We start from the raw sequence: 57,260 nt of genomic DNA, 5'->3' as shown, positions 1-57,260 counted from the left end.
TCGGTCACCGACCGACTGCTCCCGCCGGGCAGCCGGCTCGCCGACGGCAGCCTGGCCCTGCTCGGCACCGACCAGGTCGGCCGGGACCTGCTCGCCCAGATCATGCAGGGCGCCCGGGTGTCCATGCTGGTCGGCGCGGCCACCCTGCTGCTCGCCGGCACCGTCGGCTCCGCGCTCGGCGTGCTCTGCGGCTACTGGGGCGGCCTGGTCGACGCGGTGGTGATGCGGCTGGCCGACATCCAGCTCGCCTTCCCCTCCATCCTGCTCGCCGTCTTCGTCGCCGGCGTGCTCGGCTCCAGCGTCACCAACGTGGTGCTCACCCTCTCCATCACCACCTGGCCGGTCTTCGCCCGGGTCGCCCGAGCGCAGACCCTCGCCACCCGGTCCCGGGACTTCGCCAACGCCGCCCGCACCCTCGGCGCCGGGCCGTGGCACGTCGTGCGGCACTGCGTGCTCCCGGCGGTGCTCAGCCCGGTGCTCGTCGTGGCCACCGTCCAACTGGGCTTCGTCATCGTCGCCGAGGCGTCGCTGAGCTTCCTGTCGCTCGGCATCCCGCCCGGCACCCCGAGCTGGGGCACCACCATCGCCAACGGCCGCGACCACCTGGCCAGCGCCTGGTGGATCGCCACCCTTCCCGGGCTGGTCCTCGCGCTCTTCGTGGTCTGCGCGGGCGTGCTCGGCGACGAACTGCGGGACCGCTCCGACCCGAACCTCTCCACCCGGTAAATCCCCCGCCAGCGGAACGGATGACACATGAGAAACCCGAAGGCCCGCCTCGGCGCGTTGGCCATGGCCGCCGTCCTCGCCCTCACCGCCTGCTCCTTCGACAGCGACACCGGCGGCGACACCGCCGGCCGGACCACCCTGCGGGTGGCCAACCCGACCCCGGTGGTCTCGCTCAACCCGTACGCCGCGAACTCCGCCGACCAGCCCACCCTCACCGTCGTGCAGGAGGTCTTCGAGACCCTGGTGTCCCGCCGCGACGGTGAGATCGTGCCGAACCTCGCCGAGAAGTGGACCAACCCCGACCCGCTGACCTGGCAGTTCACCCTGCGCAGCGGCGTCACCTTCGCCGACGGCACCCCGCTGACCAGCGCCGACGCCAAGGCGTCCGTGCAGGCCCTGATCGACGGCAAGGGACCGCTGGCCGGACTCTGGGCCGCCGTCGCCACGATCGAGACCCCGGACGAGCGCACCCTGACCATCCGCACCAGCGAGGCGCTCGGCACCGTGCTGAGCAACCTCACCCTGGTCTGGATCGCCCCGGCGGCCAAGCTCGGCGACCAGAGCTTCTTCACCGCCCCGTACGGCACCGGCCCGTTCAAGGTCGCCTCGTTCACCGCCGGGCAGACCGTCGAGCTGGTGCGCAACGACGCGTACCGGGGTGAGCGACCGAAGCTGGAGAAGATCTCCTACCGGTACATCCCGGAGATCTCCGGCCGGGTCACCGCGCTGGAGAACGACGAGATCGACGTCACCTGGGGGCTGCCGCCGGACCAGCTCACCGGGCTGCGCGACGACGACCGGCTCACCGTCACCTCGTTCCCCACGTACGCCAACTACTACATCTGGTTCAACAGCTCCCGGAAGCCGTTCACCGACCCCCGGGTCCGGCAGGCCATGTGGCACGCCCTGAACCTCGACACCATCACGAAGTCCCTCTTCGACCAGGCCGGCGCCCCCGCCGCCGGGCCGCTGCCCGAGGCGGTGTTCGGCGCGGCGAAGCAGAACCCGTACGGCTACGACCCGGCCCGGGCGAAGCAGTTGCTCACCGAGGCCGGCTTCCCGAACGGCTTCACCACCACCATGATGTGGAGCACCGGCTGCTGCACCAACGGCAACTCCTTCGCCGACGCGATGATCAGCGACTGGGCCAAGGTCGGCATCGTGGTCAAGCCCCAGGAGCTGGAGCGGGCCACCTGGCTCGACCGGCTGCTCAAGCTCGACTGGGACAGCACCATGACCACCGGCAGCACCGTCACCGGGGACGCCGACTTCACCCTGGCCCGGCTCTACCTCTCCACCGCCAAGCGCAACGGCTACGCCAACCCCCAGCTGGACAGGATCCTGCTCCAGGCCCGCAGCGAACTCGACCAGAACCGGCGCGCCGAGCTGTACGCCCAGGCCGGAAAGATCATCTGGGCCGACGCGGTGGGCATCTTCCCCCTCGACCTCAGCGGCAACGTCGTGCTGCGCAAGGGCGTGCAGGGCTTCACCCCGACCCCCAACGACCTGCCCGACTTCGCCGGCGTCTCGCTCGGCTGACCCGGCACCGGACCCGGAGGACCTGCGATGGTGGCATCACCACCCACCCGGCAACCCCTGTTGACGGTCGACGACCTCGTCGTCTCCTTCGACGGCCCGCTCGGCACCCACCCGGTGCTCAACGGCGTCTCGTTCCACGTGGACGCCGGGGAGACCCTGGCCATCCTGGGCGAGTCCGGGTCCGGCAAGTCGGTCACCGTCCGCGCGGTGATGGCGCTGCTGCCCCGGCACAGCGCCACCGTCGCGCGCGGCACCATCCACTACGACGGCGAGGACCTGACCGCCCTGCCGGCACGACGCACCCGCCAGCTGTGCAGCACCGAGTTCGCCATGGTGTTCCAGGACTCGCTCAGCGCGCTCAACCCGGTGGTGCGGGTCGGCGACCAGATCGCCGAGCTGTTCCGGGTACGCCGGGGCCTGTCCCGCCGCGAGGCGTGGGCCCGGGCGGTGGCCGGCCTGGAACAGGTCGGCATCCCGCACGCCGCCCAGCGTGCCCGGGACTACCCGCACCAGTTCTCCGGCGGGATGCGCCAGCGCGTGGTGATCGCCATGGCGCTCGCCCTCGGTCCCCGGCTGCTGATCGCCGACGAACCCACCACCGCCCTGGACGTGACCGTGCAGGCGCAGATCATGGACCTGTTGCGTGACCTGCGTCGGGCCAACGGGATGGCGATGATCCTCATCACCCACGATCTCGGCGTGGTGGCCGACGTGGCCGACCGGGTCGCGGTCATGTACGCCGGCTCCGTCGTGGAGACGGGACCGCTGCGCACCGTCTACGACACCCCCGCCCACCCCTACACCCGGGGGTTGATGAACTCGATCCCCACCCCGGAACACCCCGGTGCCCGCCTGACCCCGATCGAAGGCATGCCACCGGCCCCGCACCGGATGCCCTCCGGCTGCTCCTTCCACCCCCGCTGCCCCCTGGCCCGGCCCCGGTGCCGCACCGACCGGCCGGCGCTGCGCGAGATCGCCCCCGGCCAGCTCTCCGCCTGCCACTACGCCGAGGAGGTGGTGACCGGTGTCCACACCCGAAACGCGGCTTGAGGTCCGGCAGCTCCGGGTCGCCTATCCCGGCGGCCGGCGCGGGCTGCTCCACAAGGCCCCGCCGATCGGTGCGGTCGAAGGTCTCGACCTCACCGTGACGACCGGTCGCACCCTGGGGCTGGTCGGGGAGTCCGGCTGCGGCAAGTCCAGCCTGGCCCGCGCGATCGTCGGCCTGCGTCGCCCCACCGGCGGCGAGATCTGGTACGCCGGTCAGCGCATCGACACCGTGGACGCGACCCGGCGTCGCCTGTTGACCCGCGAGATCCAGATGGTCTACCAGGACCCGTACTCCTCGCTGAACCCCCGCAAGACGGTCGGCTTCATCGTCAGCGAGGGCTGGCGGGCCCACCGGGGGCTGCTGCCCCGAGACCGGTGGGCCGCGCGCACGGCCGACCTGCTCGCCCGGGTGGGGCTCGCCGCCGAGCTGGCCGACCGCTACCCGCACCAGCTCTCCGGCGGCCAGCGGCAGCGGGTCGGCATCGCCCGGGCCCTGGCCCTGTCGCCGCGCATCGTGGTCTGCGACGAGCCGGTCAGCGCGCTGGACGTCTCGGTCCAGGCGCAGACCCTCAACCTCCTCGCCGACCTGCGCGACGACCTCGGCCTGGGTTACCTGTTCATCGCGCACGACCTGTCGGTGGTGCGGCACGTCAGCGACGACGTCGCGGTGATGTACCTGGGCCGGATCGTGGAGACCGGCCCGGCCGCCACCGTCTACGACGAACCGGCCCACCCGTACACCCGGGCGCTGATCTCGGCTGCCCCGGTGCCGCGCCCCTGGGCCGGTCCGCCGACCGAACGCATCGTGCTGCACGGCGAGGTGCCCTCGCCCGCCGACCCGCCCTCGGGCTGCCGGTTCCGCACCCGGTGCCCGCTCGCCCAGCCGTACTGCGCCGAGGCCGTCCCCGAGCTGCGGACCGTCGCCGGGCGGCAGGTCGCCTGCCACTTCGCCGAGGCGAGCCTGGCCGGTCGGACGGACGTCGAGCCGGAGCCGTCGCGGTGAGCGGCCCACCGGTGCGGATCGGCGTCGACCTGGGGCAGGGCGGTTGTCGCGCGCTCGCCCATTACGACCGGCGCACCGGCCACGCCCGTACCCCCGGATTCTGGTCGGGACAGCCCGCCGCGCGGATCGCCGACGCGGTCGGCGCGGCCCTGGCCGACCTCGGGCCGGTGCCCGACGGGCCGGTCGCGGTCGGCGTCGGCATGACCGGGCTCAACGGCCGGACGCCCCTGACCGACGACCTCCGGACCCGGCTGCGGGACCGGGGGCTGCGCGGCACGCTGCACGTCGCCGACGACAGCGTCACCGCCTACCTCGGCGCGCTCGGGCCGGTGCCCGGCGCGGTGGTCGCGGCCGGCACCGGCGTGGTGGTGCTGGCCGCCGCGCCCGACGGGCGGACCGCCCGGGTCGACGGCTGGGGAGCCGCCCTGGGGGACCGGGGCTCCGGCCACTGGATCGGCCGGGCCGCGCTCCGGCGGGCCCTGCGACAGCGGGACCGGGACCGGGCGGGACCGCTGCTCGATGCCGCTGTGGCCACCTTCGGTCCGATGGAGACCCTGCCGGCCCGCTGGCGGGAGCAGCCGCCCACACCCGAGCGGCTCGCCGGGTTCGCCGGCACCGTGGCGGAGCTGGCCCGCGCCGGGGACCCGGACGCCCGGTCGATCTGGCGGCGGGCCGGCGTGCTGCTGGCCGACTCGGCGGTGGCCGCGCTGCGCCGGACCGGCCTGGCCGGCGCGGACGTGCCGGTGGCCGGCACCGGCGGCGTGTTCGCCGCCGCCGAGCTGCTGCTGCCGACCTTCACCCGGGCGCTGCGCGTCGGAGCGCCGTACGCCCGCCCGGTCACCGCCGCGGCCGACCCGCTCGCGGGCGCCCTGGCGCTCTGCGCCCGCCCCACCGGGCGGACGCTGTTCACCGGACTGGTCGTCCACTGTGATATCGAGGAAAGGGCAGGAAAGCGATGAACGTGGCCGAGGCCATCCGGGGACGGTTGGTCGTCTCGTGCCAGGCGCAGGACCACCGGAGCCCGTTCCTGGACACCGCGCACATGATGGCGATGGCGACCGCGGCGGTGCTCGGCGGCGCGGCCGGGCTGCGCGGTCAGGGGGTGGCGCACGTGCGGGCCATGGTCACCCTCGGGGTGCCGGTCGTCGGGCTGGTCAAGCGGAACGTCCCGGGCAGCCCGGTCTACATCACGCCCAGCCGGGCGGACGTGGACGCGCTGACCGGCGCCGGTGCCCAGATCGTGGCCGCGGACGCCACCGGCCGGCCCCGGCCCGGCGGGGAGCGGCTGGCCGACCTGATCGCCGCCACCCACGCCGGCGGGGCGCTGTTCATGGCCGACGTGGACAGTGTGGACTCCGCCCTCGCCGCGGTCGACGCGGGAGCGGACATCGTCGGGACCACCCTCGCCGGCTACACCGGCGCGACGGTGCCGGACGGGCCGGACGTCGACCTGGTCGCCGCGATCAGCCGGTGGTGCCCGGTTCCGGTCGTCGCCGAGGGGCGGTACCGTACCCCTGCCCAGGTCGCAGCCGCCTTCGACGGGGGTGCGTGGGCCGTCGTCGTCGGCACCGCGATCTCCGACCCGGTGAACACCACCCGCCGGTTCGCGTCCGCCTGCCCGCATGTCCCCGTGGAGTCACGATGACCACCAAACTGAGCCAGATCCGGACCGTGCTGCGCAGCCGGGTGGCGGACATGAAGGCCCACACCGCCCTGCCCCGCGAGCGGGACCTCGCCGAGGAACTCGGGGTCAGCCGGACCACGCTGCGCCAGGCGCTGCGGGAACTCACCACCGACGGTTTGATCTACACGATCCGGGGCCAGGGCACCTTCGTCTCCGACACCCGGATCGCCAAGGGCACCAGCCTGAGCGGCTTCACCGAGGACATGCGGGCCCGGGGCCTGACCCCGAGCAGCAAAATGCTCGACGCCGACGCGGTGGTCGCCCGGGACACCCTCGCCGGTGAGCTCGGCCTGCCGGAGGGCTCGCTGCTCTACCGGGTCGAGCGGCTGCGGATGGCCGACGGCGCGCCGATGTGCCTGGAGGAGGTGCACCTGCCGGCGGACCTCTTCCCCGGGCTGCTGGTGGAGAACCTCGACGGCGCGCTCTACGAGACGATGCGGGACCGCTACCAGGTGCAGGTCGTCGTCGCCCAGCAGATGATCGCCGCCGTGGTGCCCACCCCGCGTCAGTGCCAGCTGCTGGAGATCTCGCCGGTGGCCGCGCTGCTGGAGGTGCGGCGGATCGGCTTCGACGGGCGGGGGAGGGCGGTCGAGCTGGCGGTGTCGTACTACCGCGGCGACCGCTACCGCTTCGCGTTGACCGCCCGGCGCGGGGAGGACGGCTGATGACCGCGACGGTCGTCCCGGCTCCCCGCCGGGCGCGCACGAGCACCGGGGAGAGCACCGACGTGCTCGTCGTCGGCGGCGGGGTGGGCGGCATCGCCGCCGCGCTGGCCGCCTGCGAGGGCGGTGCCCGGGTGGTGGTGGTCGAGCCGTACCGGTGGATCGGCGGCCAGCTCACCTCCCAGGCGGTGCCGCCGGACGAGCACCGGTGGATCGAGACCACCGGCTCGACCGCGAGCTACCGGCGCTTCCGGCGCGGGGTGCGCGGCTACTACCGCGACTGGTACGCCCTCGACACAACCGCCGGTTCCGACCTGCTCAACCCCGGCAACGGCTGGGTCAGCCCGCTTTGCCACGAGCCGCGCGCGGCGCTGGCCGTGCTCCGGGCCATGATCGCCCCGTGGTGTGCGGCCGGCCGGCTGGTCGTGCACACCGAGGCCCGGCTGCTCGCCGCGCACACCGACGGTGACACCGTCCGGGGGGTGAGCGTCCGCCTCGCCGACGGCACGGTACGGGAGATCAGCGCCCGGCTGGTGCTGGAGGCGAGCGAGACCGGCGAGCTGCTGCCGCTGGCCGGGATCGAGTACCGCACCGGCACCGAGTCGCGGGACCAGACCGGCGAACCGAGCGCGCCCGAGCGGGCCGACCCGCTCAACATGCAGGCCGCCACGGTCTGCTTCGCCCTCGAACACGTCGACGGGGATCACACCGTGGACCGCCCCGACGGCTACGAGCGGTGGCGGACGCTGACCCCGCCTGGCTGGCCGGACAAGCTGTTCAGCTGGACCTACCCGGACCCGCGCACCGGTCGACCGGTCACCGGCCGGTTCACCCCCAACCCGGAACGCGCGGCGGCGTCCATGGAGGAGGCGCTGCGGGCCCCGGAGCTGTGGACGTACCGGCGCATCCTCGACCGGCGGGCGTTCCGGTCGGGGCTGCTGCCCAGCGACGTGACCATCGTGAACTGGCCGATGACCGACTACCTGGACGGTCCGCTCTTCGACGTGCCGGACGCCGAGTGGCACCTGCGGCGGGCCCGGGAGTTCAGCTACGCCTTCCTGTACTGGTTGCAGACCGAGGCGCCCCGTCCGGACGGCGGCTGCGGCTACCCGGGCCTGCGGCTGCGGCCCGACGTGACCGGCACGCCGGACGGGCTGGCGCAGGCGCCGTACATCCGGGAGGCCCGCCGGCTGCGGGCGGTCACCACCCCGACCGAGCAGGACCTGTCGGTGGCGGTGCGGGGCGCGGCCGGCGCGGTGCGGTACCGGGACGCGGTCGGCACCGGCCATTACCGGATCGACCTGCACCCGAGCACCGGCGGGGACGGCTACCTCGACGTCGCGGCGCACCCGTTCGAGATCCCGCTGGGGGCGCTGCTGCCGCAACGGGTGACCAACGTGGTGGCGGCGGGCAAGGCGCTGGGCACCACGCACATCACCAACGGCTGCTACCGGGTGCACCCGGCCGAGTGGTCGATCGGCGAGGCGGCCGGCGCGCTCGCCGCGTTCTGCCTGACCACCGGGAGCACTCCGCACGCGGTGCGGGAACGGCCCGGGCTGCTGGCGGACTTCCAGGACGCGCTCGCCAACCGGGGCGTCGACCTGCGCTGGCCGGAGGGGACCGCCCTGCCAAAGGAGTGAGCCGGCCGGTCCCGGCCGCGAACCGGTGGCGTGCGCCACTCAGGCGCTGGCGGCCAGCGGTGGGGTGGCGGCCGGCGTCGCGGACGCCGCCGGCCGGGTCCGGGTCCGGCCGGTCGTCCCCGCGACGACGACCGCCTCGACCGGGTCCGGCGCCACCGGGGGCGCTGTCGCGCCCACCAGCCGGACCGGACGGGGTGACTCGTCGTGGAGGGCGGCGGCCATCCGGCGTCGGAACTCGGCCCGCACGGCGCGCGGCAGCCGTTCGTACGCCACCCGGGCCAGGACCCGGTCCGCGATCTCGTACCCGTGCCGGGCGGAGCGCCACACCAGCAGGCCACGCTCCGCCATGGCACGCAGCACCGGCCGCAACGGCTCCGGGTCCAGGTCGAGCAGCCGGCCGAGTCGCTCGGCGGTGAACCCCGCACCGAGCACCGCGCCGGCCATCACCACCGCCCGCCCGGTCCCGTCGAGCAGGTCGAGGCGGGCGGCGACCGTCCGGCGGACCGCCTCCGGCACCGGTGGCTCGCCCGACGTGTGGCCGTCGTCGCCCGCCTGCGCGCCGTATGCCCTGGCGCGGCCGGGAAGCCCCGCGACCAGGGGCAGCAGCCGGGTCACCGTCGCCGTCTCGCCGAGCAGGTGACGCAGCAGCCGTCCGGTGTCGACCGTGCCCAGGGCCGGCACGGTCAGCCGGTGCCGCCGGTCGGCCGGACCGAGGGGGAGCAGGTCACCCCACTCCGGACGGTGGGTGACCACGACGACCAGCGGCACGGCCCGCACCGTCGCCGCGGTGAAGAGCTCGTGCAGGAAGCGGCCGACCTCGGGGGCCGCCCGGTCCACGTCGTCCACCGCCACCACCAGCGGCCTCCGCCCGGCGAGGGCGAGCAGCACCTCCCGCCACCGGTCGGCCGCACCGGCGTCGGCCTCGGCGCCCAGCAGCGTCCCGAGCGCGGTGACGGTGGCGGAGAGTCGTCCGGCCGGGACCGCCGGGACGCAGGCGGCCAGCAGCCGGTGCCGTACGGTGGCCGGGTCGTCGGCGGCCCGGACCCCGGCGTGGTCCCGGACCAGCGCGGCCAGCGGGGCGGCCGGGACGTCCGGGTACGGCGGGCACTGCGCGCCGCACCAGCGCACCGGCACCCCGTCGACGTGCCGCACCGTCCGGGCCAGTTCCGCCAGCAGCCGACTACGGCCGACGCCGTCCGGGCCGACCACCGAGACCCAGCGGGCCGTCCGGTCCCGCACCGCCCGGACGACCTGGTCCCGCAGGGCGGCCAGCTCCCGCCGCCGGCCGATGAACGGCGTCTCGCCGCCGGTCGGTCGGGTCGGGGCGACCCCGGCGGCCCGCCAGACGGGGACCGGGGCCGGCTTGCCGGCCATCGACGCCGGCGGCAGGTCGCGGTAGTCGATCAGGTCGGCGGTGGCCCGCCGGGTGGCTGCGCAGACGATCACCGTGCCCCGGGGAGCGTGCTCCTGGAGCCGGGCGGCCAGCGTGACCACCGCGCCGCTGACCGCGCCGTGCCCGGCGTCGCGTGCCGCGGCCAGGTCCACCACGGCCTCGCCGGTGGCGACGCCGGCCCGCAGCCGCACCACCGTCCCGCCGGCCAGGGGGTGGCCGTCCAGGACCCGCTGGATCTCCAGACCCGCGCGCACCGCCCGGTACGCGTCGAACCCGTCGGACTCGACGCCGCCGAACAGCGCCATGACGGCGTCGCCGACGTACTTCTCCACCACACCGTTCCACCGGCGCAGGACCGCGGCGACGGTGCCGAAGTACTCCTGTTGCAGGGCCCGGACGTCCTCCGGGTCGAGCCGGTCGACCAGCGCGGTCGAACCGACGATGTCGACGAAGAGGACGCTGACCGTGCGTCGCTCCTCCGGCACCGGCCAGAGCCGCGTCCCGACCATCGCCGGTGCTGGCTGGGTGACTGTGCTGACGTGCATCGCGTTCACCTTTCCCCCGTGGTACCGGACGACTTGTCCGAGATTCGCACCACCGGCCCGACGGCGGATCTGCCGAACGACGTATGTCGGCCTCATGCAACTTTCCGTCGCCATCTCGACGCGAGGAGTACCACAGGACCGATTTACCCTTATGAACGCCCCGGTCGCTCCCATTAGGCTGCTTTCCATGGCCAGCGATGTGGACGCCGCCCCGCTGGTCGGCCGTGCCGACACGGTGGCGATGGTGCGCACCGCCCTGCTCGACCGGGTCCCGCAGGGCCACACCGCAGCGGTCTTCGTCAACGGGGAGAGCGGGGTGGGCAAGAGCCGGCTGCTCGGTGAGGTGGCGGCGGGACTGCGTGACGCGGGGGCGGTCGTGCTCACCGGAAGCTGCCTCGACATCGGCGACGCCTCACCGCTGCACCCGCTGCTCCAGGCGCTGCGCCGGTTCGAGACCGAGGTCTCCCACGCCCGCACCTGTTCGGCCGTGCGCAGCCTGCTCAACATGTTCGCCGACGAGACCCCCGGCCGGGAGGGGGCCGGCACCCTGCTGGAGCGGGTCTCCCGCGGGCTGCACCTGATCGCCCAGGGCCGCCCGCTGGTGCTCGTGCTGGACGACCTCCAGTGGGTCGACCGCAGCACCCGGCAGCTCCTGCTCTATCTGCTGGCTGGGCTCGGCGACATGCAGCTGTCGGTCCTCGCCGCGATCCGGGCCGAGGCCCTGCAGGGTGCCCACCCGCTGCGCCGGGTCCTCACCGAACTGCGGCGGCTGCGGTCGGTGCGGGTGCTCGACCTGGCTCCGCTGGACCGCGCCGGGACCAGGCAACTCGCCACCGCGATCGTCGGCCGGCCGCTCGCGCCGGAGGCCACCGAGCAGGTGTGGCGACGCAGCGGCGGCAACCCGTTCGTGGTCGAGGAGCTGGCCCGTGACCTGCGCGACGGGCGGGACGGGCTCTCCGACACGCTCCGGGAGATCTTCCTCGACCGGGTGGAGGCCCTGCCCCCGCACGCCCACGAGGTCGTCCAGGCGGTCGCCGTCGGGGTGGAACCGGTGGAACACGATCTGCTCGCCCGGGTGGTCCGGCTCCCCGAGGAGAGCCTGATCGAGGCGGTGCACGCGGCCATCGCGCACCGGCTGCTGGTCTGCACCGACAACGCGTACCACCTCCGGCACCGGCTGGTCGCCGAGGTGCTGGAGCACGAACTGCTCCCGGCCGAGCGGGCCGCCCTGCACCGGCGCTACGCCGACGCGCTCGGCGCCGGGCCGGCGCAACTGCGTCACGCCCGGTCGGCCCACCACTGGCGGCTGGCCGGCGAGCCGGTGCGGGCGTTGCGGGCCGCCATGGCCGCGGCGGAGGAGGCCGAACGGCTGCACGGCTACGCCGAGGCGCACCGCCACTGGTCGCTCGCTCTCCAGGCGGCCACCGACACCGGCCTCGGCGCGCCGGAGCGGGTGACCCTGCTGGAGAGGGCGGCGGAGGCCGCCCACCACTGCGGCGAACACGCGCGGGCCCTGGCCCTGCTGGAGGAACAGGCCACCCTGGCCGGCACGTCCACCTGCGCCCTGCGCATCCGTCGGGCGCGCTATCTCGCCCACGCCGGCCGGTCCGCCCTGGCGGAGGCGGAGTACCAGCGTGCCCTGGACGCCCCGGACTGCACGCCCCGCGAGCGGGCGACCGCCGCCGCCCACCTGGCCGAGCTGCTGCTGCACCTCGGCCGGTACGCCGACGCGGGCCGCCGGGCCCGGGAGGCGCTCGCGCGTTCCGCGTCGGTCGAGGGCTCCACCTCGGAGGTGGTGCTGGCCAGCGCCGCCCTCGGCTTCAGCGAGGCGTACCTGGAGGACCCGGACGCCGGCCTGCCGGTGATGCGGGAGGCGCTGGCCACCGCCGAGCGTTCCGGCCGACCGGAGGACGTGGCCCTCGCCTACCTGCACCTCGCCGAGCTGCTCACCGGACCGCTCAACGTGATCGAGGAGGGCGTCGTGGTGGCCCGCCGGGGCGCCGAACGCGTCACCGAGCTGGGGCTGGGCCGGACGTTCGAGACCCGGTTGCTGGCCGTCGCCGCGAACGGCCTGTTCCGGGTGGGACAGTGGGCCGAGGCGGAGAAGGTCATCGCCGACGCGTTGCGGCACCGCCCCTCCGGCGCGGACGCCGCCGAGCTGCTGCTCGCCCGCTGCCGCCTCTCGGTCGCGTACGGCGACGTCGAGGCCGCCGACCGGGACCTGGAGGCGGTGGCCACCCTGCTCGCCGGGGGCGGTGCCCGGCACGTCCTGCCGTTGCTCACCCTCCGCGCCGGGCTGGCCATGTGGCAGGGCCGGCACGACGTGGCCCGGCAGGCCGTCGCCCGGGGACTGACCGAGACCCGCTCCGATGACCTGGTCCTGCTGGCCACCCTCGCCTGGCACGGGCTGCGCGCGGAGGCCGAGGCGTATGCCAGCCGCACCGTTCGGGTCGACCTGACGGCGGTGCGCCGGCTGCGGGAGGTCACCAACCGGGTCCGGCGCACCAGCGTCCAGGCGGCCCGGCCGGTCCGCGACGTGGTCGACGCCTTCCTCGCCCTCTGCACCGCCGAGGTCGGCCGGCTCGACGGCCCCGGCGACCCGGTCCTCTGGGCGCGGGCGGTCGAGGTCTGGGACCGGCGCCAGCACCCCTACCCGGCGGCCTACTCCCGGCTGCGGCAGGCCGAGGCGCTGCTGGCCCGGCGCGGCCGGGACGCCACCGCGGCCACCCTGCTCCGGGAGGCGTACGAGGTGGCCCAGGGGCTGGGGGCGCGGCCGTTGAGCGAGGAGATCGCCGCGCTGGCGACCCGCGCCCGGGTGCCGGTGCCGGACGGGGCGGCCGAGCGGGACGGCGACCGCGCCGGAAGATCCGGGGGAGTCCACGACGAACTGTCCGCACTCACCCCACGCGAGCGCGAGGTGCTGGCGCTGGTGGCCGAGGGGCTGACCAACCGGGAGATCGGCCAGCGGCTGTTCATCAGCGAACGGACGATCGGCGTGCACGTCTCGCACATCTTCGACAAGCTCCAGGTCCGCACCAGGGTCCAGGCCAGCGCGATCTACCTGCGCCACCGTCCGCGCTGAGGGCGCGTCGTCCGGGCGGCACCGGAATACGTCGTTCTACTGATTCCCACCCCACCCGGGGCTGCCACGCTGTGCACCGCGGCGACACGGGGCGCCGCGACCACAGGGGAGGAAGAGATGACCGAACCGGTCTGGGGACCCGTCCACCAGGACATCGCCGACCTGCTCGCCGACCATCCCGCCGACGTGCCGGCGGTGGTCGACCACCTGACCAAGCTCCAGGACGTCCTGGTCCGGCTGCCTCCGTTGCATCAGAGCTGCCCCCTGGCGGACTTCAACGGGCTCTATCTGACGATCACCGCGAAGGTGTTGGAGCGGCTCTACGACGGCCGTTTCGCCGACCCGGCGTTCCTGTCCCGCCTGGACGTGGAGTTCGCTGCCCGCTACTTCGACGCGTTGCGGCTGTGGACCGAGTCGAGCTCGTACACGCCGCAGGCCTGGGCGTGCATCTTCGAGCGGATGCAGGGGCCGGACGTACGGCCGCTGCCGGCCGCGGCGGCCGGGGTGAACGCGCACATCAACTTCGACCTCCCGTTCGCCCTGGTGACCACCTTCGACCACCTGGAGTCCGAGCCGGTCGACGGGGGTGACCAGCACCGGGACTACCTCCAGATCAACGAGATCTTCGCCGAGTCGATCCCGACGCTGCGCCGGGGCTACCTGGACCGGTGGCAGCTGATCATCGACACGCTCAACGGTGATCTGGACGACTGGTACCAGGGCGAACTGGTGCAGTACACCCGGGACGTCGCCTGGCGCAACGCCCAGCGGATCTGGCGGGTGCGGCACGACGCCCACGCCCGGGAGCGGGAGCGCGACCGGCTCGACGGCACCGCCTCCCGGCTCGGCCGGCTGCTGCTCTCGCCGCTGGGCGCGCTGCTCCAGTAGCCATTCGCCGACGACTCCAACCCATCCTCCTAGGACGGCTTACGGGGTGTGCGCCCGCAGAGACGAGCCGCCCACGGCCCACGCCGGGATACACCGCAGCGCGGGCCGTGGGCGGGGCCGACCGCGTAGCGACGACTTCTCCCAGACGCTGGGCACGATCGGCGGCTTCCAGTTGGTCAAGCCGCTCGGCTCGGGTGGGATGGGCGAGGTGTTCCCTCGCCGTGTCCCCGACGGCGGAGGCCGCTTGTTGTGCCCGTCGGGTACTGATACGGCGGCACGGCCGCCCGGAGGAGGGGTCCCCATGCGCTGACGCGCACTGCTTGCGCTCCTAGCGGCGTCCGCGCTGCTGGCTGCACCGGTACTCGCCACCGCCGGCACCACCATTGGTCCGCGGCCGCCAGCACCAACGCCCTTCCCGTCCGACTGGCCGAACCAGATGAAACTGGTCAACGCCTCCACCAAGGTCGAAACCGCTGCCCGGAGGCGCTTCCTGGACGCCTGCGCCGGCAACCGGCTCGACCTGCCCGGCGACGCGCTGGTCGTGCACCGACAACCCCCTCCGCGACGAGACCGCTCTCGTCACCCACTACGACGACCTGCCGCTTCGTGTCGAACAGGGCGGACCGGCAGTGCCGCTGATCGGCGACTGACCACGCCCCACTGAAGGCGAGCCGCAGGCGGGGCGCTCGATCAGGTGATTGGCGGAATGAACAAGGTTCCAGCCAAGTTCATCAATTGACCGACAGTTAAGGGCATCGATATCCTGGCGCAGTAGATCATGATCTGCGGTCTCCACGCTCTCCCACAGCCAGCGTCAGCACGGAAGGGATCACCATGAAGGATGTCGGCGTAGCCCGGCGACGGCGTTTGGTCGGTTCGGTCGCGACAGCCGGTATGGCCGCCCTGTTCCTCTCGGCGACCGCGTCCCCGGTGGCGGCGGCGGAGGGTCGGATTCTCGGCGCCGGCAACCCGGACGCCATCCCGAACAGCTACATCGTGGTGCTCAAGGAGAGCAAGGCGGCCGACACGCAGGGGATGGCGCGTCAGTTGGCTGCGGACTTCGACGTGCGGGTGGAGTACACCTACTCGCATGCGGTGCGCGGGTTCGCCGGCACGATGAGCCCGGCCGATGCCCGCCGGCTCGCGGCCCAGCCGGAGGTGGCGTACGTCGAGCAGAACGCCGAGGTGCGCGTCACCGGGACCCAGCCGAACCCGCCGTCATGGGGGCTCGACCGGATCGACCAGCCGAGCCTGCCGCTGAACAGCAGCTACACGTACCCGAACGCGGCGGGCAACGTGCGGGCGTACGTGATCGACACCGGTATCCGGACCACGCACACGGACTTCGGTGGCCGGGCGGCCTGGGGCACCAACACCACCGGCGACGGCAACAACTCCGACTGCAACGGCCACGGTACGCACGTGGCGGGCACCATCGGCGGCACGGCGTACGGTGTGGCCAAGGAGGTGTCACTGATCGCGGTCAAGGTTCTCGGCTGCACGGGTTCGGGCAGTTGGGCGGGGGTGACCGCCGGGGTGGACTGGGTGACCGCCCACCACACCCCCGGGGTGCCGGCGGTGGCGAACATGAGCCTCGGCGGCGTCGGTAGCAACACCACGCTGGAGAACGCGGTCCGCAACTCGATCGCCGACGGGGTCGTCTACGCGCTCGCCTCGGGCAACAACAACAGCGACGCCTGCAACTTCACCCCGGCCCGGGTGGGTGAGGCGATCACGGTCAACGCCAGCACCCGCACCGACGCGCGCGCGTCGTTCTCCAACTGGGGCACCTGCACCGACATCTTCGCCCCCGGCCAGGACATCACCTCGGCCTGGCACACCAGCGACAGCGCGACCAACACCATCAGCGGCACCTCGATGGCCGCCCCGCACGTGGCCGGCGCCGCCGCCCTGGTGCTCGGCGCCAACCCGGGCCTGAGCCCGGCCCAGGTCGCCGGCACCCTCACCAGCAACGCCACCCCGAACAAGATCACCAGCCCGGGTGCGGGTTCGCCGAACCTGCTGCTCCACGTTCCGTCCGGCACCGTCACTCCCGGTACGGCCACCCTCTACCGGCACGTGAACGGCCCCGACCACGTCAGCAGCACCAGCGTCTCGATCGGCGGCTACACGCGTGAGGGTCCCCTCGGGAAGGTGCACACCACCCCAGTCGCGGGAACGAAGCCGATCTACCAGTGCATCGTCAACGGCTGGGACTACATGACCTCCCTCGACTCGAACTGCGAGGGCCAGGGCCGTGCCGGCCTCATCGGCTACGTGTACGATTCGCCGCCGGCCCAGCCGCACCAGGCGTTCTACCGATGCTTGGTGAGGGGCAACGCCGACCACTTCGACTCGACCGACCCCAACTGTGAAGGCCAGATCGCCGAGGGCCGGATGGGTTACCTGCTCGTCTGACCCTGACCGGTTCAGTTTCGGATCGTCCGACGGGGCCGCGGTGCGCGAGCACCGCGGCCCCGTCGGACGACACCTCAACCCGCAGGCGGCCACGAGCAGGACGTGAGCCAGGTCGGGTAACCCCTTACGAGGAGGCCCTCGTGGTGCGGGCGGTCCAGGACACGACGGTCCGCGAGCGGATCCCGGAGAACGGTATCGGTGAGTACGTCGGCGCCGCCGAGCGAATCAAGGGCGACCTCGTAGCCGCTCGGCAGCACTGTGTCGAGGCCATGGACATGGATTTCCCGGAAGTGGGTGTCGCGGCCGGGTGGTGCGTTTGTACTGCGTCAGTTGCTCGAACGGTTCGGCCTGTACGAGGACGAGCCGCCGACCAGGGCTGACCCGGCTTGACGGGCCAGAGGTCCGCCTCGGAGTGCGGCCGGCCGACCGCTGGTCGAGGAGGTCCCCGGGGTCACCCTGACCCGGGCGACTCCGGTTGCAGAGCGCGGAAGTGTGGGCTCTGCGCGAGGAGCGTCGCGAAGGTGCCCTCGGCCACCACCCGGCCGTGGTCGAGGACGACGATGGTGTCCGCCCGCAGGAGCGCCGGCATCCGGTTGGACACGACCAGGAGTGTCCGTCCGGTCTGCCGGACGTCGTCGGTGACGCGGTCCCAGAGCAGGCGCTCGGTCTCCTGGTCGAGGGCGCTGGAGATGTCGTCCACCACCAGCAGGTCGGCGCGACGGGCCACGGTGCGGGCGGTGGCGAGCCGCTGCCGCTGCCCACCGGAGAGCCGGTGCCCCCGTGGGCCGACCATCGTGTCCAGCCCCGCCGGCATGGCGGCCACGTCCCGGTCGAACGCGGCCAGCCGTACCGCCGTGCCGGTCAGCATGTCGTCGTCGGCCATGTCGAGCAGGATGTTCTCCCGGACGGTGCCACTGAACAGCTGCGGATCCTGGGGGAGGTACGCGCACCGGGGCGGACGCAGGAAGGCCGAGCGGTCGGTGACTTCCACACCGTTCCACCGCACCACGCCGCGGGGCTCGGGGAGCATGCCGAGCAGCGCCTGCACCAGGGTGGACTTGCCGGCACCCACCGGCCCGGTGACCACCGTCACGGTGCCCTGGGCGAGCGTCAGGTCGACGTCCTCGAGGACGAAACCGTCGTGGCCGTACCGGTGTCCCAGGCCCCGCGCCTCCAGCCGGCGTAGCCGGTCGGGGCGATCGTGCCGGACCCACGCCGACGCGGGCGGCCGGGGCGCAGGCTCGTCGGCCAGCGCGGACAGCGGCTCGTCCCCCTGCAAGCGGGCCAACCGCTCGGCCGAGACCTTCGACTGTCGCCAGCGGCGCATCACGTCGCCGAGGACGGTCACCCCGATCCCGACCTCCTCCAGCAGATAGGTGAACAGGGCCAGGTCCCCGACGGTGAACTCGCCGGACCGGAGCCGCTCACCGGCCACCACGAGGATCAGCCCGGTGCCGAGCGCCATCACGAACCGGGACGAGGACTGGAGGACGGCGAAGAAGACGCTGTCCCGGACGGCGGCCCGACGGCGTACCTGGTTCATCGCCGTCAGCCGGGACACCACGCGCTCCCGCGCGCCGGTCAGCGTGATCAGCTGGACGGCGGTGAAGATCTCCGTGAGGAACGCCGACACGTCACCGGCCGACTCCCGGGCCTCCGCCCGGAACCGGGTGACCCGTCGTCCCGCCAGGTAGCTGAGCAGGACCACCGCGACGACCGGCAGCAGCACCAGGACGGTGACCCGGGCGTCGATCCGGATCATCACCACCACCGCCACCACGGTGAACGACAGCGAGGAGGTGAGGTTCATCAGCCCACCGCGTTTGCAGAGCGTCTCCACGACCTGCCGGACGTCCTCCAGTAGCCGGTTCAGCGCGTCCCCCACCGGCACGGGCAGCGCCTGGGCCGCCGGCAACGCCATGATCCGGTCGAAGAGGTGGTGGCGCAGGGTCATCAGCAGGACGCCCCGCAGCGCCGTGTCGACCGCCATCCAGGCGATGCCGAGCGAGACGTGCACCACCTTGACCAGCACCAGAGCGCCGATCAACCAGAACACGGGCGGCGCGTCGACGACCGCCGGGCCGAGGGAATCGAAGATCTCCCTGGCGAGCAGCCCCGGCACCATGCCGACGAGGAAAAAGAGCGCCCCGATCAGCATGTCCGCCAGGAACGCCCAGCGTCGGCGCCACAGCAGCGTCAGCAGCAGCCGGCCGCTGCGGCGGGCCGTCGGTCGGGTCACCGGGCCGCTCATCCGGTCAGCCCCGAGTCGTCCGAGGCGAGCAGCCGACTGAACCCGGAGTCGGGGTCACGCACCAGGTCCTCGCGCCGGCCGTACTCCACCACCCGGCCGTCCGCCAGGTGCAGGATCCGGTCCACCCGGTCCAGGGTCGCGAGCCGGTGCGCCACGACCAGGCTGGCCCGTCCCGCCAGCAGACCGGCCGTCGCCCCTTGCACCAGCCGCTCGGTCAGCGGGTCCAGCCGGGACGACGCCTCGTCCAGGAGCACCACCGCCGGGTCGGCGAGCATGGCCCGGACGAAGGAGACGAGTTGCTGCTCCCCGGCGGAGAGACCGTGCCCTCCGGGACCGATCGTCGTCTCCAACCCCTGCGGCAGCCGCGCCAACCAGTCGTCGAGGCCGAGCCGGCCGAACGCCGTCCGAATTCGTTCCTCGGGGACGTCGGGGTCGAAGACCGTCACGTTCTCGCGGACCGTCGCCCGGAACACCTGGACCTCCTGCGACACGACGGTGATCCGGCGGCGGCGCCCCGCCGGGTCTAGCCGGGTGGCGTCGACGCCGCCGAGGAGGACCGCGCCGCCGGTCGGCTCGTGGAGGCCGGCGAGGACGCGCACCAGGGTGCTCTTGCCGCTGCCGGTGCGCCCCACCACCCCCACGCTCTGCCCGGGTGGGACGGTGAAGGTGATGTCGTGCAGCACGTCGTCGGTGGTGCCCGGGTAGCGGAACCGCACCGCCTGGACGTCGATTCGCACCCGGCCCGATGGGAAGGGCCGCACGGCCGTCGGCCGCGCCGGCAGGGGGATCCGCAGCAGCGCCTGCAACCGCCGGACGCAGGCGGCGGCGGCCTGGTAGTCCTGCACCTGGAGGGCCATCTGGTCCAACGGCTGCATCATCTGCTGCGAGTAGAGGAAGACCAGGTACACCGCGCCGAGGGTCATCGCGCCGGTGGTGTACAGCCGCACCGACCAGGCCAGCGCCACCGCCGTGCCCGTCCAGGCGAACAGCGACGCGGCGGCCCAGAGGACGATACTGCCCCAGATCCCGGCCGCCTGCTCGGTCCGGAACACCCGGCCGGTGGCGTGGCGCAGTCGACGGTCGACGTACCCGCCGGCACCGGCGCCGGCCATGTCCGGCACCGCGCCCAGCGCCTCGCCGAGGAACCCGCTGAGCTCACCGGATGCCTGCCGGAACCGGGTGAACGACTGCTGCCCCCGGCGGGCAAGGCGCCGCAGGACCAGCGTGGCGACGACCGCGACGACCGCGACGCTGCCACCGATGCGCCAGTCGACCACGACGAGCGCCCCGACCAGTCCCACCAGCAGCAGCGCCTGACCCACCACGGCGAGCGCGAACCGGGACAGGAAGTTGGCCAGCAGACCGACGTCCCCGTCGACCCGTTCGACCAGCTCACCCGGACGGTGGGTGGTGTGGAAGTCCATGCCCAGGGCGAGACAGTGGCCGGTCACCTCGACCCGTACCCGGTCCATGATCGTCCAGGCCAGGCGTTCGGCCACCGCGGCCTCCGCCACCGTCACCAGCCGGGCCAACAGGCTGACCGCGACGAAGCCGGCCACCAGCAGGCCCGCCGAGACGACCGCGGCGGTCGACCGGGTCACCTCCTGCTCGATGTAGCGGCGCACCAGCACCGGCGCGAGCAGCTCCAACCCGATCCCGCCGAGCAGGGTGACCGCCAACAGGGCCACCGCGCCGGGATGCCGCCGCAACCGGTTCACGGCGAACCGCAGGACCGGACGGCGGTCCTCGGGGACGGGGCGCTGCGCGGGCGCGGCCGTCCCGTTCCCCACCCCCGCGCCGGGCCGGGCGACGACCGTCCCGTCCGTCCGCCCGGTCACCGCGCCAGCCGGTCCAGGAGTACGGCGTGCAGGTGACCGTTGGTCACCAGCGCGGTGCCGTGGGTCGGTTCGGGGACTCCCCGCACGTCGGTGAAGCGGCCCCCGGCCTCCTCGACGAGGATCTGGCCGGCCGCCAGGTCCCAGACATCCCCAGTGGCGTCCACGGCCAGGTCCAGGCGACCCTCGGCGACGGCCATCTGGGCGAGGAAACCGCCCGACCCGAACGTCCACCGGGTGTCGGCGACGAGCCGCACCAGTTCGTCGAGCAGCCCCAGGTCCCGCCAGCGGTCCAAACGGGCGAAGCTGATGTGCGCGTCGGCCAGGTCGGTGGTGGCCGACACCCGGATCCGCCGGCCGTCCGCGAACGCCCCGCCGCCCCGGCTGGCCCACCACCGCCTGCCCAGCGCGGGTGCGCTGACCACCCCGACCACCGGGCGCCCCTGGTCGAGCAGGGCGATCAGGGTGCCATAGAACGGCAGGTCCCGGGCGAAGTTGTTGGTGTGGTCGACCGGGTCGATCGCCCAGCACCGCCCCTCGATGACCGTCTGCGGTCGCGTCTCCTCGGCGGCGATGCCGTCGGTCGGCCGGTGCGCGGCGAGGAACGCCGACAGGCTCCGCTCGACCTCCAGGTCCGCCTCGGTCACCAGACTGCGGTCGGGTTTGGTCGACGCCACCGGCGCGGCGTGGAAGTGACGCAACGTGATCTCGTCGGCCAGGTCGGCCATGGTGAGGGCAAGGGCGAGGTCCGCCGCGTGGTCAGTGGTGCCGTCGGCGTCCGTGGCCGCGGCAACGGGGGATGAGTACGTCGGCACCTCGTGCACCCTTTCGTCGTGTCGCTGCCGGCGCCGGTCGGTGACCCGGCGCCGTCGGTCGTCGTGTCACTCTGACCTACCGCCGATGGTCATCCGTCGACGGTTCCGCAGTCGTCCGGGGCGGGTCCGAGTCCGGTCGCGCCCCGGGCCCAGAGCGCCCAGAGCAGGGCCATGGTGCGGGTTCGGTCGTACCGGTCGCCGGCCGGGGCGCGGCGTACCCGGTGGAGCAACGCGGCCAGGTCCCGGGGCAGGTCGTGGGTGAGCGCGGCGGTGATCTCCCGGTCGTACCAGGCGCTCAGCTCGCCGGTCAGCCAGCGGGGGACCGGCGAGGCGAAACCGCGCTTGTCGGCGTTGCCCACCACCCACTCCGGGACGCCCAGCTCCCGGGCGGCGGCCCGCAGGAGCAGTTTGGTGCGTACCGCGTCCGGAGCCCGCAGCCGGGCCGGGGCGGCGAACGACGTCTCCAGCAGCTCCCGGCTCAGATAGGGGGAGCGCCGTTCCAGCCCGAAGGAACTGGAGAGCTTGTCCGCGGTGAGCAGCAGGGCCGGGAGGGAGAGAAGTTGGTCGACGAGGGTGACCGCCTGGTCGGCGCGGACCGGTTGGTCGAAAATGCCGTGCACGAGCGAACGGACCGTACCGTTCGCGTCCGGACCGCGCAGCACCAGGCTGAGGTACCGGTCCCGGGGGGCGGCCCGCTCCAGCCCGGCGTGGCGTAACCGCTGCGCCAGCGGCGTGTACGCGGTGAAACCGGCGTCCAGGACGTCCTGCGGTCCGAAGAGCGCCAGCAGGTGTCGGACGTACCCGAGCAGGTACTCGTCGGGGCCGACACCCGCCGAGACGACCCGGAGGCCGGTCTGCGCGACCGCCCGGTAGCAGAGGTACTCCGGGAGGAGACTGGCGTTGCCCAGCGGGTAGTCCAGCGCGGTCACGATCCGCCCGGCCGTCCGGACGAAGTCGGCGGCCGTCGGCTCGACGACGACCAGCCGCGCCCCCACGTCCCGGGCGATCCGCGCCGCGCGGTCCGACTCGTCGAACTCCGGGTAGCCCGGATACCGGACGGTGACGCAGACCGACGGGCGCAGAAGGTACGCCAGCACCCCCGAGTCGGTGCCGCCGCTGAGCAGGAGCGCCTGGTCACCGCAGTCGCGGTGCCGGGCGACGCTGCCGGCGAGCTGCCGGGCGTACCGCTCGATCCAGCCCTGGGTGTCCGCCGGGTCCACGTCGACGGTCGTCGTCGCGGTGCCGAGGTCCCAGTAGACGTGGGTGCCCGTACGGCCGGTGAGGTGGTCGTACCGCAGCACGGTACCCGGGGCGAGTAGCTCGATTCCCGCGTACGGCGTGCTCGGTCGGCCCACCGGCAGTTCCACCGCCTGCACCGCCAGGGGCAGCGACAGGGTGGCACCGGGCCCCTCCAGCAGGGCCTTGACCTCCGAACCGAAATGGAGGGCGCCGTCGACCAGCCGGTAGTAGACCGCCTTCTGCCCGATCCGGTCCCGCACCAGGTACGTGGCGGAGCGACGGGGGTCGTGGATCGCCGCGGCGTACATCCCGTCGATCCTGGCCAGCAGGTCGAGGCCCTCCCGGAGGTACGCCTTGAGCAGGAAGTGGGTGTCCGTCTCGTGCGCCGACAGCGGGATGTCGAGCTCGGCGGCGAGTTCCCGGAACCCGTAGATCTCGCCGTTGTAGGTCAGCATCACCCCGCTGTCGGAGTCGACCACCGGGCCGTACCCGTACCCGGGGTCGACGATGGACAGGGTGGTCATGGCGAAGACGGCCCGACCGTCCCCGGCCGCGATGACCCGCAGCGCGTCCGGTCCCCGGTTCTGGAGGGTTTTCGCCATCGCCGCCACCAACGTCGGATCACCGGACTGCCCGTTCGGTGTCGCCACGCCGCAGATCCCGCACATCAGGTGTCCCCTTGCTCGGGCAGGGCGCGCAGCAGCTCGCGCACGTACGGCGGGATGAGGAGGTCCGGCCAGCGGTGCCGGGCGACGAACTCCAGCCGCTGCCCCTCGCCCAGGACGAGCTGGCCGGGATCGCCCCGGAAGTCGACGACGAAGACGTGCAGCAATTGGCCGCTACCGTGCTCGTCTACCACCTGGCCGATCTCCCGGGCGTCCCGGACGACGAGTCCGGACTCCTCGTGGACCTCGCGGACCACGGCCTCGCGGGCGCTTTCGCCGGGTTCGGTCCCGCCGCCGAGCACCGACCAGTGCGCTGGCCACACGATGTCCGGACGGTCGTCGCGCAACTGCATCAGGACGGCCCCGTCCCGGTCCCGGACGACGGCGAGCACACCCCGCCGCCGGGTGGTGGCGCTCACCGTCCGTCCGGGGACATGCGGCCCCCTGCGCCGTACGCCAGTTCGCCGACCACGGCGGCCACCGGCGCGGCACCGGCTCGGCGCAGGGTGGCTCCGGTCCGCCGCCAGAACGCGTCGAGCACGTCGAGTGCCTCCTCGGGCGTGCACGCGCCGGAGGCCACCTCCTGCATCAGTACCCGGAAACAGGAGTCCGCGTCGACGAGGGCCTTGGTCCAGTAGAAGGCACCCCCCTCCCGCTGCCGGGACGCCGTGCCCCGGGGCACCCGGGGCACCCGGTACCGGGTCAGTGGGTCGGCGAGGTACACCACCTCCGGGCAGAGCGCGAACATCCGGAGAAAGGCGTGAGCGTCCTCGGAGACCATGGTCCGCGGGAACCGGCAGCGCTCTGCGACGGCCGCCCGAACCGCCACGGTGGAGGTGAGGCTCATGTACCCGTGTACGCAGGTCATCTCCCGCCAGGGCCGTTCCAGGATCCGGTCCTCGTCGGCCTGGGTGTCGAGGATCTCCGCCACCGCCTCCGGCAGCTCGTCCGGGTGCCGGGGTCGGGACGCCTCGTCGATCACGGTGAACGCGCTGAACGCCATCCCGGCGCGGGGCCGGTCGGTCAGGGCCGTGCGTAGCGCCGCGAGCCGGTGCGGCTCGCAGACGTCGTCGGCGTCGAGGAAGACCACCAGGTCCGCGCCCTGCCCCAGCGCCCAGTCGACACCGGCGTTGCGCGCCCCGCCGGGCCCCTGGTTCTCGGGTAGGTGGATGACGGTGCTCCGGTCGGCGACCGGGGCGACCAGCTCGGCGAGCCAGGACCGTTGGTCGGACGTGCCCGGCCGGGGATCGTGGACGATCGCCAGCAGCCAGTCGCGGTCGGTCTGGGCCAGCACGGAACCGACCGCCTCCCGCAGGTAGCCGGGGGAGTGCGGACCGTCCGGGTGGTACGGGACCACGAAGCACGCGGGGGGCCGGGACATGTCAGGCCCCCCGACGGTCGGACGGCGACGGGGCCGGGGCGACCCGGATGAACCGCTCCTGCCAGAGCGTGTGCAACTCCGCCAGGAGCGGGGAGCTGGCCGGCACGCCCAACTCGTCGAGCCGGGCCCGCCCGTCGAGCCGGCACAGGACCGGGTGCGCCCGCGCCGAGACCGACCGCCGACGCCGGTGCATGTGAGGCAGGACGACGTGGTGCACCGGGCCGTCGGCGCCGTGCACCGTCTCCAGGTGCACGGCCGGCATCAGCTCGGCCACGAAGGACGACGGGAGCCGCACCTCGGATTCCCGCCGGGTCACCAGGTGGTCGCCGATGACGAGCCGGTCGAGCCCGGTGGTGAGGAAACAGGCCAGGGCGTCCGCCGCCGAGTCCACGATCGGCTCGGCGTGGTTGTTGAAGGACGTGTTGAGCAGCATCGGCACCCCGGTGCGCCGGCCGAAGGCGCCGAGCAACGACCAGAACCGCTCGTCGACCACCCGGTCGACCGCGTGCACCCGGGCGGTGCCGTCGACGTGGGTGATCGCGCCGAGCAGCGGACGGAACTCCTCCCGTACCGGGACGGTGAAGACCATGAAGTCCGGGTCGTGCGCGCCCGGCGTCATGTCGAAGTACACGCGCAGGTGTTCGGCCTGGACGGAGGGGGCGAACGGTCGGTAGCCCTCGCGCTGCTTGATCATGTGGTTGACCCGGTCCTTGTTCTCCACCGGCCGGGGGTCGGCGAGGATGCTGCGGTGACCGAGTGCCCGGGGACCGAACTCGGAACGGCCCTGGACCCAGCCGACGACCTTGCCCTCGGCGAGCAGGTCGGCGGTGACCTCGGTGATGTCCGGGTGGCGCTCGTAGCGGACCAGGTCACCCCAGGCGTCCAGGAGTGCCGTCACGTCGGCCGGGTCGGCCAGCGGTGGTCCCAGGTGGACGTGGCGGCGGCGCACCGACTTGATCGGTCCCCCGTCCGCTGCGGCGAGCACCGCCGCGCCGTACGCCGCGCCCGAGTCGTGGGCCGCCGGGTGGACGAAGACGTCGCTGAAGTGTCCCGAACGCAGCAGCCGACCGTTGAGCGTGCTGTTCTGCCCGACCCCACCGGCGACCGCGAGGTGGCGGTGCCCGGTCTCCCGCTGCCAGTGCAGGATGCAGTGGGTGGCCAGCCGCTCGGCGGTCTCCTGGAGGGCTGCGGCGAGATCCCGGTGCTGGCCGGTGAAGGGCTCCCCGTTGCGGCGCGGCACGAAACCGGCCCGGAACATCGTGGTCCGGAGCCGGTCGCTGTCCACCGTGAATCCGCCGTCCGGCCGCAGCTCGTAGAGGGACCGCAGGACGTCGCGATAGCGGGCCGGGTCACCCAGCGGTGCCAGCCCCATCACCTTGTACTCGTCGAAGAGCCGGTACCCGAGCAGCTCGGTGCCCCTGGTGTAGAGGTGACCGATCGAGTCGGCGGTCGGCCGTCGGTCCAGGGCCACGAGGGTGCCGCTCTCCGCGCTGTACACGGTCATCGAGTCGTTCTCGCCGTTGCCGTCCATCACGACGACGAGCGCGTCGGGCATGCCGGCGTCGGCGTAGACACTGGCGGCGTGGGCCGGATGGTGTTCGACGAAGCGGAGCCGGTGTGGTGCGACGCCGGCCGGGTCGACCTCGCGGAACCGTTCATGGACGAGCGACCGGGCTGACCGCAGCGGTACCCCGGGCTTCTCGACGTACTGGTGGAAGAGTTCCTTGTCGGTGTACTCCTCAGCGAAGAAGAAGGCCACCTCGTCGACGGCGGCGAGCGGGACACCGGCGACGTCTAGGCAGGCCCGCACGGCGTGGACCGGGAACGTGTTGGTGTGCTTGATCCGGGTCAGCCGTTCCTCCTCCACCGCGCAGACCAACTCGCCGTCGACGAGGATGGCGGCGGCGGCGTCGTGGAAGAACCACGGGGGCAGGTGGGAGATGTGGGGACGCCCGGGAAGATCGAACTGACCGTTGACACCGAGAACAATCATGTCGCTGTCGCCATCTCGTCGAATCCGTCGCGAAGGATGTGCGGTGGGGTGGGTCCGCCGCTGCGCCCGGCCGCGAGCAGGGCGCAGACTTCGGTGATGTGGGCGTGCGTCGCCGCGTCGAGGGTCAGCCGGGTCCGACCGAGGACGGCGTCGGCCAGCTCCGCCACCCCTCGCGAGACGTCCATGTCGTGGGAGTCCCGGTAGCCGGCGACCGGTCGCCCGGCGGGAGCGTCCACGAACGGCAGTGGCACGGCCGGCTCGAGGTAGTCGTGCTGCTTGCCGCTGGGACGGCGACGACGGCGCAGCAGCACCGGCGACCGGTACGACCAGGCGTCCTCCACCCGCAGCACGCCCTGGTCGCCGACGACCGTGAAGGAGAGGTCGGAGGGGGCCACCCAGCCACAGGTGATCCGGCAGACCACGCCGTCGGCGGTCCGGAGCACACCGACGCTGAAGTCGGGGGCGAGGTCCAGCCCGGCGGGCCACTCGTGGTGCAGCACGGAGGCGACGGTCGACTCGACCCGCAGCACCGGGCCGAACATCGCCACCACCCAGCTCACGTAGTAGGCCGCGTGCTCCCACGTGCACCCGGTGGCCAACTCGTCGATCGTCGGCCACGGCACGCCTCGGGCGCTGAACCACTGGTCGCTGCCGAGGTAGGGCAGCGGTCCGTTGTCCAACTCGGCGTAGACGAGCCGGGGAGTGCCGATCCGGCCGTCGCGCAGCGCCTGCCAGAGCGTCCGGGCCGACTCGCCCAGGACCGAACAGGGTGCGCCGCCGACCAGCACACCCCGCTCCCGGGCCAGGGCGACCAGCTCGAAGGCCGCCTCCGGTCGTAACGCCAGAGGCTTCTCGCAGTAGAGGTGCCGCCCGTGCGCCAGAACGCGTCGGTTCACCTCGTCGTGCACGGCCGGCGGGGTCAGGTTGAGCACGATGTCGACCGCCGGATCGGTCAGCAGGTCCCGTTCGTCGACCGCCGCCCGACCGCCGTACCGGGCGCAGAACGACCGCAGTCGGTCGCCGTCCGGGTCGAAGGCGCCCACCAGGCGCAGTTGCGGATGGTTCGGCAGGGTGGCGCCGTAGAAGTCCGCGACGTAGCCGCAGCCGAGAACGGCCACCCCCAGCACGGACGGGCGCGCGGTAGCGCTCACGGGATCTCACATCCTCTCCGGCGCAGCTCCGCCACCAGCGACGCGGTCACCGCCACCGTGGTGGGGGCCGGGTCGGCCCGGCCGGGCACCCGGACCGCCCCGGCCGGGTCCGCGTCCGCCGTCAGACGCCGCAGGGAGGCCTCCACCGCTCGGCGGTATCCGTCCAGGTCGGTCCGGTTCGCCACGTCGACCACCAGGGCGAAGCCACCGGAGAGCCGGTCGGCGTCCGGGCCGGCGGCCAGCGCGGCCAGCAGCGGGGCGACCAGACCCAAGGCGTAGCCCTTGGCGTCGGCGGCCGGTCGCACCCACCCGCCGTCGAGGACGGCCGCCGGGTCGGTGGTGCCGGTGCCGTCGGCGGCGCAGGCGACTCCCGCCGGCAGCGGCCGACCGGCCTCCCGGGCGGCCACCACCGCGTTGTACGTCGTCGCCGAGGTGGCCAGGTCGACCACGACGGGTGGCCCCTGCGCCGGGAAGCCGAACGCGACCGGGTTGGTGTCGAGCCAGCGGTGTCGACCGCCGAAGGGACTCACGAACGCCTCCGGCGACCCGAGGGAGCCCACTGTGAGCATGGCTATCTGGCCGTTCCGGGCCAGCCTGTCGACGTAACCGCCCAGCCGGCCGCAGTGCGCGACGTCCGGCAGCACCGCCGTCGCGCAGCCGTACTCCCGGGCGGCCCGGCCCGCCACGGCCAACGCGGTGCGTACCAGGTGCGGGCCGAGCACCCGGCTGCCCCGGGCGACCACGTGCGAGCCGTCCCGCCGCAGCTCGGGTACGGCCGCGGCGTCGAGCCGTCCCTCGGCCAGGTCGTCGAGGTAGCCGGGCAGCAGCCGCAGGCCGTGGCTGGGGTGGGCCGCCATCTCGGCGTCGACCAGCGCGTCGGCAACGTCACCCGCCGGACCGGGCGGAACGCCCCGGGCGGCCAGGGCGGTCCGGGTGACCGTCCTGGCCTGTCCGGGGGTCCAGCACCGGCCGGCGTTCCGCTCAGCCATTACCGCGCTCGTCGACCTGGACCGTCTCGTCGCCCCGGTCTCCCTCGTGGAGCTGTTCGTGCTGTTCCACCACCTTGCGGAAGAGCGCCGCGTACTGCTCGATGACCGCTGGCTCGTACCGCTTGAACGGAGGCACGGTGAAGGCGCGGGCACCCTCGGCGCGGGGCAGGTCGCCGCGCCCCTGCGGGACCAGCCGGCCGGAGGCGGCGTTGGTGGGTCGTCCCTCCCGGTAGACGTCGGCGTCCTGGAAGAGCGGGTGCAGGTGCAACGGTTCCCGGATGCACTGGCGGGTCCAGGTGTGGAAACCCTCGGCGCGGACCGCCTCGGCGAAGCGGGCGGCGGAGAGCCCGCCGAGCTCCTCGGCGCGGTACACGGCGTGGGGGCAGTACCAGCCCCCCATGGTGCTGCCCGAGTCCCGGGGTGGCCGGTGGGCGTGGATACCGGGCAGGTCTGCCAGGAGATCCCAGAAGTGGTTCATCGCCTGGTCGATCTCGCGCATCCGTTCGTCGTACCGGCGCAGCTGGACCCGGCCCACGGCGGCCGAGAGGTTGTGCATCCGGGAGGTGATCCCGCCCAGCGGCAGCCCGGCGTAGCGGAGCAGGGCCGGGTCCTTGACCTCGTCGGCGTTGAACCGGAAGTTGTGTCCCCAGGCCACCGCCCGGTCGAAGATCGTCCGGTCGTCGGTGACCAGGATGCCGCCCTCGCCGACCGCCAGCGGCTTGCCGCAGAGCGAGAAGGCGGCGACGTCGGCGAGGGTGCCGACCTTCCGGCCCCGGTAGAGCGACCCGTGGGCGTGTGAGGCGTCCTCGACCACCTTGATGCCGTGCCGGGCGGCGATCTGCATGATCCGGTCCATCTCGGCGGGGTAACCGAGCATGTGGACCACCACGATCGCCTTGGTCCGGTCGGTGATCCTCCGTTCCAGGTCGGCGGGATCGATGTTCAGGGTCATCGGGTCGATGTCGGCGAAGACGATGGTCGCCCGTAGGCTCATCACCTGGACCGCGCTCGCCCAGTACGTCGACGTCGGGACGATGACCTCGTCGCCCGCGCCGACCCCGACGCCGTAGAGTGCCCCCAACACCGCGTGCGTGCCGCTGCTCTCCGAGAGCACGTACTCCACGCCCAGCCAGTCCCGGAAGTCACGCTCGAACGCCGGCACGGTCTGGTTGTCGAAGAAGTTCGGTTTCCGCATCAACTCCAGCACGGCGGCCTCCTCCTCCGGCCCGAAGACCGGCCACTGGAAGAGTTCGTCGTGCTGGTTCCGGATGGCGGGCTCGCCGCCGAGAATTGCCAGCCGCTCGGACATTTTTCCACCTTTCGGTAGGGGGTCAGCCCTCGAGGAAACGCAGGCCGGAATAGACACTGAAAAGGCACTCGACCAACATCCGGGGAGCTGGTGAGAACGACATACGCAGGAGTCGGGTCCGGTTCGTCGGCAGCCGCATGCCCTCCTCGGGAATGGTGCGGACGCCGAGCGTGTACGCCAGGAACGCGAAGACGTCGAACGCCGTTCGGGCCTCGATCCCGGCCCGGGTGAGCGTGCCGCGCGCCAGCAGCGGCCGGCAGTCAACCACGCCGAAGAACCCGGCCTCCGGCTCGTGGGCCAGGGTGAACCACCGGGACAGGCCCTCCTGGAGGAACTCGTCGACCAGCCGCCGGTCCCCGTCCGTGTCCCCGGTGACCTCCGTACCGGCCGCGCGTTTCTCGCCGAGCAGTGCCAGGGCGTACCGCCGGATCTCGGTCTCCACGTGCTCCGGCACGGGTTGGACGGCGGTCCCCCGCAGCATCGCCCGGAACATCGTCAGCCGGTTCTCGTAGCCCAGGTACGGGTCATGGGAGGCCCGGTGGAGGTAGTCGTCGGCGCGTTGCCGGTGAAGTCCCAGCGCGGCGGCGGCGGCTCGCTGGGCGACCAGCGGGACGAAGCCGACGCTGTTCTCCACCAGCCGACGCAGCCGCTTGACGTCCCGGCGGTCGACCAGCATCAGTCCCACCCGGATGTTCGCCATGCCGAAGGGCTTGGAGAGGCCGAGCAGGGTGTGGCAGGTCGGCACCCGTCCCTGCAACGAGTGCAACCGGTCGCCGGACAGCCGTACCGAGTGGTAGGCCAGGTCCTCGACGACGGCGATGTCGGCGGTCCGCAGTACCGCGCCCAACTCGGCCACCTCGTACTCGCGGTAGACGTGGCCGGTCACGGCGGGGCTGATGTGCAGCAGGGCCCGAACGGCGGGCGGGCGGACCAGGTTGACCAGGTCCCGGCGGGGATCCTGGCGGACCGGTTGCCGGCGGGGCAACGCGGTGAGCAGCCGACGGCGCAGCTCCCGGCGGCCCGGTGCCGCGTCCGTGGGTAGGCCGTCGACGAACCGGTCGACCAGGGCGGCGAGGTCGTCCTCGGGGATCGTGACCAGCCCGCGTCGTCGGGCGTCCTGAAGGCCGAGGGTGACGTGCGCGTGGCGCAGCGGAAACCACCGCCGGTACAGCTCCTGGTCGACCTCGGCGATACGCCGGGCCAGGACGTCGGGGCGGACCCGGCCCGTCTGCTCGCACTCCACCATCTCGACCGCCCCACCAGCCCGGTACGGCTGGGCGAGGAAGAACCCGTACCCGACCGAGGGCATGAGGATCACGTCACCGGGCCGCTGGACCAGATCGCGGCAGAGCGCGTCGAAGAGGTTCACGGTGCCGCAGCCGACCACCGTGCCGAGCCGGTCCAGTTCGGTCGCCAGGGCGAGGCCCTCGTCGCGCAGGAACCGGGCGACCGCCTCCTCCAGCGCCGGCTCGGTCTCCGGCCCCACGTAGCGCGGAAGTTCCCGCCAGATGGTGGACATGTCGGTCAGCGTCTCGACGACCTCCTGCGGAGGCGGGAAGCCGGAGTCACCGGTGTCCAGGTTGCCGGCGGCCGGTAACCAGTCGACCGTGCTGCCGTCGGCCAGACGTCGGTGATCGCGCGAGGTGAACACCGAGAACATCGAGTCGCAGAGGAACTGGAAACGGGAGATCTCGTCCTCGCGTACGGTCCGGTACTCGTCGTGGAACTCGGCCAGCAGTTTTGCGAGTTCCCCGAGTTCCGATTCCCTCAACCCAGGAGAAATGGGGTGCAACGGTGGCGTTCGTGGCATGGATCGTCCGCCTCTCCGATCGGATGATCGATGAGCGAATCAGGTGATGGAATTTGTCACCGGTCAGCCGGATCCGGCGCGGTGCGCGGAGCGGATGGCCGGGCACGGTGCCATGGCGCGGAGGCCGCGCCATGGCCCGCCGTGGGTCACGTGCGTAGCGGGTGGACGGGTGGGACGGAGCGGATACCGGTCAGCGCATGGCGGCGACCACGCCGCGCAGGTAGTGCTCCAGCTTCGCGCAGACCTCCGGGGAGAAGGTGTGGCTGGGCGACTCGGGGAAGAGGTCCAGGACCGCGCGCAGGTCCCAGAAGGGGTCGTGGACGTACGACGGCACGGCGGCCCGGTACCGCGTCAGGAAGGCGTCGGCGGTCGGCACGTCGTACACCACGGCGAGATTCCACCGCATGTGTCCGAGGTCGAACGCGGCCACCCCGACCGCCGCCGATCCCCAGTCGACCATGCCGGAGACCCGGTGGTCGGTCCAGAGGATGTTGCCCGGGTTGAAGTCCCGGTGCACGAAGACCTTCGGGGCGAGGTCCCGTCCGCCGGGGTCCCGACCGAGCGCGAACGCCTCCGACCAGAGTTCCTTGTCGCTGGCGGCCGAGGGCGGGGTGTCCTCCAGCCGCCGGTTGTAGAAGTGGTACGCCGGCAGTTCGTCGCCGAGCCGGACCCGGTGCACCGCCGCGATCGCCTCGGCGAGGGAGCCCAGTTCCGACGGACCGGGCGGATCGGTCGGACACGGTCCACCGGGGACGTGGCTCATCAGGAGCGCGGGCAGCCCGGTCGCCGATCCGCTCGCGTCCAGGGCGAGCAGTCGGGGAGCGGGAATTCCGTGCCGCTCGGCCAGGCGCAGGACGGTCGCCTCCCGCTCCGGGCTGAGATACCCCTCGGTCTCCCGCCAGTCCGGGCGGATCCAGCGCCGCAGCACCACGGGGGTGACGGTGCCGTCCGCGCCGCGTACCGTCACCCGGTGGATGGCGCTGGAACTGCCACCGGGGAGGAACTCCACCCCGTCCAGGGTGCCGTCCGGGTCGACGGTGCCACGCACCCATTCCAGGGCCCGGGCGTCCGGCGGGAGGTGCCGTCGCTCGTACCAGGGGGTGTTCTCGTCCATGTCCCTGTTGCCTTTCCTACCGTGGACCCGCGCGCGCGAGTGCCGTCGTGGACCGCCGTGCGGCCGGTTCAGCCGTCGGCCTTCAGGATGATCCCTTCGATCTCTTCCAGGACCGCGCCGACAGCCCGTTTCGGGATGAACGCGGTGTCGGCGAAGAGGGACAGGCTCTGGATGGCCGGCCAGATGTCGCAGTAGGCGACGATCCGGTCCTCCTCGAAGTTGCTCAGCCAGCCGAAGTGCCGCTGACGTGCCCGGTGGGTCACCTGATCCCGGGCGGTGTCGGGGGCCACCGGCACCTCCGGGGTGATGTTGACGGTCACCCGCGCCCACCGGTTGAACTCGCCGGCGAACATCTCCCGCTCGGCGTCGCCGGGGGCGCAGAGGCCGTACGGGTACGCGTCCAGGATCCGGTCGTGCGCGTGCCGCGCGTACTCGGCGAAGGTCGGGTGGTCGGTCCTCAGCCGGACCGGCACCTGCTGGGAGTAGTGCCCGACCGAAGCGAGGGACTCCCGGGTGGGCCGGTTCGCGGTCCGTACCATCATCAGGACCTCGTCGGTGTCGAAGAACCGGGCGAAGGCGAGGCCGTACGCGGCCACCAGCAACGACGGGCCGGTCACCCCGAGCTGCGCGGCATGCGCCCCGAGCAGGTCGAACGCCTCCGGGCTGGTCAGCTGGCCGTGCCAGTACCGGGGACTCGCGCTGGCCTTCAGGTCCGGCTGGCGGGGGAACCGGGGGGCGGTCGCGAACGTGTCGCGCCAGTACCGGATCGACCGTTCGTGTAGTCGTCGTCCCGGCTCGGACGCCTCCCAGCCGGCCTGCTCCAGGGGCTGCCAGGTGGCGGCGGGGAGCGTCGCGCCGGCGAGGAGCGCGGTGTACTCCCGGCTGACCAGGGTGCCGGACCAATCGTCGAGCACCATGTGCGAGGTGACCAGGAGGAGGTACCGGGGGGCACCATCACGGGTCAGCAGAGCGCACCGGAACAGCGGGCCGACGGCCGGGTCGAAGACGTGGCTCTTGTAGCGGGCGAGCAGGGCGTTCCTGCTCTCCCGCAGGTCGTCGACCCCGCACTCCCAGATGTCGACCTCGAAGAGCTGGCCCTCCGTGACGTGCTGCACCAGTTCTCCGTCCGGGCTGCGGGTGTACGTCGTCCGGAGCGACTCGTGCCGCTCGACGACCAGCCGGAGCGCCATCAGGGCCTCGCTGACCGAGACCCCCGCACCGATGGGGACGGGCAGTTCGACGTTGATCCGTGAGTCCTCGAAGCGCAGACTCTCCACTGCCTCGTAGATGTACTGCTGTCCCCAGGTCGCGGGCTGTCGCGAGGTACGGGTGCCGCCCGCGAACAGATGCACGGTGCGGATGTGTCGTGTCACGCCGGTGGACTCCTTTGCCGTCTCGCGGATTCCGTATCACCGACCAGCCAGGCGGCGGTCCAGCTCCCGGACGCTGGCCGAGTTGAACAGCGCCGCCGGGGTCACCTCCACCTGCCACTGGTCGCCGAGGAACCAGGAGAGGGTGACCAGGTCGATCGAGCTGAGACCGTTCGCGGTGAGGCTGGCGTCCTCGTCGACCCGTTCGCAGCCCATGGCCCGCAGCACGGCCGGCAGGGAGCGCAGGTCGGCGCGGACCGCCCCGGGCACGAGTCGCCATCCCTCGGCCACCAACAGATCCCGGACCCGCTGGCGCTGCACCTTGCCGTGCTCGGAGCGGGGCAGGTCGGTGCCGAACATCAGGTGGCTCGGACGGCGGTTGTTGCGGAGCCGGGCCAGCGCGTGCCGCTCCACCGTCTCCCGGTCGGGCCGCCGGTCCGGCGCGGTCACCAGCAGCACACCGATCGTCTCGCCGAGGAACGGGTCCGGGATTGCGGCGGCGGCGGCATCCCGCACCCCGTCGAGCTCCCGGAAGACGGCCTCCACCTCGGAGAAGGCAATCTTCTCGCCGCCGCAGTTCGCCGTCTCCGCCTTGCGGCGGTGGTACCAGACGCGACCGGCCGGGTCACGGACACCGAGATCGCCGGTGGACACCCAGTCGTCCACCGGGGTCACCGGTGCGTCTCCGGGGTGGACCGGGAGGTGGCCGCGTCGGGCGAGGACGGTGTGCCGTAGCTGGATCTCGCCGATCGCACCGGTGGGGAGAACCGTGCCGTCCTCGCCCACCACCCGGACCTCGGTATCGGCCGCCGGTCCGCCAAGTTCGCCAGCCCAGTCGCTTTCCTGGCCCGCGGTACCGTCGGCCACGAGCGTCGTCAACCGAGCCCTGCCCGATTCGGTACTGGAGTAGTCCATCCACACCTGTGCTTCGGGAAACAGTCGGCGCAGCAGCCGGTGGTCCGGTAGGGTCAGCGCCGCCGATCCGAGCCAGACACTCCGTATTCCGGTGAATGGCCGGACGTCGGAACCGCTTTCGGCGAGGATTCGCAGCATGGCCGGAACAAGTTTGACGCGGTCGGTTCCGTACCGTTGCACAGCGGTCCGGAAGGTGTTCTGGTCCAGCTGCGGAAGGGTGACGACCAGCCGTCCCCGCACCAGCGGGTAGATGAGGTGTGACATGCCGTCGACCGAGTGCGTCGGGGACGCCACCAGCAGGGCGTCGGGGAACCAGGTGTCGACGTCGGTGTCGTGGAAGGTGTCCGTGTCGGGGATGGCGACGGCCTTGGGTTCGCCGGTCGTGCCGGAGGTGCGGACCACTGCGGTCAGACCGCTGCCGCCGTCCTCCGCCGCGGCGAAGAGGGCCTTGAGCTGGGTGTCGTCGGCGCGTTCCCGCTCGTCGAGGAGAGTCCGCACGTCGACGGGGGTGAGCACGGTCCCAGCGCCGACGGTCTGCCACCAGGGACCGGTGACGTCGGCGGGGGAGAGCATCACCGGGACGGCGCCGACCGCGTGCACGGCGGTGAAGGCGACGGCGGCGTCGGGGGTCGCGGCGACCGGGAAGCAGAGCCCGACCAGATGGCCGGCGGCGATGCCCCGCATGCGCAGGTGATCGGCCAGCCGGGCCGTCCGGTCTGCCCACTCGGTGAAGTCGAGTGTGGCCGAACCGTCCGCGACGACGTGCGCCAAGCGGTTTCCGCCTTGGGCGCAGCGTCGCTTCAGCGCTTCGCAGACATTCATACTCGCCTCCGTCGTGGATCGGCGTACAACGAGTTGGCTCGAGCCGGAAAAGGGCTTCAACCGGCTGGCGCGGCGGTCTCGACAGGCGCTAATGAGTTCGATGTCGGCCTATCTGCCATGAGACAGTAGCGTGTGGCTTTCCAACGTTGCAAGGGGTGGTGGCCCAAACACGCGCCGTCAACGCGCGTGCGTCGGCGCCCGTCACCGGCTCCGGCTTCGGTGACGCGGACGGGAACCGGTCGAGGAGGAGTAACATGCGCCGGTGATTCGCGTATGGGGCCGACAATCGCCGCCGACACCCTGCGCCGCACCTACCGCGACACGGATCCCAAGCGCTACCAGCGCGATCGTCAGCGCGATCGGTCGCTGCTCTCCGTGGCCGCCACTCGCCCCCGCGACGAGCTGGCCGTGTTCTGGCACGGCACGCCCAGCCCGTTGCTGACCAGCTGTCTCGTGCAGCGCCAGGTGCCGTGAGTCCCGGCGACCCACGTCGTCAGGCTGGAGCCCGATCCCCGTCATCGCCGAAGACGATCGGAGTGCGGACCGATCCGGCAGAGGGCTTCGCCGCACACGGGAACGGCCCACGTCCACCATCCATGGCGGACGCGGGCCGGGGTGGGGAGCGGGGCCTACTGGGACGGCTGGGGAAGTTCGCAGTCGACCTTCGGGTTGGCGCCCACGTAATTGAGCGGCCCGGCCACGACGGTGACCAGGATCGTGCCGGCCTCGGCGCAGTTGGTCTCCTCGCCCTCGAAGTAGCCGCGCTGTCCTGCGGCGATCGCGCCGATGACGAGCCAGATCACCAAGAGAACTCCGAATATCGACGGGCCACGCCGCATGGCTGCCTCCCTCGTAATGGTGGGTCGAGTGAGGCGGGTTGTACCCAGACGCGGTGAACGGCCAAACCGCGTGTGGCGTGAACCGGCCTGGTCGGCGCCAGCCGCCCCGCGCCAGCCGCCCCGCGCCGACACCGGCCGCCGCCGGGGACGACGCGCGACGGCGATCCGACCCGACGGCGGTGGCCGGTGGCGGAGCGGGGCGGGGCGGGGCGGGCGGCGGCGGGTCAGGCGGTGGGGGCGGTGGGGGCGGGGAACACCTTGTCGGCCTCGGCGGGAGCGTCGGCGAGGATGCGGGCCTGCTGCGGCCAGCTCGCCAGGCCCGGGGCGGCACGCAGGCCCGCGCCCCGGATCACCTCGCGCAGCCCTGCCTCGTCGCGCTCGGCCAACTGCCGGTAGGTGCGGATGCCGGCGGCCTGGAGGGCGGCGGCGATCTTCGGCCCGATGCCCTGGATCCGACGGAAGTCGTCGTCCGGACCGTCCTCCGCCTTGCGCGGCGTGACCGCCGTGTCGTGCTGCCCGGCCGTGGTGTCCGCCTCGGCCGGTACGCTGCCGGCCGTCGGCTGGACCGGCTGGATCTGGTCGTCCGCCGGGGCGGCCGGTCCCGCCGTGGGCTCGACCCGGTCGGCCGCCACGGGTTCGGCTGCCACTGGTTCGGCCACCTCGGCCGCCATCCGCTCGGTCTTGGCCGGCTCGGTCGCGGTCGGTTCGGTCTTGACCGGCTCGACCTCGGCCGGTTCGGTGGTGGCCGGTTCGGCCGTGGCGAGCTCGACCGTGGTCGGCTCGGCCTCGACCGTGGTCGGCTCGGTGTGAGTGGCCTCCGCTACCGGCGCGGGAAGGGGCCGGGTCCCCGGGGCCGGCTCGGTCCGGGCGGTCACCGGCTCGGGCTCCCCGTCGATGGTTCCGGGCTGCGGGGTCACCGGGTCGGTCTGCGCGTCGACGGGTTCGAGCTGCGCCTCCACCGGCTCGACCCGCGCGCCCGCCGGCCCGCCCGACGAGGCGGTCGGCTCGGTCCGGGGCGCCATCGGCTCGGCCTGGGCATCCACCGGCTCGCTGTACGCCACCGGGGCCGGGGTGGGACGGGCCGGGTCGGGGTCCGTGCTGAGGGGGAGGTTCGGCGTGTGGTCGGACCGGTCGGGCGTCGCGGGTACGTCGACCGTCTCCGGCCGTGCGGCAGAGTCCACCGGCGCGGCGGTGGTGTCCGCCGTGGGGGCAGCGGCGTCGGCCGTGGACCGGTCGGCCGAGGTGCCCGGGGCTGGCGTCGAGGTGGTGGTGGCCGCCGGGCGGCCCGGTCGGGTGAAGACCGGGTCCACCCCGGACGGCGGGCGGCCGGTGGCCTGCCGGCCGCGCAGCGCCCAACCGGCGGCGGCGCCGCCCACCACCGCCAGGATGAGTAACAATGAGTGTCCGAACGTCCACGCCACGGCGTACCTCCCAGTGCGTACGGCGAAAGTGCGAGAAAAGTCCGCCGCAGCTTCGCATACGCGTGTTACCGGCCTCAGCCTGGCCGGGAGGATCCCGTGCCGCCGGTCGGGTCGGGCGGTTCGGGTGGGAGGTCGACGGGGGAGCGCCGGAACGGTGCGTGGCACACGATGGCGCACCGTGACGGCGGTGCCGGCACCCTGCTCGTCGGCAGGAGAGACAGGTGCCGGCACCGCCGTGGGGAGGGGACTCAGTCCTCCGCGCCCCGGTAGGCGTAGAGGTCGTCGACGAACTTGCGGCGCAGTTTCGGTACCCGGCTGGTCACTCCGAAGTAGCCGCGGGCGCCCAGCAGCGCGAGTCGACCGACGACCGGGCGGTAGAGCGGGTCGTCGCCGTTGGTGCCGTTGTTCTTCAGCGAGTCGGCCACCCGGGCGAAGCCGTACGGCAGCATCTGCGCCTCGTAGTCGCCGACCGCCTCCAGCAGCGGCTTGTCCCCGCCGGTCGCCGCGGTGAGCTCTCGGCAGAGCAGGGCGGCGTCGCGCAGCGCGGTGTTCGCCCCGACCCCGCGTCCCGGGGTCATGGTGTGGATGGCGTCGCCGAGCAGGGTGACGGTGCTGGGCTTCCAGGGCGGGACCGGTTCCGACGTGGCCACCTTGATCGGCAGGCAGCTGCCCGGGTCGCTGCGGGCGAGCAGCTCGCGCAGGTTCGGGTGCCAGCCCCGAGTCAGCTGCAGGGCGAGGTGGACGAGGTCGTCGCCGCGTCGGCGCATCACGTCGGACGGGAACCGGCGGGCGGTGCTCCAGATGATGATGTTGATGTAGTCGCGGGTGTTGTCGTAGAGCAGGCCCGGCCAGCGGTCCAGCAGGTGGGCGTCGGCTCCGCCGATGCCGGACTTGAGCCCGCCGCTGCTGTCCCACTTGAACTCCATCACGTGCAGGATGCCCATCATCCCGCGGGTGCCGAAGATGAGGGAGATGCCCTCCAGGACGCGGGGCGACAGCAGGCTGCGGGTGTGCTCGGTGAGCGGGATCTTCACCGCGATGTTGATGCTGCCGGCGTCCCGGGTCACCGCGTGCGGCAGGTACTGCCGGCGGACGGCGGAGTGGGTGCCGTCGGCGGCGACCAGCAGGTCACCCACGGCGGAGCTGCCGTCGGCGAAGTATGCGGTGACCGTGCCGTCGTCGTGCTGCTCGTACCGGGTGAAGGTCTTGTCGAAGTGGACGACGTCCTCCATGCCGGTGAGCAGGACCTGCCGCAGCGTCATCCGGGAGACCGAACGGTCGGTGTTCACCGGGTCGGTGTCCGGTCGCAGCTCGAAGGAGGCGGTCTGGCGCAGCCGTTGGGTGATGACGTTGAAGTAGCGCGGGGAGCGGGCGCAGGTGGCGACGAAGGTGTCGAACAGGTCCGGGGGTAGGCATTCGCGCAGGGCCCGGCTGCCGGTCGGGCCGATGCCGACCCGGTAGCCGAGCAGGCCGTCGGTGCGGGTGCGGTGACGTTCGTAGACGGCGACGCTGATCCCGGCCCGGCGCAGGCCGTGGGCCAGGCACATCCCGCCGGTGCCGGCGCCGATCACCAGGACGTGTGGGCGGCTGGAGGACATGGCAGCTCCTTGCGGCGCGGATCAGCGGGTCAGTCGAGGGCGCCGACGGACGGTGCGGGGGCGGCGTCCCAGCGGTAGAAGCACCCGGCGATCGCGTCCCGGGGGGAGCGCCAGGTGGGCAGGTACGGGGAGGTGTGTTCGGCGAGCCGTTCGTTGACCCGCAGGTAGAGCGGGTTGGTGCGGGCTCCGCCGACCGAGCCGGGGTCCACGTCGGTCTCCATCAGGTGGATGAGGACGTCGTGCAAGCAGTACAGGGAGCGGTGCCGGACGCCGGTCAGGGCGGGCAGTCCACCGGCGTCGGACTCGGCGAAGATCTCCGCCACCTGGTCCTCCGACCCCGGGACGATCCTGCTGACGATCAGTAGCCGACTCATCGGACTCCTTTCGCGACCGGCGTCCCGCGAGCTCGTGGGGACGCCTGGTGGGCCCACCCTGCCGGCCGGGCTGTCACCGTGCCGTCACCCGGATGTCGACGGTGGTGACGGTCCGGGCGCGGGTCGGGTGGGGCGTCGGGCGCCGGGTGGCGCCGGGCGGCGGCGGATCGGGGCGAGGGTGTCGTCGAGTAGGGCGCACATCGCCGCCGAGGGTTCCAGGTCCAGTTCCCGCAGGATCAGGTCGCGGTACACGTAGAAGGCGTGCAGCGCCTCGAAGGCGTTGCCCTCGGCGAGATGGATCTGCACCACCAGCCGGTGCGGGGTCTCCCGCAGGGGCTCGGCGGCCATCGCCTCCAGGGCCGCCTGGAGGGCCTCGCCGTGCCGGCCGGCCTGGAGGTGGGTGCGGGCGAGGTGTTCCAGCATGTGCAGGCGGAGTTGGCGCAGGCGTTCCCGTTCCAGCAGCACCCAGTCGTCGTACCAGCCGGGCAGCAGGTCGTGCCGACCGGCGGCGAGCGCCGCGGCGGCGCCGCGCGGGTCGCCGCCCTCGCTCACCCGGGCGGCGGTCCGTACCAGCTCGTCCACGTCGAGGTGGACGGCCGGATCGAGTCGTACGGTGTCGCCGCTGGTCAGCATCGGACAGCAGGGGTCCTGGCGCAGTCGCCACAGGGCGGTGCGCAGCGAGGACAGGGCGCGGTCCTCGGGCGCGTCGGGCCAGAGCAGGCCGGCGAGATGGCTGCGGGTGGCACCGGGGCGCAGCCCGATCAGCGCGATGATCCGTTGCAGTCCACGGGGGACGACCACCGGCCGGTCGTCGTGCAGCAGGCGGAAGCCGCCGAGCAGCAGCAGACGCACCCGGGGAGTGGCCGTCGGCGTGCTGGTGTCAGAGCCCACGGCCGCACCCCCTGCAGCGGAACCCTCGTCCCGTCGTCCACGGTGCCCGCCGGCTGCCCGCGACGACGGTGTCCGGTCGCGCGTCGGGGCGAGCGTCGCCGCCGGGCTGATAGCGACGAAGATTATCAATAGCAGTTACGCTGAGTCAACATCATGGTCGTCATTCCGGCCTCCTCGGCGCGTTCCCGAGAATGCCTCTGAGCTGGTAGTACGCGATACATCCTCCCGATGCGCCGGCAGGTGCGGGAGCCATTCTGCTCGTCCATCGTCAACCCAGCGTCACGGACGTGGGGTGCCAGTGGACGGTCTGTGGTGACGCCCCGATGACGCCGCTCTCGGCATCGTGTCGGCAGCCGTCCGGTCGTCGTGCGGCTCGGCGTCCGCCGTTGGAAGGGGTGTCCATGGACCGCTCGTTGATCGTCGCGAAGGTGCTGCCGACCGCGGAGTCGCGGGTCGCCGAGATCTTCGCCGAGTCGGACGCGACGGAACTGCCGCGCCTGGCCGGGGTTCGCCACCGGTCGCTGTACCGCCTGGACGACCTCTACGTGCACCTGCTGGAGACCGAGACGGCGGGGGAGGGGGCGGTGGAGACCGCACGCCGGCACCCCGAGTTCACCCGGATCAGCGACCGCCTGCGGCCGTACGTCTCACCGTACCTGCCGACCTGGCAGTCCCCACGGGACGCGATGGCGCGCTGTTTCTACCGCTGGGACGCCACCGGAAACGGGCGTCGGCCGTGACCGCGACCGGCCGACCCGTGTCGGGATGACCCCGCGAGCGCCCCGGCCCGCGTGCCGGGACGGCACGACCCGCATCTCGTACCGGCCCGGCGCGAACGCCCACGCCGCGGCTGCGGCCCACAGCTGAGAGGAACACCATGACCGTCACCCGAGGACCGGCCGGAGCGGCCCTGGCCACCGAGATCACCGACATCCTGGTCGCGCACTGCGGACTCGACCCCGACGCCGCGGCCCGCACCCCCGACGCCTCCCTGGCCGAACTCGGCATGGACTCCCTGGCCCTGCTCGAGTTGCAGGCCGTGGTCGCCGACCGGTACGGCGCGCGGATTCCCACCGAGACGAGCCACCTGAGCATTCCCGCCGTCGCCGACCTGGTCGCCGAGCAGAGCGAACCGCCCGACCGGGCCGATCCGCCCGACTCCCCGGAGCCGGCCGACCTGCCCGGCCACACCGAGAACAGCATCGTCATCGACGCGCCACGGCGGCTCGTCTGGGACCTCACCAACGACGTGGAGAACTGGACCGACCTGTTCACCGAGTACGCCTCGGTGGAGGTGCTCCACCGCGACGGGAACACGGTCCGGTTCCGGCTGACCATGAATCCTGACCCGGACGGCACGGTGTGGAGCTGGGTCAGCGAACGCACCGCCGACCCGGCCACCTGGCAGGTGCACGCGCACCGGGTGGAGACCGGACCGTTCGAGTACATGCGCCTGCACTGGCGCTACGACACGGTTTCCGACGGGAGCACCCGGATGACCTGGGTCCAGGACTTCCACCTGCGGCCCGACGCGCCCGTCGACGACCGCGGCATGGAGGACCGGCTCAATGCCGGCACCCGCGAGCAGATGGCGATCATCCGCGACAAGGTCGAGCTGATCGCCCGGCGGCGGGGACTGGAGGGGGACGACGATGAGTGAGACCGCCGACCGGGTCGTCGCGGCCCACGACGTCCCCGCCGACCGGCGGCGCGGCGCGGAGCTGCGGGTGCTGCTCGGACCGAAGACCGTCGGCTCCACCTCCGGGTTCATGGGGGTGGCGGCGTTGCTGCCGGGCGAACGCATCGCCGAGCACTACCACCCCTACAGCGAGGAGTTTCTCTACGTCACCCGGGGCGCGATCACCGTCGACCTCGACGACCGGCCGGTGCCGCTCGCCACCGGGGAGGCCCTGTTCGTGCCGGTCAACGTCCGGCACCGGTTGCGCAACACCGGCGACGAACCGGCCGAGGTGGTGTTCCACCTCGGGCCGCTGGCACCCCGACCGGAGCTGGGTCACGTCGACACCGAGGTCGTGGAGGCGACGCCGTGACCGGGCGCCGCACGGTGGTGACCGGTGTCGGGGTGGTCGCTCCGGGCGGCGCCACCCGGGACCGGTTCTGGAAGACGATCACCGAGGGGCGCACCGCCACCCGCCGGATCACCTTCTTCGACCCGTCCCCGTTCCGGTCCCGGATCGCCGCGGAGTGCGACTTCGACCCGGACGCCGCCGGCCTCACCCTCGACGAACGTCGACGCGCCGACCGGTACGTCCAGTTCGCGCTCGCCTGCTCCGCCGAGGCGCTCGCCGACAGTGGACTGGACCTCACCGACGCGCTCCGGGACGACGCCGGGGTCGTGCTCGGCTCCGCCGTGGGCGGCACCACCGCCCTGGAGCAGGAGTACGTTCGGGTCAGCGACCAGGGCGCGCACTGGCTGGTCGACCCGGGCCGCGCCGGCCCGTACCTCTACCAGGCGCTGGTGCCCAGCAGCCTGGCCGCCGACGTGGCGTGCCGGCACGGGCTGCACGGCCCGGCGCAGGTGGTCTCCACCGGCTGCACCTCCGGCATCGACGCGATCGGCTACGCCCACCAGCTCATCGCCGACGGCGAGGCCGACGTGGTGCTCGCCGGGGCCTCCGACTCGCCGATCTCCCCGGTCACCGTGGCCTCGTTCGACGCGATCCAGGCGACCAGCCCGGACAACGACGACCCGGCGCACGCCTCCCGGCCCTTCGACAACGACCGGCGCGGGTTCGTCCTCGCCGAGGGCGCGGCCGTGCTGGTCCTCGAGGAGGCCGGGCACGCCCGGCGGCGGGGCGCGCACGTCTACTGCGAGGTGGCCGGCTACGCCAGCCGCAGCAACGGCTACCACATGACCGGTCTGCGCCCGGACGGGCTGGAGATGGCCCTGGCCATCACCGACGCGTTGCGGCAGGCCCGGCTGGACCCGGCCGACGTGTCGTACGTCAGCGCGCACGGCTCCGGCACCCGGCAGAACGACCGGCACGAGACCGCCGCGTTCAAGCGGGCCCTCGGCGAGGCCGCGTACCGGGTGCCGGTCAGCTCGATCAAGTCGATGGTGGGGCATTCGCTCGGCGCGATCGGCTCGATCGAGATGGCCGCCTGCGCCCTGGCCATCGAGTACGGGGTGGTGCCCCCGACGGCGAACTGGGCCACCCGGGACCCGGAGTGCGACCTGGACTACGTGCCGAACGTCGCGCGGGAACTGCCGGTCGACGTGGCGCTCTCGGTGGGCAGCGGCTTCGGTGGCTTCCAGTCCGCGTTGGTCTTCCGTCGACTCTCCGGGTCGGTGCGGGAGTGAGCCCCCGGGCGGTGGTCACCGGCATCGGGGTGGTCGCCCCGAGCGGCATCGGCGTGGACGCGCACTGGCGCGCGGTGACCGCCGGCACCCGGGTGACCGGGCCGATCACCCTCTTCGACCCGGACGACCGCTACCCGACCCGGATCGCCGGCGAGGTGTCCGGCTTCGACGCCGCCCGGTACGCCGACAACCGTCGGCTGGTGCAGACCGACCGCTGGACGCACCTCGGGTTCGCCGCCACCGCGCTCGCCCTCGCCGACGCCGGGTTGCCCGCGCGGGCCACCGACCCGTACGGCTACGCGGTCACCCTGGCCAGTTCCTCCGGGGGTAACCTGTTCGGCCAGCGGGAACTGCAACGGCTCTGGGGCGGGCCGTCCCGCACGGTCGGGGCGTACCAGTCGATCGCCTGGTTCTACGCGGCCAGCGTCGGGCAGCTCTCCATCCACCACCAGTTCAAGGGACCGAGCGGGGTGCTGGTCACCGAGTCCGCCGGTGGGCTGGACAGCCTGGCGCACGCGGTGCGCACCGTGCGCAGGGGCACCCCGGTGGTGATCGCCGGGGCCACCGAGTGTCCGCTGAGCCCGTACGCGCTGGCCTGCCAGCTCCGCTCCGGACTGCTCAGCCCGGTCGACGACCCGGAGCGCGCCTACCGCCCGTTCGACGTCGACGCCAGCGGATACGTGCCGGCCGAGGGCGGCGCGGTCTTCGTGGTGGAGGAACACGGGCACGCCCTCGCCCGGGGCGCGCGGGTCTACGGCGAGGTGACCGGCTGGGGCGCCACCCACGACGCGGCGCACACCACGGCGGAGACCGCCGGCGACCCCGTCCAGTACGCCCGGGCCGTCCGCCTGGCCCTCGGTCGGGCCGGCGTGCACCCGGACGAGGTGGACGTGGTGCTGCCCGACGCCCTCGGCACGCGCCGGCACGACCGGGCCGAGGCGGAGGCCCTGCGGGCGGTGTTCGGCACCCGGCCACCCCCGGTCACCACGCAGAAGCCCCTCACCGGTCGGGCCCACCAGGGCGGGTCGGCGTTGGACGTGGCGACCGCGCTGCTCGCCCTGCATCACGGCCAGCTGCCCGTCTCCGCCGGGCCGATGCGCCCGGCGGACGGCTGCGAGCTGGACTTCCTGCGCCGGCCACGGCGGCCGGAGACCGGGGTCGCGGTGGTGTGCGCCCGCGGCTTCGACGGTTTCAACAGCGCACTGGTGCTGCGCGGGGCGCAGCCACCTGGGGAAGGGAGCGGGGGATCATGATCGAACGACGGGCGCGCGTGCTGTTCCTGGTGCGGGTGGCGGTGGAGCGGACCGCGGATTTCCTCCAGGCGTACGAGCTGGTGCGGCACCAGGTCAACGGGGTGCGGGGCCACCTGGTCGACCAGGTCTGCCGGTCGGCCGTCGACCCGGAGCAGTGGTTGGTGACCAGCGAGTGGGCGACCCTGGCCGACTTCGAGGAGTGGGAGCGCAGTGCCGGGCACCGGGAACTGCTGCGGCCGATGCGGGAGTGTTTCACCGAGGCGAGGTCGCTGCGGTTCCTGGTGCACGCCCAGACCCCCGCGCCCGAGGCGGTCTGCGCGGTGCCGGCGGAGGTGGACGTCGCCCACTGGTGAGGCGGACACGGTCGGGCCGGGCCCGGCGGTCGGGACGAGACACCGTCCCGACCGCCGGGCCCGTCGACGTGCCCGAACCGGTCGACCACGTCGTCCGGAGCGTCGGCGGGCCGGCACCTGCCCCGGCGTCGGCCACCGACCGGCGGGACAACGAGACATGCCGATCCGTCGTACGATCGGTGCCGCCTGCCTGATCGGACGGTCACAAGGGACGGCCGCCCCAGGGGTGCTCAGCTGGACGATCCTGCCGTGCCGGCCGGCTTCCGGCAATCGGGCCCGGCGCTCTAATTGATCTAGCCATTCGCATCTGGTCACGCCTCGGACGGCTGTCGTAGGGTTCCCGGCAGCAATCAATCAGACGCACTTGATGGGCGTATACGCCCTACTTTGTGCTGGGCGCTGGACGGCGGTGACGATGATGCGTTCGGCGGAAGATCCTGCGGTACCGGATGCGGGCTGGGTGGACGACGTCCTGCTCGCCGGCCCCGCCACGGACGTGTGCCTGCGGCTGCCCGAACCGGTCGAGCGGGGCACCCTGCGCCGACTGGTCGCCGACGCACAGGCCCGACTCGCCGAGACCGGGCTGCGCCCCGGGGGTGCCGTGGCGCTGCGTCTGCCCCCCTCGCTGTCCTACGTGGTCCACCTGCTCGCCACCTGGCGCAGCGGCGCCCAGGCCGTCCTGCTCGACCACCGGCTCACCGACTACGAGGTCGACCGCGCGCTGGAACGCCTCCACCCGCAGGTGGTCGTCGCGCCGGTGCGCACCGGCGGCGGTGCCCTGCGGGTCTTCGTCGACGTCACCGCCGGGCTGACCGCCTGGTCGGACCGGCCGGCCGGCAGCCCGCACGCGGTCGTCCAGCTCAGCTCCGGCTCCACCGGACCGTCCAAGGTCATCGGACGCACCGCCGGGGACCTGGTGGCCGAGGTACGTCGCTACACCGAGATCGACGGCGTCGCCCGACCCGGCGAGCGGATCATCCTGCTGCCGTCCATGGTGCACGTCCTCGGACTCGTCGGCGGCCTGCTCTACGGGCTGCACGCCCGGGTCGAGCTGGTGCCGCCGGAGCGGCTCAGCGGCGACGCCGTGCTCGCCGCCATCGCCGCGCAGGACTCACCCGCCACCGTGCTGGGTGTGCCGTTCCACATCGGTCTGCTCGCCTCCGCCCGCCCGTCGGGCCCGCTGCCGCAGTTCAAGCGGATGACCACCGGCGGCGAGCTGGTCCCGGCCGCCGTCGCGCAGACCTTCGCCGACCGCCACGGTGTGCCGCTGGGCAACATGTACGGGATGACCGAGGTCGGCGTCATCGGCACCGACCTGCACGGCCGGCACCGCCCGTCGATCACGCCGGCCCCCGGTATCGAGGTCCGCGCGGTCGACGGTGAGCTGCTGATCAGCTGCCCGGCCTCGCCGTACGTCGGGCTGTCCGACCCGACCCGGTGGGCCGACGGCTGGCTGCGCACCCGCGACGCCGGCACCGTCGACCCGGTCACCGGGCTGGTCACCGTGCGGGGGCGGCTCGACTCGCAGGTCAGCGTCGGTGGCCTGAAGGTCGACCTCACCGAGGTCGAGGCGACCGTCGCCGCCCTGCCCGGGGTGGCCGCCGCCGTCGTCGTGTACGACAACGGCATCACCGCCTACGTCCAACCGGACGGCCCCCTCACCGAGGACGCCCTGGACAAGCAGATCGCCGAGCGGCTCGCCGGCTACAAGCGTCCGCGTACCCTGCACCTGCTGGATCAACTGCCCCGGACCACCACCGGCAAGCTGGTCCGGTCCACCGAGGTGCTGCGGGCGGCGACCCCGTGACCGGCGCCCTCGGCGTCGACCACGACGACCTCGCGGGGTGCCCCGCCGACCGCGACGGCCAGCACCAGCTCCGGCCCGGCCGGCGGGTGGCCCACCCGCAGGCCACCGGTGCCGGGCACCGGGCGCAGCAGCGGTCCCGCCCCGTCCGGCCGGGGCATCGGGCGGGTCAGCCCGCCGTCGCGCAGGCCGACGCCGAGGGCCTTGCCCACCGCCTCCTTGGCCGTCCAGAGCAGCAGGAAACCCTTCGCCCGGTCGGCGTCCGGCCGGCCGCGCAGCCACGCCACCGCCGACGGCTCGAACCACCGCCGCGCCAGCGCCACCGCCGGCACCGGCCGACGGCGCTCGACGTCCACCCCGACCGGGGCGTCCCGGCAGGCGGCCACGGCCACCACCCCGTCGACGTGACTGACGCTCACCGGCAGCTCCGCGCCGCCGCCCCGGACCCGGGGGCGCCCCCGGACGTCCCGCTCCACCGAGATCTCCGACCCGTCGCGGCCGAGCAGTGCCACCCCCGCACGCACCAGCAGCCGCCGCGTCACCTCCGGCTGACCGTCGAAGGTACGGCTGATCCACACGTACACGGTGTCCCGACCGGGCACCGGTAACTGGTTCACGGAAAAGAGGTTAGCCCCATGTCCGACGAGGTCCGCACCTTCGTCATCGAACAGCTGACGGACATGAACTACGACGTCGAGGACATCGACGACGGCACCACGCTGGGCCCCGCCGGCGTCGACCTGGAGTCCCTGGCCCTGGCCGACCTGGCCGTGCGGGTCGAGGACCGGTACGGCCTGAAGTTCGCCGACGACGAGAACGAGAAACTGGCCCTGATGACGGTCGGCGAGTTCACCCGTATGGTGGCCGACCGGATCTCCGCCGAGGCCACGAGCGACGTCGCCTGATGACCGCCCGCCCCGGACCCGAACGGGCGGAACTGGTCGAGATGCTCGCCGAGCTGACCGACAGGCCGGCGTCCGAGGTGCCCGAGCGGCTCGGCTCGATGGAGCTGGCCTGGCTGGTGCACCTCGTCGAGCAGCGCTACGACACCCGCCTCGACCTCACCGACGACCAGCTCGCCGGGATCCGCACCGTCGACGACGCCCAGGAGGCCTTCCGCGCCTTCCTGACCGCCCCCGCAGATGGCTGACCGGCGTGCCGTCGCCCGCATCACCGGTGTCCACGCGACCAGCGCCCTCGGCCGGGGAGCCGAGGCCCAGCTCGCCGGCGTGCTCGCCGGGGAACCGGCGTTCGGGCCGGTGTCCCGCTTCGACACCGCCGCCCGGCGGGTGGACCGGGCGGCGACCCTGACCGACGTCGGCCCGCTCGCCGACGAGCTGGCCGACGCGGTCGACGCCGCCTGCGCCGACGCCGGCCTCACCGCCGCCGACCGGGCCACCGCCGCCCTGCTGCTGGCCGTCCACGGCGGACCGGACGCCGGCCCGCTCGCCGCCGGGCTGGCCCGGCGCGTCGGGGTCGAGGGACCGCGCCGGGTCTACACCACCGCCTGCGTGTCGGCCAGCTCCGCGGTGGCCGACGCCGCCGCGCTGATCCGGCGGGGCGACGTCGACCGGGTGGTGGTCGCCGCCGGCTACCTCGTCGAGCCGGACCAGTACGCGCTCTTCGACGCCGGCCGGGCGCTCGCCACCGACGGGACGGTCCGGCCGTTCAGCACCGGCCGCACCGGGCTGCTGCTCGGCGACGGGGTGGCGGCGGTGGTGCTGGAGTCCGCCACGGTCGCCCGCCGACCCCTCGCGGACCTGCTCGGCTGGGGCCGGGCCGGGGACGCCTTCCACGCCTGCCGGCCCGACCCGCAGGGGCGGGGCCTGGCCCGCGCGGTGGACGCGGCGCTGCGCCGGGCCGACCTGCCCGCCGAGGCGGTCGGGTACGTCAACGCCAACGCCACCGGCACCGGCTTCAGCGACGCCTCCGAGGCGAACGCGCTGCGGCTGGCGCTCGGCCCGGCGGCCCACCGGGTGCCGGTCAGCTCCACCAAGGCGCTGCACGGGCACGCCCTGGAGGCGTCCGGCCTGCTCGAACTGGTCGTCACCGTGCTCGCCGTACGACACGGGAAGCTGCCGGTCAACGCCGGCTTCCTCGGCCCGGACGAGGCGTGCCCACTGGACGTGGTCCGGGACGTGCCCCGCCCGGCGGCGACCCCGTACGCGCTCAGCCTGAACGCCGCCTTCGGCGGCGCGAACACCGCCCTGCTGGTCGGTGCGGCATGAGCGCGACGACCACCGGCGCGACCACGACGTCCACCGGCCCGACCGGCCCAGCGGCCGGCGACGGACCGGACGGGCGGACCGCGCCGGCGGCGGGCCCCGGCCGGCTGCGGGTGCTCGCCGAGGCCCGCTGGCCGGAACCGGGCGACGCCGCGCCACCGACCGTGCCCGGGTTCGTGCACTCCACGTTCCCGCCACTGGTCGTCGCGGTCGCCGACCGCTGCCTGACCCGGCGGCACGGCGACGCGCCGGCCCCGCCGCCGGTCGGCGCGCGGACCGCCGTGCTGCTGGTCAGCGCCAGCGGCGACCGGGCCAGCGCCGCGCACGTGCACGCGACGGTGGCCGCCGGTGGCCGACCGGGGCCGCTGTTCTTCTTCCAGTCCGTGCCGAACAGCGTCGCCGGGCACGTGGCGGCGCGCTGGGGACTCGGCGGGCCGGTGGTCTGTCTGAGCCCCACCGGAGATCCCCGCGCCGACGCGACCGCCGAGGCGGACCTGCTGCTGCACGACGGCGACGCGGACGAGGCGTTGCTGGTCCTCATCGAACAAACCGCCACCGGCGACCACGCGGTCGCGGTGCTGCTGGGGCAAGGAGAAACGGAATGCGGACCAGGGGACTTCGTGGCCTGCTCGCCGCCGACGACCTGATCGGCGCCGGCAACGTGCTGGCCCGGGTGCTGGCCTACGGCGCCGACCCGGACGGCCCGGGGCTGACCTTCGACACGCCCGTCGACGGCCACCCGGCCGAACACCCACTGACGCTGGGCCAGCTCGACCGGATGGTCGACGCCCGCGCGGCCTGGCTGCACGCACGCGGCGTCGGGCCCCGCGACCCGATCGCGGTCTGGGCCGGCACCGCCGCCGACATGGTGCTCAGCTACCTCGCGCTCACCCGGCTCGGCGCGATCCCGGCGCTGATGAACGGCAAACTGCGCCCCGAGATCGCCGCCGAGTACATCCGCCGGCTGCGCGCGGCCGGTGTGCTCGCCGACGCCGAGCACACCGCCCTGCTCGCCGGGCACGACCTGGGCGCGCCGCTGCTCGGCACGCCCGCCGAGGCCGGCACCGGCGACCCGGCCGCCGCCGGAACGCCGTACCGGCACCACCCGGAAGACCCGGTCGTGATCACCCACACCTCGGGCACCACGGGCATCCCCAAGGCGGTGCTGCACTCGCACGCCAGCCTCTTCGCCGCCACCCGGCACCTGCTCACCATGCCGCAGGCGCAGGGCACCAACCGGATCCTCAACGCGCTGCCCGCCCCGCACACCGCCACCGTGCTGATGGTCAACCAGGCCCTCGGCAACCGCGCGGAGATGTTCCTGCTCTCCGAGCAGAACGGCGAGCGGGTGCTCGACGCCATCCAGCGCTGGCGGCCCGACGGCGTGTTCGGCTTCTCGGTCACCTGGGCGGAACTGGCCCGCTGCGACCTGTCCGGGCACGACCTGGACTCGGTGCGGCTGTGGTTCAACACCGGGGACTGCTCGCACGAGCCGCACGTGCGCAAGCTGGTCGCGGTCGGCTCCCGCCAGACCGTCACCCGCGAGGGGGTGCGGCGGATCCCCGGCTCGGTCTTCATCGACGGGCTCGGCTCCAGCGAGATGGGGCACTCGATGTTCCACATCACCCACCACAGCGACACCGACCGGTACGGCCGCTGCGTCGGCCGTCCCTACCAGTTCGCCAAGGTCGCGGTGCTGGACGCCGAGGGCAACCACCTCCCGGCCGGGCAGGTCGGCTGGCTCGGCATCGACTCGCCGTCGCTGTTCCGGGGCTACTGGAACGACTCGGTGACCACCTACCGGTCCCGGCTGCGCGGCTGGTACCTCACCGGTGACCTGGTGTACGCCGACGACGAGGGCCGCTACTACCACCTGGACCGGGCGGTCGACTCGGTCGACGCCGGGGACGGCCGGCGGTTCTTCACCGCCCTCAGCGAGGAACAGGTCCTCGCCGCCTGCCCGGACGTGGTCGACTGCACCGCCGTCATCGTCCGCGAGCCGGACGGCGTGGTCACCGACGTGCTGCTGGAACTGGCCGCCGGGGCGGACCCGGCCCTCGACCGCACCGAGGCGGTCCGCGCCGCGCTCGGCCCGGAGGTCGGGGCCACCCTGCGCCGGGTGGTGCCGGTGGGCGCCGAGGACCTCCCGGTCACCGTCACCGGCAAGGTCCGCAAGGTGGTGCTGCGCGAGCGGTACCTGACGGAGTCGCCGTCATGACCGTGCTGATCACCGGGATGGGGCTGTTCACCCCGGCCGGGCGGGGCGTCGCCGAGACCTTCGACGCGCTGACCACCGGGCGCTCCGGGCTGGGCCGGCCCCCGGCGGGGCACCCCGCCGAGGCGTCCCTGGAGGTCGGGGGGTTCCTGCCGGACGTCGACCCGCGTACGGTCGCCTCCGGCCCGGAGACCCGGGTGCTGGACCGGACCGTGGTGCTGGCGCTGCTCACCGCCGCAGAGGCGCTCGCCGATGCCGGCATCGAGGTCGGCCGGGACGTCGACCCGGGCCGGATCGGGGTGATCGTCGGCGGGGTCGGTGGGTTGGCCACCCTGGAGACGCAGGCGGTCGCCCGCGCCGAACGGGGCCGGGCGGCGGTGAGCCCGTACCTGCTCACCGGCATCCTGCCGAACATGCCGGCGGCCCGGATCGCCATCGCCCACGGCATCCGCGGCTACGCCTCGTCGGTCGGCACCGCCTGCGCCTCCGGCGCGCAGGCCGTCGCCGACGGGGTACGGCTGATCCGCTCCGGCGAGGCCGACGTGGTGCTGTGCGGGGCGAGCGAGGCCCCGCTCTTCCCGACCTTCGCCGACACCTTCGGCAACGCCCGCGCCCTGGCCCGGGGCTGGGCCGACCCGACCGAGGCGAGCCGTCCCTTCGACCGGCGGCGCAACGGGTTCGTCCTCGCCGAGGGGGCCGCGCTGCTGGTGCTGGAACGCGCCGACCACGCCACCGCCCGGGGCGTCACCGGCTACGCCACGCTCGCCGGGTACGGGGTCACCACCGACGCCCACCACCCGACCGCGCCCCGCCCGGACGGCACCGGCGCGGCGGAGAGCATGCGCCGTGCCCTGACCAGCGGGGGCGTCGACGCGACGGCCGTGGGCTACGTCAACGCGCACGGGACCGGCACGAAACTCGGCGACATCGCCGAGACCACCGCGCTGGCCGCGGTCTTCGGCACCGGGGCGGTGCCGGTCAGCTCCACCAAGGGGCTCACCGGCCACCTGCTCGGCGCCTCCGGGGTGCTGGAGGCGGCGGTGACCGCCCTGGCGCTCCGGCGAGGGCTGCTGCCGCCGACGTACCACCTGGACGACCCGGACCCGGACTGCCCGGCGGACCACATCCGCGCCGAGGCCCGGGTGGCCGCGCCGGAGTACGCGCTGTCCAACTCCTTCGGCTTCGGGGGGCAGAACGTCAGCCTGCTGTTCGGCCGGGCCGCCGGGCCGGGGAGGTGATCGACGCAGCACCCGGGCGAGAAGCCCGGTCCGAACCTCACGGGGGGATCTGTGGAGAGGTTGAGCAATGGAGATCCGTGGAATTGACCATATCGAAATGTTCGTGGGGGATGCCCGACAGGCGGCTTTCTACTTCGGCACGGCGGTCGGCTTCCACCTCTGCGGCCAGGGCGGCCCGGAGAGCGGGCTGACCGACCAGCGGTCGCTGCTGCTGCGCCAGGCCGACGTCCGGATGGTGCTCACCTCCGGACTGACCGCCGAGCACCCCGCCTCGACGTACGTGCAGCGGCACGGGGACGGCATCGCCGTGGTGGCGCTGGAGGTCGACGACGCCGCCGGGGCGTACGCCGAGCTGGTGGCCCGGGGCGCGACGGTGGTGACCCCGCCGCGCACCTACACCGGCGCGGCCGCCACGGTGGTCGTCGCCGAGGTCGGCGGCTTCGGCGACGTGCGGCACCGGCTGGTGCAGCGCGACGGCGACCGGAGCGAGTTCCTGCCCGGCGCGGTCGAGATGCTGCCCGTCCCGGCCGGCGTGGACGGCGGGCCGCTCACCGACATCGACCACCTGGCGATCTGCGTGCCGCCCGGCCAGCTCGACGACACCATCCGGCGCTACCGGGACGTCTTCGGCTTCGCCGAGATCTTCGAGGAGTACATCGAGGTGGCCGGCCAGGGCATGCGCTCCCGGGTGGTGCAGAGCCCGTCGGGGCAGGTCACCCTCGTGATCATCGAGCCGGACGTGACCCGCCGCCCGGGGCAGATCGACACCTTCCTCACCCAGCACGCCGGGGCCGGGGTGCAGCACCTCGGGCTGCGCACCGACGACATCATCGCCGCCGTCGAGGAGCTGGCTGCCCGGGGCGTCCGCTTCGCCGGCACCCCGGGCAGCTACTACGACGCCCTGGAGGAACGGGTGGGCCGGCTCCGGGCCCCGATCGGCCGGCTGCGCGACCTGGGGGTGCTGGTCGACCGGGACCACGCCGGCCAGCTGATGCAGATCTTCACCGAGTCGATGCACGTCCGTCGGACGCTCTTCCTGGAGCTGATCGAGCGCCGGGGGGCGCTCACCTTCGGCAGCGGCAACATCAAGGCGCTCTACGAGGCAAAGGAACGGGAGCTGGCCGCCACCGCGGCGGCTCCCCAGGAGGTGGGGGCATGACCACGACCACGACCGACATCACCCCGGCGTTGACCGCCGAGGAGGAGGCACTGCTCCCCTCGGACGAGGACGTCGCCCACTACGCCGAACACGGCTGGTACCTGTCGAAGAAGATCTTCACCGACGCCGAGGTCGACGAACTCGTCGCCGCATCCGACCGGTACTACGCCGGCGAGCGGGACCGGCGGCTGCCGGTGCGCCCGCCGAAGCTCGCCTACTGGGAGCCGGCCCGGGGCGACGTGCAGCGGCACAACGACTACGTCCACCACGAGCACGACGCGCTCAGCCGGATCCTGCGCAAGCCGCTGCTCGGCGCGGTCGCCGCCCGGCTCGCCCGGGCCGACGAGATCCGGGTGTTCCAGTCCACCCTGATCTACAAGCCGCCGATCTCCGGCGAGCCGAGCAACATCGTGCCCTGGCACTTCGACAAGCACTACTGGGCGTCGTCGTCGTCGGAGAACATGCTCACCGCGTTCATCCCGTTCCACGACTGCGGCGAGGAGATGGGCACCATCACCATGGTCGACGGCTCGCACCGCTGGCGGGAGATCGGCGCCGACGACACCGTGGTGCGCCACTTCGCCGACCGCGACCGCAGCCAGCTCGAGGTGATGCTGGCCGAGAACGCGGCCCACAACGGCGCGGAGATCCGCAAGATCCCCATGGTGATCCCCAAGGGACACGTCAGTTTCCACCACTGCCGCACCTACCACGGCAGCGGTGCGAACGTCAGCGGACGCCCGCGCCGGGCGGTCTCGCTGCACCTGCAGGACGGCGACAACGGCTGGCGGGAGTACCCGCTCTCCGACGGCACGCTCGCCGCGTACAACCACGACGTGCTGGTCCGCCGCACCGCCGACGGGCGGCCGGACTACGCCGACCCCGAGTTCTGCCCGGTCATCTGGCGCGCCGGCGCCCGGCAAGGAGGCTGACCATGTCACGGTACGACTGGGGCAGGACCCACCCGGGGATCGAACGGCTGGAGCAGGCGGTCACCGCGCGCCGCGACGTGGTCGTCCAGCACCCGCTCTACGCCAACCTGGACACCCACGCCGCGCTGGTGACCTTCATGGAGCACCACGTCTTCGCCGTCTGGGACTTCATGTCCCTGCTGAAGTCGCTTCAGCGGCAGCTCACCTGCGTCACGGTCCCGTGGATCCCCACCGGGCCGACCGGCAGCCGCCGCCTGATCAACGACATCGTGATGGTGGAGGAGAGCGACGAGCTCGGTGACGGCTACATCAGCCACTTCGAGCTGTACGTGCAGGGCATGCGGGAGGCTGGCGCGGACACCACCGCCGTCGACAACCTGGTCGACCTGCTGCGCGCCGGACGTGGCGTGACCGAGGCGCTGGTCGAGGCGGGCGTGCCCGCCCCGTCCGCGGCGTTCGCCGGCACCACCTGGAACATCATCGAGAACACCCCGGTGCACTGCCAGGCGGCGGCCTTCGCGTTCGGCCGGGAGGACCTCATCCCGGAGATGTTCACCCAGGTCGTCGCGGTCAACGAGCGCAGCCGGAAGCTCAACAAGTTCGTCGACTACCTGGAGCGGCACATCGAGGTCGACGGGGAGCAGCACACCCCGATGGCGATGCAGATGCTCGCCGACCTGTGCGGCGACGACGACACCAAGTGGCAGGAGTGCGCCGACACGGTCAACACCGCGCTCGCCGCCCGCGCCCGGCTCTGGGACGACATCCTCGCCGCCGTCAAGGAGGGGCGCGGATAGTGGCCGAGCCCGAGGCGGTCCGGCTCTACCGGACCGTACGGCTGATCCGGCGTTTCGAGGAGCGGGCGATCGACCTCGTCCGCTCCGGCGCGATCGTCGGCGGCATCCATCCGTACCTCGGGCAGGAGGGCGTCGCGGCCGGTGTCTGCGGCGCCCTCCGGGCGGACGACATCGTCGCCGGCACCCACCGGGGGCACGGGCACGTGCTGGCGAAGGGCGCCGATCCGGCCCGGATGCTCGCCGAGCTGTGCGGCCGGGAGAACGGCCTCAACCGGGGGCGGGGCGGCTCGATGCACGCCGCCGACTTCGGCGTCGGCGTCTACGGGGCCAACGCCATCGTCGGCGCGTCCGGCGCGATCGTCACCGGGGCGGTCTGGGCGCTGCGCCGCCGGGGCGGGGACCAGGTCGGGGTGAGCTTCTTCGGCGACGGCGCGGTCAACGAGGGCATGCTGCTGGAGGCGTTCAACCTGGCCGCGCTCTGGCGGGTGCCGGTGCTGTTCGTCTGCGAGAACAACGGCTACGCCACCACCATGCCGGTCGACGGCGCGGTGGC

Annotated in this window: 49 protein-coding genes and 1 pseudogene (2 of these 50 running past the window's edge); 29 read left to right on the top strand and 21 right to left on the bottom strand. The window is 73.3% G+C overall.

Annotation, left to right across the window (positions count from 1 at the left end):
• The 8 genes in view from ACIBJE_RS04820 to ACIBJE_RS04785 are tightly spaced (at most 27 nt apart) and all read left to right on the top strand, a layout consistent with a single transcriptional unit that may run on beyond the window.
• On the top strand, positions 1–726 hold the 3' portion of the coding sequence (locus ACIBJE_RS04820; protein WP_396742876.1) for an ABC transporter permease. It extends 207 nt beyond the left edge of the window; the window shows 726 of its 933 coding nt (coding positions 208–933); its start codon lies beyond the left edge, outside the window; it ends in the stop codon at positions 724–726.
• A gap of 27 nt (positions 727–753) precedes the next feature.
• Positions 754–2,265 carry an ABC transporter substrate-binding protein gene (locus ACIBJE_RS04815; protein ID WP_396742873.1) on the top strand — a complete coding sequence of 504 codons (1,512 nt, stop codon included), beginning with the start codon at positions 754–756 and terminating at the stop codon, positions 2,263–2,265.
• Between the two features lie 27 nt (positions 2,266–2,292).
• Positions 2,293–3,315, top strand: a complete 1,023-nt coding sequence (locus tag ACIBJE_RS04810; RefSeq protein WP_396742870.1) for an ABC transporter ATP-binding protein — start codon at positions 2,293–2,295, stop codon at positions 3,313–3,315.
• Positions 3,290–4,315: an ABC transporter ATP-binding protein gene (locus ACIBJE_RS04805; protein WP_396742867.1), complete on the top strand. Its 1,026-nt coding sequence runs from the start codon at positions 3,290–3,292 to the stop codon at positions 4,313–4,315. Before ACIBJE_RS04810 ends, ACIBJE_RS04805 begins: the two co-directional genes overlap by 26 nt.
• A complete protein-coding gene (locus tag ACIBJE_RS04800; RefSeq protein WP_396742864.1) occupies positions 4,312–5,274 on the top strand; it encodes an N-acetylglucosamine kinase in 963 nt (320 codons plus the stop codon). The genes ACIBJE_RS04805 and ACIBJE_RS04800 overlap by 4 nt, the downstream gene beginning before the upstream one ends.
• On the top strand, positions 5,271–5,960 hold the full coding sequence (locus ACIBJE_RS04795) for an N-acetylmannosamine-6-phosphate 2-epimerase (RefSeq protein WP_396742861.1): 690 nt from the start codon (positions 5,271–5,273) through the stop codon (positions 5,958–5,960). The genes ACIBJE_RS04800 and ACIBJE_RS04795 overlap by 4 nt, the downstream gene beginning before the upstream one ends.
• Entirely contained in the window at positions 5,957–6,664 is a 708-nt protein-coding gene (locus ACIBJE_RS04790) for a GntR family transcriptional regulator (protein ID WP_396742858.1), read from the top strand. Before ACIBJE_RS04795 ends, ACIBJE_RS04790 begins: the two co-directional genes overlap by 4 nt.
• Entirely contained in the window at positions 6,664–8,301 is a 1,638-nt protein-coding gene (locus ACIBJE_RS04785) for an FAD-dependent oxidoreductase (RefSeq protein WP_396742855.1), read from the top strand. The genes ACIBJE_RS04790 and ACIBJE_RS04785 overlap by 1 nt, the downstream gene beginning before the upstream one ends.
• Before the next feature lie 39 nt (positions 8,302–8,340).
• Here the strand turns inward: ACIBJE_RS04785 and ACIBJE_RS04780 are convergent, their stop codons facing one another.
• Positions 8,341–10,239, bottom strand: coding sequence for an AAA family ATPase (locus ACIBJE_RS04780; RefSeq protein WP_396742852.1), 1,899 nt, complete (start codon positions 10,237–10,239; stop codon positions 8,341–8,343).
• A gap of 187 nt (positions 10,240–10,426) precedes the next feature.
• Between ACIBJE_RS04780 and ACIBJE_RS04775 the strand changes: the two genes are divergently transcribed.
• The 3 genes from ACIBJE_RS04775 (at position 10,427) to ACIBJE_RS04765 (ending at position 16,627) form a co-directional block, all read left to right on the top strand.
• On the top strand, positions 10,427–13,321 hold the full coding sequence (locus ACIBJE_RS04775; protein ID WP_396742849.1) for a helix-turn-helix transcriptional regulator: 2,895 nt from the start codon (positions 10,427–10,429) through the stop codon (positions 13,319–13,321).
• A 117-nt stretch (positions 13,322–13,438) separates the two neighbouring features.
• Positions 13,439–14,209 carry a DUF5995 family protein gene (locus ACIBJE_RS04770; protein WP_396742846.1) on the top strand — a complete coding sequence of 257 codons (771 nt, stop codon included), beginning with the start codon at positions 13,439–13,441 and terminating at the stop codon, positions 14,207–14,209.
• A gap of 894 nt (positions 14,210–15,103) precedes the next feature.
• A complete protein-coding gene (locus ACIBJE_RS04765) occupies positions 15,104–16,627 on the top strand; it encodes a S8 family peptidase (RefSeq protein WP_396742843.1) in 1,524 nt (507 codons plus the stop codon).
• Positions 16,628–17,078: 451 nt separating this feature from the next.
• On the opposite strand, the gene ACIBJE_RS04760 is transcribed toward ACIBJE_RS04765, so the two are convergent.
• The 14 genes from ACIBJE_RS04760 to ACIBJE_RS04695 form a co-directional block, all read right to left on the bottom strand.
• On the bottom strand, positions 17,079–18,866 hold the full coding sequence (locus ACIBJE_RS04760; RefSeq protein ID WP_396742840.1) for an ABC transporter ATP-binding protein: 1,788 nt from the start codon (positions 18,864–18,866) through the stop codon (positions 17,079–17,081).
• Between the two features lie 8 nt (positions 18,867–18,874).
• On the bottom strand, positions 18,875–20,716 hold the full coding sequence (locus tag ACIBJE_RS04755; protein ID WP_396742837.1) for an ABC transporter ATP-binding protein: 1,842 nt from the start codon (positions 20,714–20,716) through the stop codon (positions 18,875–18,877).
• On the bottom strand, positions 20,713–21,528 hold the full coding sequence (locus ACIBJE_RS04750) for an inositol monophosphatase family protein (RefSeq protein WP_396742834.1): 816 nt from the start codon (positions 21,526–21,528) through the stop codon (positions 20,713–20,715). The genes ACIBJE_RS04755 and ACIBJE_RS04750 overlap by 4 nt, the downstream gene beginning before the upstream one ends.
• Positions 21,529–21,617: 89 nt before the next feature.
• On the bottom strand, positions 21,618–23,417 hold the full coding sequence (locus ACIBJE_RS04745) for an asparagine synthetase B family protein (RefSeq protein ID WP_396742831.1): 1,800 nt from the start codon (positions 23,415–23,417) through the stop codon (positions 21,618–21,620).
• A gap of 17 nt (positions 23,418–23,434) precedes the next feature.
• Positions 23,435–23,851, bottom strand: coding sequence for an NUDIX domain-containing protein (locus ACIBJE_RS04740; protein WP_396742828.1), 417 nt, complete (start codon positions 23,849–23,851; stop codon positions 23,435–23,437).
• A complete protein-coding gene (locus ACIBJE_RS04735; protein ID WP_396742825.1) occupies positions 23,848–24,813 on the bottom strand; it encodes a glycosyltransferase family 2 protein in 966 nt (321 codons plus the stop codon). Before ACIBJE_RS04735 ends, ACIBJE_RS04740 begins: the two co-directional genes overlap by 4 nt.
• A 1-nt stretch (position 24,814) precedes the next feature.
• Positions 24,815–26,806 (bottom strand): carbamoyltransferase, encoded by a 1,992-nt coding sequence (locus tag ACIBJE_RS04730; protein WP_396742822.1) that lies wholly within the window; start codon positions 26,804–26,806, stop codon positions 24,815–24,817.
• Positions 26,803–27,957, bottom strand: a complete 1,155-nt coding sequence (locus ACIBJE_RS04725) for a Gfo/Idh/MocA family protein (protein WP_396742820.1) — start codon at positions 27,955–27,957, stop codon at positions 26,803–26,805. Before ACIBJE_RS04725 ends, ACIBJE_RS04730 begins: the two co-directional genes overlap by 4 nt.
• The gene (locus tag ACIBJE_RS04720) at positions 27,954–28,946 is read right to left on the bottom strand and encodes an Ldh family oxidoreductase (RefSeq protein ID WP_396742817.1); all 993 of its coding nucleotides are present in this window, start codon (positions 28,944–28,946) and stop codon (positions 27,954–27,956) included. Before ACIBJE_RS04720 ends, ACIBJE_RS04725 begins: the two co-directional genes overlap by 4 nt.
• Positions 28,939–30,255, bottom strand: coding sequence for a DegT/DnrJ/EryC1/StrS family aminotransferase (locus ACIBJE_RS04715; protein ID WP_396742814.1), 1,317 nt, complete (start codon positions 30,253–30,255; stop codon positions 28,939–28,941). Before ACIBJE_RS04715 ends, ACIBJE_RS04720 begins: the two co-directional genes overlap by 8 nt.
• A 22-nt stretch (positions 30,256–30,277) precedes the next feature.
• Positions 30,278–32,026, bottom strand: a complete 1,749-nt coding sequence (locus tag ACIBJE_RS04710) for an aminotransferase class I/II-fold pyridoxal phosphate-dependent enzyme (RefSeq protein WP_396742811.1) — start codon at positions 32,024–32,026, stop codon at positions 30,278–30,280.
• Positions 32,027–32,255: 229 nt separating this feature from the next.
• A complete protein-coding gene (locus ACIBJE_RS04705) occupies positions 32,256–33,179 on the bottom strand; it encodes a phosphotransferase family protein (RefSeq protein WP_396742808.1) in 924 nt (307 codons plus the stop codon).
• A gap of 68 nt (positions 33,180–33,247) precedes the next feature.
• Positions 33,248–34,552 (bottom strand): condensation domain-containing protein, encoded by a 1,305-nt coding sequence (locus ACIBJE_RS04700; protein ID WP_396742805.1) that lies wholly within the window; start codon positions 34,550–34,552, stop codon positions 33,248–33,250.
• Positions 34,553–34,588: 36 nt separating this feature from the next.
• A complete protein-coding gene (locus tag ACIBJE_RS04695) occupies positions 34,589–36,235 on the bottom strand; it encodes an AMP-binding protein (protein ID WP_396742802.1) in 1,647 nt (548 codons plus the stop codon).
• Positions 36,236–36,559: 324 nt separating this feature from the next.
• Here ACIBJE_RS04695 and ACIBJE_RS04690 point away from each other — a divergent pair, with 324 nt between their 5' ends.
• On the top strand, positions 36,560–36,760 hold the full coding sequence (locus ACIBJE_RS04690) for a hypothetical protein (RefSeq protein ID WP_396743521.1): 201 nt from the start codon (positions 36,560–36,562) through the stop codon (positions 36,758–36,760).
• A gap of 155 nt (positions 36,761–36,915) precedes the next feature.
• Here ACIBJE_RS04690 and ACIBJE_RS04685 read toward each other — a convergent pair whose 3' ends face one another.
• The 5 genes and pseudogenes from ACIBJE_RS04685 to ACIBJE_RS04665 all read right to left on the bottom strand — a co-directional run bounded on the left by ACIBJE_RS04685 (position 36,916) and on the right by ACIBJE_RS04665 (position 41,409).
• Complete coding sequence (locus ACIBJE_RS04685) at positions 36,916–37,125, bottom strand: hypothetical protein (RefSeq protein WP_396742800.1); 210 nt, start codon at positions 37,123–37,125, stop codon at positions 36,916–36,918.
• 224 nt (positions 37,126–37,349) lie between these two features.
• Positions 37,350–37,601, bottom strand: a pseudogene (locus ACIBJE_RS04680) (helix-hairpin-helix domain-containing protein); the annotation flags it as partial.
• 1,193 nt (positions 37,602–38,794) lie between these two features.
• Positions 38,795–40,144 carry an FAD-dependent oxidoreductase gene (locus ACIBJE_RS04675; protein ID WP_396742797.1) on the bottom strand — a complete coding sequence of 450 codons (1,350 nt, stop codon included), beginning with the start codon at positions 40,142–40,144 and terminating at the stop codon, positions 38,795–38,797.
• A 29-nt stretch (positions 40,145–40,173) separates the two neighbouring features.
• The gene (locus tag ACIBJE_RS04670) at positions 40,174–40,518 is read right to left on the bottom strand and encodes a TcmI family type II polyketide cyclase (RefSeq protein WP_396742794.1); all 345 of its coding nucleotides are present in this window, start codon (positions 40,516–40,518) and stop codon (positions 40,174–40,176) included.
• 84 nt (positions 40,519–40,602) lie between these two features.
• Positions 40,603–41,409, bottom strand: a complete 807-nt coding sequence (locus ACIBJE_RS04665; RefSeq protein WP_396742791.1) for a BTAD domain-containing putative transcriptional regulator — start codon at positions 41,407–41,409, stop codon at positions 40,603–40,605.
• 401 nt (positions 41,410–41,810) lie between these two features.
• Here ACIBJE_RS04665 and ACIBJE_RS04660 point away from each other — a divergent pair, with 401 nt between their 5' ends.
• The 7 genes from ACIBJE_RS04660 to ACIBJE_RS04630 all read left to right on the top strand — a co-directional run bounded on the left by ACIBJE_RS04660 (position 41,811) and on the right by ACIBJE_RS04630 (position 48,144).
• Positions 41,811–42,149 carry a TcmI family type II polyketide cyclase gene (locus ACIBJE_RS04660; RefSeq protein ID WP_396742789.1) on the top strand — a complete coding sequence of 113 codons (339 nt, stop codon included), beginning with the start codon at positions 41,811–41,813 and terminating at the stop codon, positions 42,147–42,149.
• A 137-nt stretch (positions 42,150–42,286) separates the two neighbouring features.
• Positions 42,287–43,069 carry an SRPBCC family protein gene (locus tag ACIBJE_RS04655; protein WP_396742786.1) on the top strand — a complete coding sequence of 261 codons (783 nt, stop codon included), beginning with the start codon at positions 42,287–42,289 and terminating at the stop codon, positions 43,067–43,069.
• Positions 43,062–43,460, top strand: coding sequence for a cupin domain-containing protein (locus tag ACIBJE_RS04650; RefSeq protein ID WP_396742783.1), 399 nt, complete (start codon positions 43,062–43,064; stop codon positions 43,458–43,460). Before ACIBJE_RS04655 ends, ACIBJE_RS04650 begins: the two co-directional genes overlap by 8 nt.
• Entirely contained in the window at positions 43,457–44,731 is a 1,275-nt protein-coding gene (locus ACIBJE_RS04645; RefSeq protein WP_396742781.1) for a beta-ketoacyl-[acyl-carrier-protein] synthase family protein, read from the top strand. Before ACIBJE_RS04650 ends, ACIBJE_RS04645 begins: the two co-directional genes overlap by 4 nt.
• Positions 44,728–45,984 (top strand): beta-ketoacyl synthase N-terminal-like domain-containing protein, encoded by a 1,257-nt coding sequence (locus ACIBJE_RS04640; RefSeq protein WP_396742778.1) that lies wholly within the window; start codon positions 44,728–44,730, stop codon positions 45,982–45,984. The genes ACIBJE_RS04645 and ACIBJE_RS04640 overlap by 4 nt, the downstream gene beginning before the upstream one ends.
• Positions 45,981–46,337 (top strand): antibiotic biosynthesis monooxygenase family protein, encoded by a 357-nt coding sequence (locus tag ACIBJE_RS04635; RefSeq protein WP_396742775.1) that lies wholly within the window; start codon positions 45,981–45,983, stop codon positions 46,335–46,337. Before ACIBJE_RS04640 ends, ACIBJE_RS04635 begins: the two co-directional genes overlap by 4 nt.
• Positions 46,338–46,752: 415 nt before the next feature.
• Entirely contained in the window at positions 46,753–48,144 is a 1,392-nt protein-coding gene (locus ACIBJE_RS04630; RefSeq protein WP_396743500.1) for a class I adenylate-forming enzyme family protein, read from the top strand.
• On the opposite strand, the gene ACIBJE_RS04625 is transcribed toward ACIBJE_RS04630, so the two are convergent.
• Complete coding sequence (locus ACIBJE_RS04625; RefSeq protein ID WP_396742772.1) at positions 48,075–48,758, bottom strand: 4'-phosphopantetheinyl transferase family protein; 684 nt, start codon at positions 48,756–48,758, stop codon at positions 48,075–48,077. The genes ACIBJE_RS04630 and ACIBJE_RS04625 overlap by 70 nt on opposite strands.
• Positions 48,759–48,776: 18 nt before the next feature.
• On the opposite strand from ACIBJE_RS04625, the gene ACIBJE_RS04620 reads away from it, so the two are divergent.
• The 10 genes from ACIBJE_RS04620 to ACIBJE_RS04575 all read left to right on the top strand — a co-directional run.
• Positions 48,777–49,046 (top strand): acyl carrier protein, encoded by a 270-nt coding sequence (locus ACIBJE_RS04620; RefSeq protein ID WP_396742769.1) that lies wholly within the window; start codon positions 48,777–48,779, stop codon positions 49,044–49,046.
• Entirely contained in the window at positions 49,046–49,291 is a 246-nt protein-coding gene (locus ACIBJE_RS04615) for an acyl carrier protein (protein WP_396742767.1), read from the top strand. Before ACIBJE_RS04620 ends, ACIBJE_RS04615 begins: the two co-directional genes overlap by 1 nt.
• Positions 49,284–50,369 (top strand): beta-ketoacyl-[acyl-carrier-protein] synthase family protein, encoded by a 1,086-nt coding sequence (locus tag ACIBJE_RS04610; RefSeq protein WP_396742764.1) that lies wholly within the window; start codon positions 49,284–49,286, stop codon positions 50,367–50,369. Before ACIBJE_RS04615 ends, ACIBJE_RS04610 begins: the two co-directional genes overlap by 8 nt.
• Before the next feature lie 104 nt (positions 50,370–50,473).
• On the top strand, positions 50,474–51,013 hold the full coding sequence (locus tag ACIBJE_RS04605; protein WP_396743497.1) for a hypothetical protein: 540 nt from the start codon (positions 50,474–50,476) through the stop codon (positions 51,011–51,013).
• Entirely contained in the window at positions 50,968–52,584 is a 1,617-nt protein-coding gene (locus tag ACIBJE_RS04600; protein ID WP_396742761.1) for a class I adenylate-forming enzyme family protein, read from the top strand. Before ACIBJE_RS04605 ends, ACIBJE_RS04600 begins: the two co-directional genes overlap by 46 nt.
• On the top strand, positions 52,581–53,819 hold the full coding sequence (locus ACIBJE_RS04595) for a beta-ketoacyl-[acyl-carrier-protein] synthase family protein (protein ID WP_396742759.1): 1,239 nt from the start codon (positions 52,581–52,583) through the stop codon (positions 53,817–53,819). Before ACIBJE_RS04600 ends, ACIBJE_RS04595 begins: the two co-directional genes overlap by 4 nt.
• 67 nt (positions 53,820–53,886) lie before the next feature.
• A complete protein-coding gene (gene hppD, locus ACIBJE_RS04590; protein ID WP_396742756.1) occupies positions 53,887–54,978 on the top strand; it encodes a 4-hydroxyphenylpyruvate dioxygenase in 1,092 nt (363 codons plus the stop codon).
• Positions 54,975–55,910, top strand: a complete 936-nt coding sequence (locus ACIBJE_RS04585) for a phytanoyl-CoA dioxygenase family protein (RefSeq protein WP_396742754.1) — start codon at positions 54,975–54,977, stop codon at positions 55,908–55,910. Before hppD ends, ACIBJE_RS04585 begins: the two co-directional genes overlap by 4 nt.
• A 2-nt stretch (positions 55,911–55,912) precedes the next feature.
• Complete coding sequence (locus tag ACIBJE_RS04580) at positions 55,913–56,707, top strand: DUF3050 domain-containing protein (RefSeq protein WP_396742751.1); 795 nt, start codon at positions 55,913–55,915, stop codon at positions 56,705–56,707.
• Positions 56,707–57,260: the 5' portion of a thiamine pyrophosphate-dependent dehydrogenase E1 component subunit alpha gene (locus ACIBJE_RS04575; protein ID WP_396742748.1), read on the top strand. Its footprint extends 418 nt past the window's final position; 554 of the gene's 972 nt are visible here — the first part of the coding sequence; the start codon lies at positions 56,707–56,709; its stop codon lies off the right edge, out of view. Before ACIBJE_RS04580 ends, ACIBJE_RS04575 begins: the two co-directional genes overlap by 1 nt.

This window comes from Micromonospora sp. NPDC050187 (genome assembly GCF_044459745.1).
Classification (GTDB): Bacteria; Actinomycetota; Actinomycetes; order Mycobacteriales; family Micromonosporaceae; genus Micromonospora.
Note: the sequence above shows the minus strand (reverse complement) of the source record. Positions and strands in the feature narration are given on the sequence as shown.

Coding starts and splice junctions, on each gene's coding strand:
- ACIBJE_RS04815 (WP_396742873.1), top strand. CDS start 754: ATGAGAAACCCGAAGGCCCGCCTCGGCGCGTTGGCCATGGCCGCCGTC.
- ACIBJE_RS04810 (WP_396742870.1), top strand. CDS start 2,293: ATGGTGGCATCACCACCCACCCGGCAACCCCTGTTGACGGTCGACGAC.
- ACIBJE_RS04795 (WP_396742861.1), top strand. CDS start 5,271: ATGAACGTGGCCGAGGCCATCCGGGGACGGTTGGTCGTCTCGTGCCAG.
- ACIBJE_RS04790 (WP_396742858.1), top strand. CDS start 5,957: ATGACCACCAAACTGAGCCAGATCCGGACCGTGCTGCGCAGCCGGGTG.
- ACIBJE_RS04785 (WP_396742855.1), top strand. CDS start 6,664: ATGACCGCGACGGTCGTCCCGGCTCCCCGCCGGGCGCGCACGAGCACC.
- ACIBJE_RS04780 (WP_396742852.1), bottom strand. CDS start 10,239: ATGCACGTCAGCACAGTCACCCAGCCAGCACCGGCGATGGTCGGGACG.
- ACIBJE_RS04775 (WP_396742849.1), top strand. CDS start 10,427: ATGGCCAGCGATGTGGACGCCGCCCCGCTGGTCGGCCGTGCCGACACG.
- ACIBJE_RS04770 (WP_396742846.1), top strand. CDS start 13,439: ATGACCGAACCGGTCTGGGGACCCGTCCACCAGGACATCGCCGACCTG.
- ACIBJE_RS04765 (WP_396742843.1), top strand. CDS start 15,104: ATGGCCGCCCTGTTCCTCTCGGCGACCGCGTCCCCGGTGGCGGCGGCG.
- ACIBJE_RS04735 (WP_396742825.1), bottom strand. CDS start 24,813: ATGTCCCGGCCCCCCGCGTGCTTCGTGGTCCCGTACCACCCGGACGGT.
- ACIBJE_RS04730 (WP_396742822.1), bottom strand. CDS start 26,806: ATGATTGTTCTCGGTGTCAACGGTCAGTTCGATCTTCCCGGGCGTCCC.
- ACIBJE_RS04720 (WP_396742817.1), bottom strand. CDS start 28,946: ATGGCTGAGCGGAACGCCGGCCGGTGCTGGACCCCCGGACAGGCCAGG.
- ACIBJE_RS04715 (WP_396742814.1), bottom strand. CDS start 30,255: ATGTCCGAGCGGCTGGCAATTCTCGGCGGCGAGCCCGCCATCCGGAAC.
- ACIBJE_RS04705 (WP_396742808.1), bottom strand. CDS start 33,179: ATGGACGAGAACACCCCCTGGTACGAGCGACGGCACCTCCCGCCGGAC.
- ACIBJE_RS04690 (WP_396743521.1), top strand. CDS start 36,560: ATGGGGCCGACAATCGCCGCCGACACCCTGCGCCGCACCTACCGCGAC.
- ACIBJE_RS04685 (WP_396742800.1), bottom strand. CDS start 37,125: ATGCGGCGTGGCCCGTCGATATTCGGAGTTCTCTTGGTGATCTGGCTC.
- ACIBJE_RS04675 (WP_396742797.1), bottom strand. CDS start 40,144: ATGTCCTCCAGCCGCCCACACGTCCTGGTGATCGGCGCCGGCACCGGC.
- ACIBJE_RS04670 (WP_396742794.1), bottom strand. CDS start 40,518: ATGAGTCGGCTACTGATCGTCAGCAGGATCGTCCCGGGGTCGGAGGAC.
- ACIBJE_RS04660 (WP_396742789.1), top strand. CDS start 41,811: ATGGACCGCTCGTTGATCGTCGCGAAGGTGCTGCCGACCGCGGAGTCG.
- ACIBJE_RS04655 (WP_396742786.1), top strand. CDS start 42,287: ATGACCGTCACCCGAGGACCGGCCGGAGCGGCCCTGGCCACCGAGATC.
- ACIBJE_RS04650 (WP_396742783.1), top strand. CDS start 43,062: ATGAGTGAGACCGCCGACCGGGTCGTCGCGGCCCACGACGTCCCCGCC.
- ACIBJE_RS04635 (WP_396742775.1), top strand. CDS start 45,981: ATGATCGAACGACGGGCGCGCGTGCTGTTCCTGGTGCGGGTGGCGGTG.
- ACIBJE_RS04630 (WP_396743500.1), top strand. CDS start 46,753: ATGATGCGTTCGGCGGAAGATCCTGCGGTACCGGATGCGGGCTGGGTG.
- ACIBJE_RS04620 (WP_396742769.1), top strand. CDS start 48,777: ATGTCCGACGAGGTCCGCACCTTCGTCATCGAACAGCTGACGGACATG.
- ACIBJE_RS04615 (WP_396742767.1), top strand. CDS start 49,046: ATGACCGCCCGCCCCGGACCCGAACGGGCGGAACTGGTCGAGATGCTC.
- ACIBJE_RS04610 (WP_396742764.1), top strand. CDS start 49,284: ATGGCTGACCGGCGTGCCGTCGCCCGCATCACCGGTGTCCACGCGACC.
- ACIBJE_RS04600 (WP_396742761.1), top strand. CDS start 50,968: ATGCGGACCAGGGGACTTCGTGGCCTGCTCGCCGCCGACGACCTGATC.
- ACIBJE_RS04595 (WP_396742759.1), top strand. CDS start 52,581: ATGACCGTGCTGATCACCGGGATGGGGCTGTTCACCCCGGCCGGGCGG.
- hppD (WP_396742756.1), top strand. CDS start 53,887: ATGGAGATCCGTGGAATTGACCATATCGAAATGTTCGTGGGGGATGCC.
- ACIBJE_RS04585 (WP_396742754.1), top strand. CDS start 54,975: ATGACCACGACCACGACCGACATCACCCCGGCGTTGACCGCCGAGGAG.
- ACIBJE_RS04580 (WP_396742751.1), top strand. CDS start 55,913: ATGTCACGGTACGACTGGGGCAGGACCCACCCGGGGATCGAACGGCTG.